44 protein-coding genes and 2 tRNA genes (2 of these 46 only partly in view) are annotated in these 57,671 nt (G+C 43.6%); 26 read left to right on the top strand and 20 right to left on the bottom strand.

The window, feature by feature from the left end; genetic code table 11:
• On the bottom strand, window positions 1-952 hold the 5' portion of the coding sequence (gene rpoN, locus FHS24_RS05850; RefSeq protein ID WP_183619674.1) for an RNA polymerase factor sigma-54. Its footprint begins 761 nt before the window's first position; the window shows 952 of its 1,713 coding nt (coding positions 1-952); it begins with the start codon at window positions 950-952; its stop codon lies beyond the left edge, outside the window.
• Between the two features lie 342 nt (window positions 953-1,294).
• Here rpoN and FHS24_RS05845 point away from each other — a divergent pair, with 342 nt between their 5' ends.
• Window positions 1,295-2,191, top strand: a complete 897-nt coding sequence (locus FHS24_RS05845; protein WP_183619672.1) for a nitrilase-related carbon-nitrogen hydrolase — start codon at window positions 1,295-1,297, stop codon at window positions 2,189-2,191.
• 59 nt (window positions 2,192-2,250) lie between these two features.
• Here FHS24_RS05845 and FHS24_RS05840 read toward each other — a convergent pair whose 3' ends face one another.
• The 4 genes from FHS24_RS05840 to lptM all read right to left on the bottom strand — a co-directional run bounded on the left by FHS24_RS05840 (window position 2,251) and on the right by lptM (window position 6,190).
• A complete protein-coding gene (locus FHS24_RS05840; protein WP_183620073.1) occupies window positions 2,251-3,288 on the bottom strand; it encodes a tyrosine recombinase XerC in 1,038 nt (345 codons plus the stop codon).
• Window positions 3,289-3,352: 64 nt separating this feature from the next.
• On the bottom strand, window positions 3,353-4,240 hold the full coding sequence (gene dapF, locus FHS24_RS05835) for a diaminopimelate epimerase (protein WP_183619670.1): 888 nt from the start codon (window positions 4,238-4,240) through the stop codon (window positions 3,353-3,355).
• A gap of 226 nt (window positions 4,241-4,466) precedes the next feature.
• Entirely contained in the window at window positions 4,467-5,801 is a 1,335-nt protein-coding gene (gene lysA, locus FHS24_RS05830; RefSeq protein ID WP_183619668.1) for a diaminopimelate decarboxylase, read from the bottom strand.
• Between the two features lie 116 nt (window positions 5,802-5,917).
• Complete coding sequence (lptM, locus tag FHS24_RS05825) at window positions 5,918-6,190, bottom strand: LPS translocon maturation chaperone LptM (protein ID WP_183619666.1); 273 nt, start codon at window positions 6,188-6,190, stop codon at window positions 5,918-5,920.
• 703 nt (window positions 6,191-6,893) lie between these two features.
• On the opposite strand from lptM, the gene FHS24_RS05820 reads away from it, so the two are divergent.
• The 7 genes from FHS24_RS05820 to FHS24_RS05790 all read left to right on the top strand — a co-directional run bounded on the left by FHS24_RS05820 (window position 6,894) and on the right by FHS24_RS05790 (window position 14,188).
• Window positions 6,894-8,126 carry an acetate/propionate family kinase gene (locus tag FHS24_RS05820; protein ID WP_183619664.1) on the top strand — a complete coding sequence of 411 codons (1,233 nt, stop codon included), beginning with the start codon at window positions 6,894-6,896 and terminating at the stop codon, window positions 8,124-8,126.
• Between the two features lie 114 nt (window positions 8,127-8,240).
• Window positions 8,241-10,397 carry a phosphate acetyltransferase gene (gene pta, locus FHS24_RS05815; RefSeq protein WP_183619662.1) on the top strand — a complete coding sequence of 719 codons (2,157 nt, stop codon included), beginning with the start codon at window positions 8,241-8,243 and terminating at the stop codon, window positions 10,395-10,397.
• A gap of 211 nt (window positions 10,398-10,608) precedes the next feature.
• The gene (locus tag FHS24_RS05810; protein ID WP_183619661.1) at window positions 10,609-11,505 is read left to right on the top strand and encodes a nicotinate-nicotinamide nucleotide adenylyltransferase; all 897 of its coding nucleotides are present in this window, start codon (window positions 10,609-10,611) and stop codon (window positions 11,503-11,505) included.
• A gap of 154 nt (window positions 11,506-11,659) precedes the next feature.
• Entirely contained in the window at window positions 11,660-12,073 is a 414-nt protein-coding gene (gene rsfS / locus FHS24_RS05805) for a ribosome silencing factor (protein WP_183619659.1), read from the top strand.
• Between the two features lie 217 nt (window positions 12,074-12,290).
• Window positions 12,291-13,061, top strand: a complete 771-nt coding sequence (locus FHS24_RS05800) for an MOSC domain-containing protein (RefSeq protein WP_183619651.1) — start codon at window positions 12,291-12,293, stop codon at window positions 13,059-13,061.
• A gap of 6 nt (window positions 13,062-13,067) precedes the next feature.
• Window positions 13,068-13,952, top strand: coding sequence for an N-acetylmuramoyl-L-alanine amidase (locus FHS24_RS05795; protein ID WP_183619649.1), 885 nt, complete (start codon window positions 13,068-13,070; stop codon window positions 13,950-13,952).
• 29 nt (window positions 13,953-13,981) lie between these two features.
• Window positions 13,982-14,188 carry a hypothetical protein gene (locus FHS24_RS05790; protein ID WP_183619647.1) on the top strand — a complete coding sequence of 69 codons (207 nt, stop codon included), beginning with the start codon at window positions 13,982-13,984 and terminating at the stop codon, window positions 14,186-14,188.
• A 283-nt stretch (window positions 14,189-14,471) separates the two neighbouring features.
• On the opposite strand, the gene purL is transcribed toward FHS24_RS05790, so the two are convergent.
• Window positions 14,472-18,470 (bottom strand): phosphoribosylformylglycinamidine synthase, encoded by a 3,999-nt coding sequence (purL, locus tag FHS24_RS05785; RefSeq protein WP_183619645.1) that lies wholly within the window; start codon window positions 18,468-18,470, stop codon window positions 14,472-14,474.
• 428 nt (window positions 18,471-18,898) lie between these two features.
• Here purL and FHS24_RS05780 point away from each other — a divergent pair, with 428 nt between their 5' ends.
• Window positions 18,899-19,393, top strand: a complete 495-nt coding sequence (locus tag FHS24_RS05780; protein WP_183619643.1) for a pyridoxamine 5'-phosphate oxidase family protein — start codon at window positions 18,899-18,901, stop codon at window positions 19,391-19,393.
• A 117-nt stretch (window positions 19,394-19,510) separates the two neighbouring features.
• On the opposite strand, the gene pgsA is transcribed toward FHS24_RS05780, so the two are convergent.
• The 3 genes from pgsA to acs all read right to left on the bottom strand — a co-directional run bounded on the left by pgsA (window position 19,511) and on the right by acs (window position 23,319).
• The gene (gene pgsA / locus FHS24_RS05775; protein WP_183619641.1) at window positions 19,511-20,197 is read right to left on the bottom strand and encodes a CDP-diacylglycerol--glycerol-3-phosphate 3-phosphatidyltransferase; all 687 of its coding nucleotides are present in this window, start codon (window positions 20,195-20,197) and stop codon (window positions 19,511-19,513) included.
• A gap of 481 nt (window positions 20,198-20,678) precedes the next feature.
• Window positions 20,679-21,110: an MgtC/SapB family protein gene (locus FHS24_RS05770; protein WP_183619640.1), complete on the bottom strand. Its 432-nt coding sequence runs from the start codon at window positions 21,108-21,110 to the stop codon at window positions 20,679-20,681.
• Between the two features lie 247 nt (window positions 21,111-21,357).
• Window positions 21,358-23,319: an acetate--CoA ligase gene (gene acs / locus FHS24_RS05765; RefSeq protein ID WP_183619639.1), complete on the bottom strand. Its 1,962-nt coding sequence runs from the start codon at window positions 23,317-23,319 to the stop codon at window positions 21,358-21,360.
• Window positions 23,320-23,843: 524 nt separating this feature from the next.
• On the opposite strand from acs, the gene FHS24_RS05760 reads away from it, so the two are divergent.
• Window positions 23,844-25,145 carry a BaiN/RdsA family NAD(P)/FAD-dependent oxidoreductase gene (locus FHS24_RS05760; RefSeq protein WP_183619638.1) on the top strand — a complete coding sequence of 434 codons (1,302 nt, stop codon included), beginning with the start codon at window positions 23,844-23,846 and terminating at the stop codon, window positions 25,143-25,145.
• Between the two features lie 91 nt (window positions 25,146-25,236).
• Window positions 25,237-26,208, top strand: coding sequence for a pirin family protein (locus FHS24_RS05755; RefSeq protein WP_183619637.1), 972 nt, complete (start codon window positions 25,237-25,239; stop codon window positions 26,206-26,208).
• Window positions 26,209-26,349: 141 nt separating this feature from the next.
• Here FHS24_RS05755 and nemA read toward each other — a convergent pair whose 3' ends face one another.
• Window positions 26,350-27,453 (bottom strand): alkene reductase, encoded by a 1,104-nt coding sequence (gene nemA, locus FHS24_RS05750; protein ID WP_183619636.1) that lies wholly within the window; start codon window positions 27,451-27,453, stop codon window positions 26,350-26,352.
• Window positions 27,454-27,826: 373 nt separating this feature from the next.
• Between nemA and FHS24_RS05745 the strand changes: the two genes are divergently transcribed.
• Window positions 27,827-28,972 carry a hypothetical protein gene (locus tag FHS24_RS05745; protein ID WP_183619635.1) on the top strand — a complete coding sequence of 382 codons (1,146 nt, stop codon included), beginning with the start codon at window positions 27,827-27,829 and terminating at the stop codon, window positions 28,970-28,972.
• A 126-nt stretch (window positions 28,973-29,098) separates the two neighbouring features.
• On the opposite strand, the gene FHS24_RS05740 is transcribed toward FHS24_RS05745, so the two are convergent.
• The 3 genes from FHS24_RS05740 to trpB all read right to left on the bottom strand — a co-directional run bounded on the left by FHS24_RS05740 (window position 29,099) and on the right by trpB (window position 33,058).
• A complete protein-coding gene (locus FHS24_RS05740) occupies window positions 29,099-30,499 on the bottom strand; it encodes a hypothetical protein (RefSeq protein ID WP_183619633.1) in 1,401 nt (466 codons plus the stop codon).
• A gap of 335 nt (window positions 30,500-30,834) precedes the next feature.
• Window positions 30,835-31,731 (bottom strand): DMT family transporter, encoded by an 897-nt coding sequence (locus FHS24_RS05735; protein ID WP_183619632.1) that lies wholly within the window; start codon window positions 31,729-31,731, stop codon window positions 30,835-30,837.
• A gap of 100 nt (window positions 31,732-31,831) precedes the next feature.
• On the bottom strand, window positions 31,832-33,058 hold the full coding sequence (gene trpB / locus FHS24_RS05730) for a tryptophan synthase subunit beta (protein WP_183619631.1): 1,227 nt from the start codon (window positions 33,056-33,058) through the stop codon (window positions 31,832-31,834).
• Window positions 33,059-33,413: 355 nt separating this feature from the next.
• Here trpB and FHS24_RS05725 point away from each other — a divergent pair, with 355 nt between their 5' ends.
• Window positions 33,414-35,012 carry a GMC oxidoreductase gene (locus tag FHS24_RS05725; protein ID WP_183619630.1) on the top strand — a complete coding sequence of 533 codons (1,599 nt, stop codon included), beginning with the start codon at window positions 33,414-33,416 and terminating at the stop codon, window positions 35,010-35,012.
• A gap of 107 nt (window positions 35,013-35,119) precedes the next feature.
• On the opposite strand, the gene FHS24_RS05720 is transcribed toward FHS24_RS05725, so the two are convergent.
• On the bottom strand, window positions 35,120-37,045 hold the full coding sequence (locus FHS24_RS05720; protein ID WP_183619629.1) for a DUF262 domain-containing protein: 1,926 nt from the start codon (window positions 37,043-37,045) through the stop codon (window positions 35,120-35,122).
• Window positions 37,046-37,604: 559 nt separating this feature from the next.
• Here FHS24_RS05720 and FHS24_RS05715 point away from each other — a divergent pair.
• Window positions 37,605-38,609 carry a lipoate--protein ligase gene (locus FHS24_RS05715; protein WP_183619628.1) on the top strand — a complete coding sequence of 335 codons (1,005 nt, stop codon included), beginning with the start codon at window positions 37,605-37,607 and terminating at the stop codon, window positions 38,607-38,609.
• Window positions 38,610-38,653: 44 nt separating this feature from the next.
• Here the strand turns inward: FHS24_RS05715 and FHS24_RS05710 are convergent, their stop codons facing one another.
• Together FHS24_RS05710 and FHS24_RS05705 are read right to left on the bottom strand one after the other, a co-directional pair.
• The gene (locus tag FHS24_RS05710) at window positions 38,654-39,853 is read right to left on the bottom strand and encodes a serine hydrolase domain-containing protein (protein ID WP_183619627.1); all 1,200 of its coding nucleotides are present in this window, start codon (window positions 39,851-39,853) and stop codon (window positions 38,654-38,656) included.
• Window positions 39,854-39,992: 139 nt separating this feature from the next.
• A complete protein-coding gene (locus FHS24_RS05705; RefSeq protein ID WP_183619626.1) occupies window positions 39,993-42,128 on the bottom strand; it encodes an NADPH-dependent 2,4-dienoyl-CoA reductase in 2,136 nt (711 codons plus the stop codon).
• 436 nt (window positions 42,129-42,564) lie between these two features.
• On the opposite strand from FHS24_RS05705, the gene FHS24_RS05700 reads away from it, so the two are divergent.
• Complete coding sequence (locus tag FHS24_RS05700) at window positions 42,565-44,229, top strand: AMP-binding protein (protein WP_183619624.1); 1,665 nt, start codon at window positions 42,565-42,567, stop codon at window positions 44,227-44,229.
• Window positions 44,230-44,357: 128 nt separating this feature from the next.
• Here FHS24_RS05700 and FHS24_RS05695 read toward each other — a convergent pair whose 3' ends face one another.
• The 4 genes from FHS24_RS05695 to hemA all read right to left on the bottom strand — a co-directional run bounded on the left by FHS24_RS05695 (window position 44,358) and on the right by hemA (window position 48,266).
• Window positions 44,358-44,777, bottom strand: coding sequence for a DUF6691 family protein (locus FHS24_RS05695; protein WP_183619622.1), 420 nt, complete (start codon window positions 44,775-44,777; stop codon window positions 44,358-44,360).
• Between the two features lie 111 nt (window positions 44,778-44,888).
• Window positions 44,889-45,326: a YeeE/YedE family protein gene (locus tag FHS24_RS05690; protein ID WP_183619620.1), complete on the bottom strand. Its 438-nt coding sequence runs from the start codon at window positions 45,324-45,326 to the stop codon at window positions 44,889-44,891.
• A 189-nt stretch (window positions 45,327-45,515) separates the two neighbouring features.
• Complete coding sequence (locus FHS24_RS05685; RefSeq protein WP_183619618.1) at window positions 45,516-46,649, bottom strand: aminotransferase class V-fold PLP-dependent enzyme; 1,134 nt, start codon at window positions 46,647-46,649, stop codon at window positions 45,516-45,518.
• A gap of 234 nt (window positions 46,650-46,883) precedes the next feature.
• Complete coding sequence (gene hemA, locus FHS24_RS05680) at window positions 46,884-48,266, bottom strand: glutamyl-tRNA reductase (RefSeq protein ID WP_183619616.1); 1,383 nt, start codon at window positions 48,264-48,266, stop codon at window positions 46,884-46,886.
• 656 nt (window positions 48,267-48,922) lie between these two features.
• Between hemA and FHS24_RS05675 the strand changes: the two genes are divergently transcribed.
• The 11 genes from FHS24_RS05675 to FHS24_RS05625 all read left to right on the top strand — a co-directional run.
• Window positions 48,923-50,809, top strand: a complete 1,887-nt coding sequence (locus FHS24_RS05675) for a tetratricopeptide repeat protein (protein WP_227671679.1) — start codon at window positions 48,923-48,925, stop codon at window positions 50,807-50,809.
• Window positions 50,810-51,031: 222 nt separating this feature from the next.
• Complete coding sequence (gene lolB, locus FHS24_RS05670) at window positions 51,032-51,670, top strand: lipoprotein insertase outer membrane protein LolB (protein ID WP_183619613.1); 639 nt, start codon at window positions 51,032-51,034, stop codon at window positions 51,668-51,670.
• 61 nt (window positions 51,671-51,731) lie between these two features.
• Window positions 51,732-52,688 (top strand): 4-(cytidine 5'-diphospho)-2-C-methyl-D-erythritol kinase, encoded by a 957-nt coding sequence (gene ispE, locus FHS24_RS05665; protein ID WP_183619612.1) that lies wholly within the window; start codon window positions 51,732-51,734, stop codon window positions 52,686-52,688.
• A gap of 297 nt (window positions 52,689-52,985) precedes the next feature.
• Complete coding sequence (locus tag FHS24_RS05660; RefSeq protein ID WP_183619611.1) at window positions 52,986-53,309, top strand: hypothetical protein; 324 nt, start codon at window positions 52,986-52,988, stop codon at window positions 53,307-53,309.
• A 172-nt stretch (window positions 53,310-53,481) separates the two neighbouring features.
• Window positions 53,482-53,557 (top strand) — tRNA-Gln (locus FHS24_RS05655).
• Window positions 53,558-53,795: 238 nt separating this feature from the next.
• Window positions 53,796-53,871 (top strand) — tRNA-Gln (locus FHS24_RS05650).
• A 110-nt stretch (window positions 53,872-53,981) separates the two neighbouring features.
• Window positions 53,982-54,929: a ribose-phosphate pyrophosphokinase gene (locus tag FHS24_RS05645; RefSeq protein ID WP_183619610.1), complete on the top strand. Its 948-nt coding sequence runs from the start codon at window positions 53,982-53,984 to the stop codon at window positions 54,927-54,929.
• Between the two features lie 508 nt (window positions 54,930-55,437).
• Window positions 55,438-56,115: a 50S ribosomal protein L25/general stress protein Ctc gene (locus FHS24_RS05640; protein WP_183619609.1), complete on the top strand. Its 678-nt coding sequence runs from the start codon at window positions 55,438-55,440 to the stop codon at window positions 56,113-56,115.
• A gap of 197 nt (window positions 56,116-56,312) precedes the next feature.
• Window positions 56,313-56,894, top strand: coding sequence for an aminoacyl-tRNA hydrolase (pth, locus tag FHS24_RS05635; protein WP_183619608.1), 582 nt, complete (start codon window positions 56,313-56,315; stop codon window positions 56,892-56,894).
• A gap of 153 nt (window positions 56,895-57,047) precedes the next feature.
• The gene (panD, locus tag FHS24_RS05630) at window positions 57,048-57,428 is read left to right on the top strand and encodes an aspartate 1-decarboxylase (protein ID WP_045443274.1); all 381 of its coding nucleotides are present in this window, start codon (window positions 57,048-57,050) and stop codon (window positions 57,426-57,428) included.
• Between the two features lie 164 nt (window positions 57,429-57,592).
• Window positions 57,593-57,671: the start of a calcium/sodium antiporter gene (locus FHS24_RS05625; RefSeq protein ID WP_183619606.1), read on the top strand. 935 nt of this gene lie beyond the right edge of the window; the window shows 79 of its 1,014 coding nt (coding positions 1-79); it begins with the start codon at window positions 57,593-57,595; its stop codon lies beyond the right edge, outside the window.

Genomic DNA, 57,671 nt, shown 5'->3' with positions numbered 1-57,671 from the left:
TAATCTGTTCAGGCGCGAGTCCTGTCAGCTCAGTCAAGGCTTTGATATTATTACTGACCAGATGTTCACTTGCTGAGAGAAGTGCTTGTGCTTCTTTAAGGTACCTTTTATTCGTATCAAGCTTGGACAATTGCAGCGCTAAGCACTCATTGAGATTGCGCGCGCCAACGCCAAGCGGGTCACAAGATTGGATGATATGCAGTACCGCCATGATCTCATCATGCTCAACGCGCTCATCCCATTGATAAAAGCTTGCCATGGTATCAAAGCTCTGTAACAACTCATCGATATCAAGGCGCACAAAGCCCATATCATCCATAGAGTCCATTAAGTATTCAGCAATGAGCGTATCTGTCTCGGAGAGATGTTTGAAATTCAGCTGCCAGCGCACATGGTCTTGAATCGTCGCGCTGGTGCTGCCCTGATAGCTATCAAAGTCTTCATCGCTTCCGTGACCTGAATGATTTGACAGACTGCCAGCGCTTGTCGCAGCAGACGCATAGTTACTGCTTTCAAAACCACTATAGTCTTCGCCATCCAGCGCATAGTTGTCTATCGCTTCATCATCAAAACTGGCCTGCTGTAACTTATCTAAGCTATCGCTAATGTGGTCATCACTGCTATTTTTATCACTGCTATTGTCAGCATAATCATAACCATCATCCGAGGCGCTAGTAGCAGAGCCAGTAAGTCCATCAACGCTTGCGTGTTGATTCCAACTATCTAGCGTTAATGGCTCGCCAAGCTCATTGACTGTCTCATCGTTACTACTGTCGTACTCATCATCGTCTTCTTCGATACGTTCAAGCAATGGATTGCTATCGAGCTTCGCCTGTACCTCCTGCGCGAGCTCAAGACTAGAGAGCTGCAACAATTTAATAGCTTGCTGCATTTGCGGGGTCAGTTTTTGTGAAGTACTCAGCGTGGTCGCCAATCCGAACGACATACTCATGGGTGACTTATTACACTCCGATCAGGGTAAGATTCTATATGTTATGCTGGTTAAAGCCTGCGATTATTAATGCTTATACGGACTAAAAGGGGCTTTAAGCGGTCAGGTCATGACGATAGCATTTTTTGCTACAATGTTGCTATGATAATTTATACCCTGTCCAGATAAGCTATTTTTTAACTCTTGCTCAAATTATAAAAACATCAATAGCTTTGCAGAGATACTAAGCGCTTAATAATGTAAGACCAACGCAAAACTTATGCATAAGAGTCTTGAATAACAATAGAATAAAAGAGCAGATAAAAGGGAAAACCAATACAGCTTAAAATCAGGAAGAATACTATGAATGAGATAAGAAATAACGGACAACTAACCGTGGCTGCTGTGCAAATGAATAGCCAGCAAAATATCGAAGACAATTTAGCCGATATAAAAGCCGCCATTATCGATGCACGCGCGCAAGGCGCACAGCTAGCAGTACTACCAGAAAACTGCTGTAGCATGGGTCGACAGTTTGTCACTGCAGAGCGCTTTGATGCGCTGTCAGCAACGATAGCTGACTATGCGCGTACTTATGGTATCTATGTACTTGCAGGCTCACTACCCTGCCCTTACCGCCCTGATGGCGTCATCGTACCCGATGGTAGATTGCGCCAAGTCAGCCAGCTGTTTGCACCCGATGGTACGCGTGTTGCGCGCTACGATAAAATTCACCTGTTTACTGCGACCGTCGCAGACAAGCAAGGTAGTTATAATGAAGCGGCGACCTTTGAGCCCGGTACGCAAACAGTCGTGGCTCCAATAGATATGGGTACAACTGTTTATCAGCTCGGTATGATGGTTTGCTTTGATTTACGTTTTCCAGCATTGGCACAGCGTTTACGGCAAGCGGGCGCGGATTTGCTAAGCGCGCCATCAGCCTTTACTTATTTGACCGGGCAAGCACACTGGTCGCTCTTATTACGCGCACGTGCTTTAGACAGCCAATGTATGGTGATTGGTGCAGCTCAAGGTGGTGAGCACGTTTATAAAGATGGTCATACACGGCAGACATGGGGGCATGCAGCTATCACCGCTTATGATGGAACCGTTATGAGTAGCTATGAAGATAGTGAATTAAACCATTCTGCTAATAAAGATCATAAAAATTATGCTTTGGTTTTGGCAACCTTAGATAAACAGGCACAACAGCAAGGGCGACAAAAAATGCCTATTTTTGACTGTCATCGTTTGGCATAAGGCAGTTTTCTAGCAAGATGAATTTTTAGAAAACATTTTTAGAAAGTCATTTTATGAGATTAAGTGGTTGGATTGCTATCTTTAGGTGCGTGAGTCGCACGAGGATGGGCGCGGTCATAAACTTGCGTTAATTTAGCAAAATCAACATGGGTATAAATTTGCGTGGTGCTGATATCGCTGTGACCAAGCATTTCTTGGACGGCTCGTAAGTCGCCACTGCCTGACAGCATGTGTGAGGCAAAGCAATGACGCAATAGATGCGGATACATATTTTGTGCGATACCCGCACGAGTGGCCGCAACTTTGAGACGCTGTTGCACTGCCCTTGTTGATAAGCGTGTGCCTAATTTCTCACTGATGAATAAGGCGCTATCCATCTGCTCTACCCACAGATTTCGGTGCGGTAGATAACGCTTAATCGCCTCTGCTGCTTTGACGCCTAATGGCACCAAGCGCGTTTTATTGCCTTTACCCGTCACGCGAACACGCAAATCAGCCAAATCTATGTCTGCCATATCAAGCGCAACCAGCTCGCCGACACGTAAGCCACTGCTATAAAGCAATTCAAACATCGCCTTATCACGTAACCATAAGCGCGCCTGCTCGGGTGTATCAGGAATCTCTTGGTCAAGCAGCTGAGTAAGCAAATCTACATCGGCAATAGACGGCAGCGGTCTAGGGCTGCGCTTAAGCTGATAGCCCGTGGTTGGATTGATACGTGCCAAATCCTCTTCTATCAGCCAACCATAAAAGTGGCGAATAGCGGACAGCTCTTGCTGGACGCTGGCAAGTGCAAGCTTGTCTTCATCGAGGCGCTGGCTGATATGCTGAGCCAATTGGCGCTTATCACAGCGCGTCCACGTCAAGCGTTTACCGCGTAAAAACAGCGCTAATTGATTTAAGCCCGCAAAATAAGCCACCAGCGTATGTTCTGAATGGTTACGCACCGACAGCGTATTTAGCCAACGATGTACCGGCACTAACAATTCACGTAGCGCGGCATCCGATTCTATAGCAGCGGCGTGCTCAACTGATAGCCACGTTTTTGACTCAGAATCTAAGGTAGGCTCTGTCGTTTGACGGTTTTTACTGAACATAGCCTTCTTAGAGATGACCATAACATTTACCTAACAGCAAACTTGCACCGCTTATCATTGTCCATTAACCTTCTGGAGTGGGCTTAATGCCCGCTTGTGCCATCAGACCATCTGGGCTAAAGACGCCTTCATAGACAAAAGCCGTTGGACCGGTCATCATCACAGAATAACCTGGCTGCCATTTGATAATCATGCTGCCGCCATAAAGTTGCGCGCGTACATCTTCACCTTCATCAAGCCAACCTTCACGGATACCGACCGCCACTGCCGCACAAGCACCCGTACCACAAGCTTGCGTCTCACCGACACCGCGCTCATAGACACGCAAGCGAATATGACGCTGATTCATCACTTGCATAAAACCGACATTGACGCGCTCTGGAAATGCTGGATGTGATTCGATGGCTTTCCCTAATGTTTCAACGTCAGCATCGAGTACGTCGTCGACTTTGATAACCGCATGCGGATTGCCCATATTAGCAACATAAAGCTGAACTGGCGTGCCATTGACATCCAGATGATAGGCGTTTTGGATTTTGGTCGTCGCTCTAGGAGTAAAGGGAATCTCACTTGGCTCAAATTTTGGCTTACCCATATCGACTTCGACCCAGCCATAACGGTCAGTCGTCAACGAAATAATACCGCTCGCCGTCTCAACACGTAGGCGCTGTTTAAATGACAATTTACGCGCTTGCACAAAACGGGCAAAACAACGCGCGCCATTACCACACTGCTCAACCTCTGTCCCATCGGTATTAAAAATGCGATAACTAAAATCAACATCCGGACGCATCGGCGGCTCAACAACGAGCAATTGGTCAAAGCCAATGCCCAAATGACGATCGCCTAATAGTTGTACCAAATCCTTGGTTAACTCTAAGCGCTGGGTCACCAAATCGATGACCATAAAGTCATTGCCCAGACCGTGCATCTTTGTAAATTCTATTAGCATATCCTTGTTATCCTATCCTATTTTTATGTATGCCTTATATTAGCACGCTGTCAGATACAATCATAATTATCACCGCTATCTAACGCCAAGTTCTATCTATCTGTCAGCGCTATTATTTTTAATCATCGTCTGCCACAAAAAAACCCATTGTCATTATCACAATGGGTCCTTTTTTAATCATCGAATTCAAGTTTTTACCAATCTGGCATAGCGACGTTGCTAGGGTCTACTTATCCTGCCACAACATTTCATCAGCATATAATGCTTCAAGCGTTTCACGTTTACGAATCAGCTGATGACGATCGTCAGCTACCATCACTTCACTTGCTCGCCCGCGCGAGTTGTAGTTGCTACTCATGGTAAAGCCGTACGCGCCAGCACCCGTTATCGCCAAGATGTCACCGGTAGCAAGTGATAATAAACGGTCTTTTGCTAAAAAGTCACCTGTTTCACAAATCGCACCAACGATATCCCATGACTGCGTACCATCGGTATCAATATCCTTGCTAGGTAGAACACTTGGAATAACTGCCATTTCAGCTTGATATAAAGCCGGACGAATCAAGTCGTTCATTGCTGCATCGACAATAGCAAAGTTCTTATGCTCAGTTGGCTTAAGCACATCAACCTTAGTTAATAGCACACCCGCATTGGCCACGATACTGCGACCCGGCTCAAAGAATACCGTCAAGCCAAGCTCACTAAGTTTTGGTAATAACGCTTGGGCAAACTCATCGATAGATACGGGCGTCTCATCGATATAACGTACGCCCAAACCACCGCCCAAATCGATATGACGCAGCGCAATGCCTTTATCACGCAGGCTATGTATCAACTCAATGACTTTATCCAATGCCGCGACAAATGGGGCAACTTCAGTCAATTGCGAACCAATATGACAATCAATACCGACAATATTGATATGCGATAATTGCGCGGCTTGCTCATAAACAGCGACGGCATTTTCATGACTGATGCCGAATTTATTGTCTTTTAACCCTGTTGAGATATACGGATGCGTCTTGGCATCGACATTAGGGTTGACCCGTAGAGAGATTGGCGCAGGTTTATCAAGTGATTTTGCGACGTCGTTGATTAAGGTCAGCTCACTAATCGACTCAACGTTAAAGCAGCCGATACCTTGGGTCAGCGCATACTCGATATCGCTATAAGTTTTGCCAACGCCTGAGAATACGACACGTGATACTTCGCCACCGGCGGCCAATACCCGCATCAGCTCGCCACGTGAGACGATATCAAACCCTGCCCCTGCTTGCGCCAAGATACCAAGTACCGCCAAATTCGAGTTTGCCTTTACCGCATAACAGATCTGATGGGTTAGACTGGCAAAGCTAGCGGTATAAGATTGATAAACATCTAAAATGGCTTGTTTTGAGTACACATAACAAGGCGTACCATAGTGTTTAACCACTTCATCAATACTGACCTGCTCCATATATAGCGCACCGTCGCGATAATCTAGCGCGGGTAAATGGGCGGTTAAGGCTTCAGGATTAACATACAATCCCTGCTCAGTTTGGGTAGTGACTGACTGACTCATATAAGCATCTCTAATATAATCAATGTATTAAGGTATTAAGGTATTAAGGTAAATAGCATGTCGGATACGCTAAAAATCGCTTTAACGTTTGTATGTGAATAAGCAATAATCAACCATTAGTAATCGTTAGGATCACTGCTAGGTTCAGGCAATTGAAAATCATCTGTATCTTGAGTGTTGTTACCACTATCCAAGATAGCTGTGCTATCGCCTATTGCCTTACCAGAGTCCACAAGATACAAGTCGCCTTTTTGTCCGCAACCTGTCAATAATGCCGCTGAAGCTATGGCGATAGACGCACCAAATATTATGTTATACATAGCATGGCGAGTGGTGCTTACCACTACCTGAGGGTGCTCGGTTTTTGAGGTGCATCGTGTCATAAACATAGAATAGATAACCTGTAATCTTGCAACGGTGTGTACGCGATAAAAACAACTATCAGCGAAAAAAACTAAGGCTGCAATAGGGAAAGTAGGACAATTTTTTAATCATAGCATTATTCGATAAAGCTGTGCGCCTACGACCTCTGTTTGACCCATAAATTTATGCAAATAAATGACTGAGTTTATAATTAAATGAGTATTATAGATAGGTCATACAGAATTGATAAAGCATCAGCTTATAAACCCAGAAAAATTTACTTACAATTTTTATAGAGCGTATTTTTGTCTCATTATAACTGATAAACACTCGCGGCCTTCGGTGTACACTTGTATTAGGCGCTCATTAGATTGCTAATTAAAACCTTATAGTTATCGTGGTATACACGCAAAAATATGGTACATTATACTTGACCCTTGTGGCTGTGACGAGGCGCTAGCATGCGTCCTATTAACATTTAAAAGTACAAAAACCTAAGTTTTGCAAGACCAGATTTCTAAAAACTGGCTGCTAAAAACAGATAGATGAAAACTTTTAACGTTCTTTAAAACAGTCCTAGCCCAAGAGTAATGAAAATCAGCGATGTCATTGCTTACGTATGTCAGCTGTTTGGCGTGCGCCAGCAAGGATATGGCTGGTTTTTGTTGATACAACCGGTGATAATCGATGACGATGCACCACTTACAAAATATAATCTAAGGATAGAGTATGAGTGCCAGCCTAACCACGACTTTTGATGACAAAAATACCAAAACATCAAACCTGATCAACCCCACTTTAGTCCTCAACTGTGGTTCCTCTTCTATCAAATACGCGCTGATCAGCGAAGACAATTCTATTCGTATCACAGGTCTTGCCGAAAACTTAGGCCTCGACACCGCCCGTATCAAGCACACGACGTTAAATGGTGAAAAGTTAGAAATTGCTATTGCTGGTGGTCGTCACGAACTTGCCTTACAAAAAATCCTTGAGCTATTAGAGCAGTATCACTTTATTGCTGTCGGTCATCGCGTGGTACATGGCGGTCGTGAATACTCAGAAGCGGTACGTGTCGATGCGCATGTCCTAGAAGAAGTGAAACGCTTAAAAGTGCTGGCACCATTACATAATCCTGCTAATGCTTTGGGTATCGAAGCGGTACAAGCCATTTATCCTGAAATGCCACAAGTAGTAGTGTTTGATACTGCCTTCCATCAGACCATGCCGCCGGTTGCCTTCCGTTATCCGCTGCCAAAAGCCCTTTATGACGAACATAAAATCCGCCGTTACGGCTTCCATGGTACCTCGCACGCTTATGTATCAGAACGCGCCAGCGAAATTACCAGCGCAAAAGGACCTCAAGGTTGGCTAACCGCGCATCTAGGTAATGGTTGCTCTGCCACGGCTGTCTACGATGGTAAAAGTCTCGATACCAGTATGGGTCTGACCCCGCTTGAAGGTCTCATGATGGGTACGCGCAGCGGTGATGTTGACCCAAGCTTACATATTCATCTCAAGCGTCAACTGGGCATGAGCTTGGAAGAGATTGATAAGATGCTCAATAACGAAAGTGGTCTGCTTGGTATTTCAGGTTTATCAAATGACTTGCGTACCATTGAGCAAGCAGCTAATGAAGGTCATCAAGACGCCAAGCTTGCCATTGAGATGTTCTGTTATCGTGTCGCCAAATACCTTGCTAGCTTAAGCTGTGCCCTACCTGATTTTACCGGCATTGTATTTACTGGTGGTATTGGCGAAAACTCGGTTACTACGCGTACGCGTATCTTAGAGATGATGCCGCATTTTGGTATCAAAGTAGATGCCGATAAAAACGCCAAATTGGTCGGTGGTCGCGAAGGCAATTTCCAAGCCGATGATAGCAGCATTGAGCTGTGGGTAGTGCCGACCGATGAAGAATGCCGTATCGCCCAAGAAACGCGTCAAGCCTTGGGTTTACAGTAAGATTGGTAGCAACGTATAAAGATTAATATCATCGCATATCAGAGGTTCTCTTAATTTTCTATAGCTACAATGATGAGAACCTCGTTAAAAATATAATAAACAGTAGGATATATTATGCAAACTATTTTACTTGTACCTATCAGCCGCGGTATTGGTGTGACGTCAGCAGCGTTAGGCTTGATTCGTGCTTTTGATTATAACGGTATTAAAGCGGGCTTTATGAAGCCGTTTTTGCAAGATGATACGCTCGATAAACAAAACAGCTTGGACAGCTCAAGCGCATTAGCAATGCACGCATTTGGGCTTAAGCCGCCAGAATCTATCAGCCGTCAACGGGTTGAGCGCATGATCGGTGACGACAATCTTGATGACTTGATGGAAGAAGTGGTTGTCAACTACCATACCCTCGGCGATGACTACGATGTGGTCATTTGCGAAGGCTTAGTACCGACAACTGAAACCTCTTATGCCTCACAAATCAACCGTGCCATTGCTCATGCATTAGACGCCAGAATCATCTTTGTTAGCACCGCTGATACCAGTAAGCCTGCCTATTTGGCCGATAAGCTTGATGTCCATGCCCGCGAATTTGGCGGTATGGCCAGCGACCGTACACTTGGCTGTATCTTGATGCGTATGCATGATTTGCCCAATGCACAAAGCACCATGGAAAATCAAATAGTCGCACCGGGTGAAGCGCTTGTGAGCTTGGATGACGGCTTTATGCAAGAAGTCCAGCGTCTATCACCGCACTTCAATACCGAGGAATTTCGCTTAATCGGTGTGGTGCCCTTTAGCGACTCATTATCTGTGCCGCGTACATGGGATATCGCCGCTGAACTTGACGCCACTTGGCTCAACGTTGGTGAAGCAAAATCGCGCCGTATCAATCGCATTAGCTTAACCGCGCGCTCGGTTGCACGTGTCGATGAAGTGTTTAAACGTGGCACGCTTATCGTCGTACCAGGCGACCGCGATGATTTATTATTGGCAGCGGGACTTGCCTGCATCAACGGCATTCCACTGGCAGGCTTGGTGTTGACTGGCGGCGTGGTACCAAGCCCAACGGTTGCAGAGCTATGGCAATCTGCCCTCAAAACTGGTATCCCTGTGATGAGTGTCGAAGATGACAGTTTTGAGACGGTACAGAGTTTATTACACATGAGTGCAGAGATTCCAAGCGATGATACGGAGCGCGCTGAAGAAGTAGCGCGTTATGTCGCCGCACATTTGGATTTGAGCTGGATCAAAGCCTACTTTAGCCAAAATCATGAGCCGCGCTTATCGCCGTCAGCATTTCGTCATCAAGTGGTCAAAAAGGCGCAAAATGCTAAAAAACGTATCGTACTACCAGAAGGCTCTGAGCCACGTACGGTAGAAGCTGCCTGTATTTGCCAAAGCCGCGGTATCGCCAATTGCGTATTGCTTGCTAAGCGTGCTGATGTCGAACAAGTTGCTAAAAACCGCGACTTAGTATTGCCAGAAGGGCTTGAAATCATTGATCCTGATAGCCTTGATATGGATAAATATATCGCTGCAGTGGTCGAACGCCGTAAAGGTAAAACCAATGCTGAAGTCGCTGCTGAATACCTAAAAGATACGGTGTATTTGGGTACGACCATGCTGCAAATGGATGAAGTTGACGGTCTGGTATCTGGTGCGATTCATACCACTGCGAATACCGTCCGCCCAGCGTTTCAGCTGATCAAAACAGCGCCGGAGTACTCACTCGTGTCGTCAGTATTTTTTATGCTGCTGCCTGAGCAAGTGGTCGTCTATGGTGACTGCGCCATCAACCCTGATCCAAATGCAGAAGAATTGGCTGAGATTGCTATTCAATCAGCACAATCAGCCGCCGCCTTCGGTATCGATCCAAAAGTGGCAATGATTAGCTACTCTACTGGCTCGTCAGGTACTGGCGCTGATGTCGAAAAAGTCACCCGTGCGACTCAAATTGTACGCGAGCGTGCGCCAAATCTAAAAGTCGATGGACCATTGCAGTATGATGCGGCTTCGGTCATGAGTGTTGGCAAGCAAAAAGCGCCTGACTCACCCGTTGCTGGGCAAGCAAACGTCTTTATATTCCCTGACCTGAATACTGGTAACACTACTTATAAAGCGGTACAACGTAGTGCCAATGTGGTCAGTGTTGGACCGATGTTGCAGGGCTTGAATAAGCCGGTTAATGACTTATCACGTGGTGCTTTGGTCGATGATATTATCTATACCATCGCCCTCACTGCTATCCAAGCGCATAGCGACCTAATCTAATTGCTTTAAAATTTACGTGTAATTACTCTATACTTAACCGACTATCATTATGATGGTCGGTTTTTTATTGGTTATATATAGCACTGTTTTTACATCGCGCTTCAGTGCTTTTGACGATATCAAGCCAACTGCCCTCTACAATAATGCTATAGTCCGTCTAAAATAAATTAACCATAATTGCCTTCTTATTTATCTTTTCACTCACTCATTTATGCCAAATACTGTCAATCACCTTCCTATAACCAATACTACCCCAGCCATTCGTGCTTACTTGGGTGGCTCATTTGATCCTGTGCATAACGGTCATCTGCAACTGGCGATGTACGTTTATCAAAGTCTACTGCCACTAGCTGAGCAGCAACAGCGCGAGCTACAGGTATCATTATTACCCAATGCGCGCTCGCCCTTTAAAGAGGACAGCACCAACCCTGAACATCGATTGGCAATGTTAAAGCTGGCAACGCAAGAGACACCGTTACAAATTAACGAGCTTGAGCTCTGGCAAGTACCGCCCGTTTATACTATCGATAGCGTGCAGACATTACGCGCGCGCTATCCAAATGACAGTTTGATATTTATCATGGGGATGGACAGCGCGCGTAGTTTGGATAAATGGAAAAATGGTTTGGCGCTGACCGATTATGTCAATTTATGGGTGTTTAATCGTGACGAAAATGCTGAGTTTAATAAAAATTTCTCTAAGACTGATTCGCAAACTCCATTAAAATCTCAACTGCCCGTGCCGCTGCAACCTTTAACCGTTGATACAGCTACAGAACTTGTCGTACCACCTATCCGACATTCAACCGCCAATTCTATCTTGAAAAACACTTATCAAGGTCACATTTATATAGACCCGCGCCCTGTGGAAGCGGTATCAAGCACGCAAGTACGTCAGCAGTTACAGCAACAACTTTATCAACAACTGCCGCAACCACCTCAATCATTAAATATAACGCACAGCGCTGACATGCAAATTGCATCTTTACAACCAATAAATGATATCATAGGCAATACTGCACCCAATTCATTCGCTAAATGGCTAAATCCTGCTGTTTATCAATATATTATTGCCCATCAGCTATATTCTGCTGCCCAATTCCGTTAAAATCGCCTTATACTTTTAATTTTTCCCACTTTGTGCATTTTGTCTCGAAAAAACGTCTGCCTATCTACCGATATGTTAAGGGGCACGTTAGAGAATGCATTGTGACGATTTACCATTTTATTTTTAATATTGACGATTCAAGAGATTACAATTTATGACCAACACTATGACTGACGAACGCTTAAAAGAATGCTTAGCGGTAGTCGAAAGCGCGCTAGACGATATGAAAGCTAAGAACATCACCGTAATGGATGTAGCAGAATTAACAGATGTGATGGAACTTATTGTCATCGCTGACGGTACCTCTAAGCGCCATGTGCGCGCGATGGCTGACAGTGTCGGCGCTGAAGCAAAGCAAGCGGGCTTTATGCCACTTGGTCGCGAAGGCGGTATCGACTCTGACTGGACCTTGATTGATTTGGGCGCGGTGGTCGTGCATATGATGACGCCAGCGGCGCGTGAGTTCTATGACTTAGAAGGTCTATGGTCATCACCTGATCAATTGGCTGAGCTGGTCGCCGTGCCACGTGAAAAGAAAACCGTTGGTCGCCGCAATAAAAATAAATAATCTTATTTATTGCCAACACTGCTTAAAAAAGACCAGATAGCTATTCTGGTCTTTTTTTGTTTAAAAAATAGCACTCATCAATCTTAACGTGCTGATAAACTTTAAAATGCTGCAACCGTATAATCAGCTGTATGATTAGGCTAAGATAATACGCATCATTCATACCACTAATGAGTTAGCCACTCGCCTAATAAATCCCTATTGATTAGGATATTCCATGAGCATAGAGCAAATATTATCTTCGAGCCAAAAAAATAGCGCTGATTTCAATCAACCTTTGCCGCTACATATCGCCACTCTAACCTGCGTCCGTGCTGGCAAAGCCATGCCATTCGCCCGTGAAGAGATGAGCGCGATTGATAAAGCGCCCATCAAAGCGCCTGTCGCCGTCAATTTTATGGGTCTCACCACCGACGAACAAGCCGACCGACGCCATCATGGCGGTCCACTAAAGGCGGTACACCAATTAGCCACGGCAACTTACGAGAAGATTAACGCTGAGTTTGATTTAAAGGTACGCGTTGGCACACTAGGTGAGAACCTGACGACTGAAGCGGTCAATGGTTTACCAGAGATGGATGAATCCACTGTGTGTATAGGTGATGTTTTTCAATATGGGCAAGATGAAGGTATTGATGGGAATGGTGAGGACAGTGTGCAATTACGTATCATGCAACCGCGACGCCCCTGCTATAAAATCAACGACCAAATCGGACAATTTACTAAAGTGCCAAACATTGCCGCGTGGGTGAGCAAACAAGGTATCGCTGGTTGGTATTTTGAGGTCGTGCGTGACGGTATGATTAGCGCTGATTTGCCGGTTTACTTAATTGAGCGCCCCTATCCTTTTGCGACACTTGAGACATTATGGCAGCTATCAAATTCAAAAGAGAAATTTGCAGCAGAAATCATTGAACCTTGGCTTGCGATTGAGTGTTTGGAAGAGAGCTGGAAGAAGGTTTTGGCGAAGAAGATTGAGAAGGGTTAGTATTTCATGGTAAAAAATATATTTTTAGCATTGGCGTGTGCCTTAACGCTGCCCCTAATTGGTTGTGTGACCACTAATAACACGCAAATAGCGAACAGTGAACCCTTCGTCATTGATAGCGAAACTCATCAAGCCACTGGCAAGAGCGAGCGGATTAAATCCATCGTCCTGCATTACACGGTGAGCAATAATGCCAGATCGATAAAGACATTAACCACTGGTCAAGTCAGCGCCCACTATCTGATTTTAAACCATGACGATAATAAAATTTATAACTTAGTACCTGAAAGCGAACGCGCTTGGCATGCTGGCGCGGGCGGCTTTGCAGGTAGAACGATACTCAACGACACCTCTATCGGCATCGAGATTGTCAATAGCGGCATTAAGCATGAATATCGAAACGCCTTAAAGAACGGCGCGCTCGACTACCATCCTTACGAGCACTATGTTGAATTTGATGAATTGCAGATTAAAAAAGTAGCGCAATTGGTGCAAGATTTGGCAGCAAGATATAAAATTTCACCGAAGAATATCATAGGTCATGCGGATATGGCACCTTCGCGCAAAATTGACCCCGGTGCAAAGTTCCCTTGGCAACGACTGTATAAAGAGTATGGTATTGGCGCTTGGTATGATGAATTTGATAAGCAATTCTTTATGAATCAAGATACTTTTGCCGCGGCAACGATACCTGAGATTAAGCAAGCGTTTCGCGATTACGGTTATCAAATCAATAACACTGATGAATGGGATAAAGCCAGTCGCAATGTCGTTTATGCCTTTCAATTGCATTTCAGACCGCAGCAGCCAACGGGCGAGCTGGATTTAGAAACTTATGCTATTTTAAAGGCACTCAATAAGAAGTATGCTGGTCGTGATGACTTTTATTAATAGATAAAAAATATTAGGAGACATAAGCCATGAGTAACTCTCAATACAACGAGCAAAATGAACAAGACGAGCTGCAGAAATATTTAGAAGAAAAAGCCAAACAGGAGCAAGAAAAAGAGCAGGAAGCCGAGCCGCTCTCTGCGTATGACGCTTGTGTGCTAAAAGAAAGCGCAAGGATTCATGAGTTGATCGCTGAGGCTCAAACAGAGGGTAAAGAGCGTTTAGATAACGAGTAATTAAACAACCATTTATTTTAAGTTACGACTTGGCATAAAGATTTTTTGTGTTGAATAACTAACAATGCCTCTCGCTTTGGACCTAAGAAAACTATAGACTTCCTCTTGCGTCGGGGAAAGTGTTTCCCAGACAATTTCTTACTCCCTTCTCATAGTGAACGACCAAGATAGTAGCGAAAAGCAGGATTAGCTCCCCTACTTTTTAAAAACTCAAATCCCAAACACAAAAAAGGTGAGCCGAAGCCCACCTTTTTTATTATCTACAATAACTTAAACTGTCTAATTAACGAATCCAAGCACGAGCGTTACGGAACATACGCATCCACGCGCCGTCCTCATCCCACGCTTCTGGTTTCCAGCTGTGATTGTAGGCACGTAGCGTACGCTCAGGGTGCGGCATCATGATGGTGACGCGACCGTCAGTGCTACACAGACCTGTGACACCACCGACCGAACCGTTTGGATTGAGCGGATAAGTCTCAGTTAACTGACCTTGGCTATCGACGAAGCGCATGGCGAGTTGACCGTGTTTTGCCATACCGTCGATTTCTGTCTCGTTAAGGGTGGCATAGCCTTCACCATGAGCGATAGCGATTGGTAAGATACTGTCTTGCATACCTTTGAACAGGATAGACTTGGTACGCTCAACTTTTACGTTGACCGTACGCGCTTCAAAGCGAGCCGATTTATTGGCAATAAAGCGTGGGAAGTTTTCTGCGCCTGGGATGAGGTCTTTTAACTGCGCCATCATCTGACAACCGTTACAGACACCAAGTGAGAAGGTATCAGGACGAGCAAAGAAACGCACAAACTGCATACGCAATTCGTCATGGAACAAGATAGAGTTCGCCCAGCCAGAGCCTGCGCCCAACACATCACCATAACTGAAGCCACCACAAGCGACCAGACCGTCGAAGTCACGTAGATTGATGCGACCGCTGAGCAAATCGCTCATGTGGACATCGACCGCTTCAAAGCCTGCTTGAGTAAAACCTGCTGCCATTTCTGTCTGACCGTTGACGCCTTGCTCACGCAGAATGGCGACTCTTGGTTTGTTTTCGCGACTGTTTAAATACGGTTCTTCAACCTTTTGATTGAGATCAAAGTTTGGTGCAGCGATAAGACCTTGATGGCTAGCGTCGCTAATCAAGTCGTACTCTTGTTGCACGCAAGCTGGGTTGTCACGGCGGCGAGCGATTTGATAGCTGACCTGACTCCATTCTTGCTGTAATTCGCTACGGCTAAAGCGTAGAGTGTCATCACCCATATGCAAAGGCGTTTGGATGATTAAGCTGTCTTCTTCCGAGCTTTGACCGACAAGGCTAAGCATTTCGCTGACGTTAAATTCTTCTGCCAATTGCATCAATGCGGCGACGTTTTCTGGTAATACTTGGATGACTGCGCCCAGCTCTTCACTGAACAATTGACCGAGTAAGTTGTCATCAGTCAATGACAGCTTGATACCTTGACGGCTAGTGAATTGCATCTCAGCGATAGTCGCAAGCAGACCACCATCACCGATATCGTGATAGGCACTGATGACGCCTTTCTGGTTACCCGATTGGATAAAGTTAAAGAAGTCGACCAAGTCACTTGGCTGCGCTAAATCTGGGCAGTCATTACCCATTTGGCTAAGCGTTTGCGCAAGGATTGAGCCGCCTAGACGTAACTGTCCTTTAGACAAGTCAATACGGTAGAAGGCGCTATCACCATTGATTAATTCAGGAGTAAGCGTTTTTGCTACATCAACGACAGGCGCAAAGGCTGTAATCACAAGGCTCATTGGTGAGACGACAGACTTATCCGTGTTGCCGTCTTCGTTGCTATCTGTCCAGTTAGCACGCATTGATAGCGAATCTTTACCAACTGGAATAGCGATACCAAGTGCAGGACATAACTCTTCACCAACAGTATAGACGGCATCAAACAATGCAGCATCTTCCGCATCATCGCCACACGCTGCCATCCAGTTTGCTGACATAGTGATATCTGATAGCTGATTAATACGTGCGCCAGCGATATTGGTGATTGCTTCACCAACCGCTAAACGCGCAGACGCTTTTGGATTAATCAGTGCAACAGGCGTACGCTCGCCAACACTCATCGCTTCACCGCTCATTGGCTGACCATCAAGCGCAATCAAGCCTGAAGCGGTAACAGCACAATCGGCAACGGGCACTTGATAACGACCAACATACTGATCACGGACAACCATACCGGTGATAGAACGGTCACCAATGCTAATCAAGAAAGACTTGCTAGCGACAGTCGGATGACGTAATACGTCTTTGATTGATTCAGCTAGATTGACTTCGCCTAACTCTAATGCTGGCAAGGTAGTCTCTTGACGCTCAAAGCTACGCTTCATCTGTGGTGTACCACCGAGCAATACTTGCATTGGCATATCGACTGGTTGCTCAGGCAGTAATTCGTCATTCACAACAAGCTGACGTACTTCAGTAGCTTCCCCTAAGATGGCATACGGGCAGCGCTCACGAGCACATATAGCGTCGAACTGATCTTTACTTTCTGGACGAATTGCCAGCACATAACGCTCTTGTGCTTCGTTTGACCAAATCGCCATTGGCGACATGCCAGCTTCTAGCGACGGAATCTTACGTAGATTGAGCACCGCGCCCATTTCATGGTCATTGACAAGTTCTGGCATCGCATTCGATAAACCACCTGCGCCAACGTCATGCAATGAGACGATTGGGTTGCCGTCTTTACTGTTGTTACTAGCGTCAATATCGTTGCCCGCTAATGCCCAGCAGCGATCGATGACTTCTTGGCAACGACGTTCCATCTCAGCGTTATCACGCTGTACAGAGGCAAAGTCCAAGCCTTCATCCAGTGAGCCACTATCAACCGAAGATGCAGCACCGCCACCTAAGCCGATTTGCATGGCTGGACCACCAAGGACGATAAGCAAATCACCTTGTTGAATGCTATTTTTTTCAATCAAATTACGTTTGATATTACCGTAACCACCAGCAAGCATGATTGGCTTATGATAGCCGCGCATTTGGCTGCCATCTTTTGTCGCAGACGTGTCCAATTGGAAACTACGGAAATAACCGCATAGGTTTGGACGACCAAACTCATTTGAGAAGTTGGCTGAACCTAATGGTGCTTCAGTCATAATTTCTAGACTGGTTGCCATACGATCCGGCGTACCATAATCCTGCGTACTTACATTACCTGACTGCTCCCATTTTTCCGCAAGCTCTGGGATATGTAAGTGTGATACGTGAAAGCCGGTTAAACCTGCTTTTGGCTTACCGCCACGTCCAGTTGCACCTTCATCACGAATCTCACCACCCGCACCCGTTGCCGCGCCTGCATAAGGGGCAATCGCCGTTGGATGGTTATGAGTTTCGACTTTCATTAAGATATCGATTTCTTCTTGATGGAAATCGTAAGGATGCGCAGAATTGGCATCCATCGCATCAGTAGGTACAGGATAAAAACGCCACCCTTCAGAACCTGCCATTACCGCAGCGTTGTCTTTATAAGCAGACAAGATGCCTTGCGGATTGGCTTTATAAGTATTCTTAATCATTTGGAACAGTGACTTTGGCTGTACTGCGCCATCAACTGTCCATTCAGCATTAAAGATTTTATGACGGCAATGCTCTGAGTTTGCCTGTGCAAACATCATCAGCTCAACGTCCGTTGGATTACGCTTTAGCTCATTGACATAAGCATTCATTAGATAATCGATATCTTCGCTCGATAACGCAAAGCCAAACTCAGTATTGGCTGACTCTAGCGCAGACTGACCTTGTCCGATGACATCAATGTGGTTTAGCGATGCTGGTTGCTCATCATCAAACAATTTATTCACATCATTTAAATCATAAACCAAGCTTTGGGTCATACGGTCAAACAATAATCGCTCAGCGTCTACTGGCAGTTTCTCGCCTGCTTCTCCATCAACAGTTAGCGTATAAACAATAACGCGCTCAACACGATTGATCGCAATTTCACAGTTATTAAAGATGTCCGTCGCTTTACTTGCCCATGGCGATATGGTGCCAAAGCGTGGGCCAACGATAACTTGTAACTGATTGCTTTTTGGGGCTGCAAGGACAGTGCTACTGTCGACAGCAAGTAAGTCTAGCGCTTTTTTATGTTCATCACCTTCTAGCTCTCGTGATAACACATACACTTGCTGGGTATGAATTTGGCTGACATTTAGCGCGGTTTTTTGCTGAAACTGACTGATGAGTTGCTGCGTCTGAAAATCGGTAAGAAACGGTTGTCCGGCGATGGTCATCATAAAGGCATAATCCGTAAGATCAAGGCATCTCTGCCATGCAAAGTAAATGGTCTGCGTATTATAACAAGAAGCCCTGTGATAAGCAGGACAAAACCAAGATAAATTGCCAATCGCTTCGTTAATATTATGCTGAAGCTTTGAGAAAATAGTATCAATTCACTGTCAAAGCGGTAAGCCTGACGGCACAGCGTCACAATTTTTACTCAATCCTTATAGTCCTTACAAACACTCACATCGCATTACTGGCAACCTATATAAATATGCTAGCGGTAATCGTTATTCTAGGTAGCACAGTTGCTGGCGAGTTAATCTCTTACCTATCTAGACCTTGACCGTCTAACTAATATACTTAATGAAGTAAAAACTTAATCAATAACGATAATCCAGAAACCAGAAACCAATCACTATAATGAAAAAGGATAATCACCATGAGTAACCCAGAGCATATTGCTAAAATTCAAGATGTTATCAAAGATGTGAAGTTCGCTATGATGAGTACCACTAATAAAAAAGGCGATATTCATGCTTGGCCGATGACCACTAATGAGGTCAATCTCGACAATAAAGAAATTTGGTTTATCGGCGATAAATCCTCAGACGTCGTCAAGGATATTCAGGATGATAAAAGAATCGGTCTCACTTATGCCACTCAAGATGACAAAAACTTCGTATCTATCAGTGCTAACGCTGAATTACCGACAGACAAGGCTAAATTAGATGAGCTATGGTCGCCAGTTTACAATGCCTTCTTTGAGCATGGCAAGGAAGATGAAAATGTACAATTGATTAAAGTCGTGCCTCATGGTGCAGAATGTTGGCTTAGCGGTAGTACAGTGGTAAACATGTTTAAGATGGCAGCAGCAGCGGTACAAGATGGCAAAACTGCTGAAGATATGGGCGAAACTTTTTCAGTCTCTTTATAAACCCTATAGCTATGCTTTGAGAAACTAAAGTATTAGAGTGTTATAGATGCCTCCATAAAAAAACGCCAGTCACATGATGCGACTGGCGTTTTTTATTAAACTCATTTCTAATCTATATTAACCACTTTGTTTTAAATAAGGCCACGCGGCTTTTAGGTAAATGAGCATCGACCATAAGGTTAAAATCACAGCGGCAACCATTAATACGTAGCCTATCATCTCAAGCGATTGCCAGTTTAATAATAAAACAGTGATGGCTATCATCTGAAAAGTAGTTTTGAGTTTACCGACATAAGAGACTGCTACGCTGGTACTTTTACCGAGCTCAGCCATCCATTCACGTAGCGCCGATACCGCGATTTCACGCGAGATAATCACAATCGCGGCAATTGCCATAATGATATTGGGATGCCACTGCACTAAAATAATCAAGGCAGCTGCGACCATCAGCTTATCGGCAACAGGGTCCAAAAAGCGTCCAAAGGCAGATACTACATTGAGCTTACGGGCAAAATAGCCATCAAGCCAATCGGTAATTGCGGCGATAATAAAGACGCCAGTAAGCAGTAAATGGCGCAGTAAACTGTCGCTAAACTCACTCATGCCTACCCGAGCAATGACGTTATCTGAAATCGCGGGCATTCCAATACCTAGGGCAGGTGGCCAATAGGCAATCGCCACAAATAGCGGAATCATCAAAATACGCGCAATTGTTAGATTGTTGGGCAGATTAAAAATACTTTTATCATTTTGCGCTGGTAGCGGTTTTTGTTCTGGCGTGTGCAGCTGTGTACTCTCGGTCATGGCAAACCCAGTTGATAGTGAACGATAGGAATGTGGCTAGCTTAGCATTTTTACGGCATGGCGTCATGCCATCTCTATAGGTTGATTTTGGCTTTGTTGAATTGCCCTTTATTTTAACCGATAGCAGCTTATAAATAGAGATTTATAACAACCTTGTTATTTTATACTTCTTGACAAGATACGGAGGTATAACGCCCTCGAAACGTAATGACATGTAAGCAAACTAGGTAAATTAGCCATTCTCGGTTATCATGGTCAAATAAATACAGTTGTGCACTGATAGTTGTAAGCAGATGTAAGAAACTCTTGAAATATAGCGTTATGACATCATCTTTATATTAACAACAATAAATCCTGATCAATTTATTTGTGACTCATTACCATCAAAATCGTTAATATCAAAAGTAATTCGGTCGCATGATAAGTTTTCCTCAGCCCACGACACCTCCTTCGTGGGCTCTTTTTTGCCTGCGCTTTAGCATTAAAGCTTATGTTTGGATTTAAATGGCTCTGAGAACTGCAAAATTAAAAAACCTACAAACGACAAAATAATGGCAATCTCATAGCGACCGTAAGCAACTGAAATACCAATAGCACCAGTATTCCATAAGCTTGCTGCCGTTGCCGTACCTTTTGAGCCTTCTTCGTTTTTAAAAATTGCCCCACCCCCGATAAAGCCCATACCCGTTATGATTGCGTACATGATCCTCGCTTCACCAGCCGAATCATAAATATCCATACCTACGAGCATAAAAGCACAGGAAGCAATCGTTACTAGTGGAAAAGTTCTCAGCCCTGCACCGTTGTCTTTCATTTCACGGTTGAGCGCAATCGGTAAGGAGAGAATAAAAGCTATACCCAATTGAAAAAAATGATATTGCATCAGCTCTATATCGATATCAAATCCAAACATAGTGTCCTACCTCTTCTTATAGCGATACATGCTTTAATTTTTAGTATTGGTCTAGATTAAATATATTGAATCTTTAAAGCCTGCCAATATCAATAACGTCTGCGTAAAAGAGCCATGCTATTTTTGATAACATGGCTCTTTATTATTTAACTTAAATCTATAAAAGCTTGGTTATAAGCGTAAGTATTGACGCTAGAAAATCTACTTTTAACGATTTTACCTATAAATAGCTATTCGATAGCTATTATCAGTCTCCGCGTTCAGCCTTAACGACATCGACCAATTCATTGATAACGGTGCTATCAGCAAGGGTCGATAAATCACCCAGTCCAACATATTGCCCTGCCGCAAGATTACGCAAGATACGGCGCATGATTTTCCCAGAGCGAGTCTTGGGTAACACATTGACCATATAGATAGCATCTAAATTGGCAATCGGACCAATCTCCATGCGCACATGGCGGTTAAGCTCTGATTTTAGTGATTCAGTGGCAGTTTCGCCTGATTTTAGGATAATAAAAGCGCAAATACCCATACCGCGAATGTCGTGCGGCATACCAACAATAGCCGCCTCAGCGGTCGCCGGATGCGCCACCACCGCGCTCTCAATCTCTGCAGTGCCCAATCGATGTCCTGAGACGTTAAGCACGTCATCTACCCGTCCGGTAATCCAATAGTGTCCGTCTTCGTCTCGCTGCGCACCATCGCCAGTGAAATAATAACCCGGATATTCGGTAAAATAGGTTTTTAAAAAGCGCTCATGATCATTATAAATGGTACGCATCTGCCCCGGCCAACCACCACTGATTGCAAGGTTGCCTTCCGCAGAACCTTCAAGTATTTCGCCATCACCGTCAACGACGACGGGTACAATACCGTACAAGGGATTCATCGCCGCGCCCGGTTTCATATCTACCGTGCCCGGTATCGGCGCCAATAAAATACCGCCGGTTTCCGTTTGCCACCACGTATCGACAATCGGACATTTACCACCGCCGACGACATGATAGTACCAATCCCAAGCTTCTGGATTGATCGGCTCACCAACGGTACCGAGCAAGCGCAAACTTGAGCGATTCGACTCACGGACAAAGGTATCACCCTCTTTCATCATGGCACGAATAGCCGTCGGTGCGGTGTATAAAACCGTGACTTGGTGTTTATCAATAATATGACCGATACGCGCCCACGTTGGATACTCTGGTACGCCTTCAAACATAACGGTCGTCGTGCCATTAGCAAGCGGAGCGTAAGTAGCATAGGTATGACCCGTCACCCAGCCGACATCCGCCGTACACCAATAGACGTCGTCTTCTTTAATATCAAAGACATCACGGAACGTAGAAAGCGCATAAGTGATATAACCACCAGTGGTATGCAACACACCTTTTGGCTTGCCCGTTGAGCCAGAGGTATATAATAAGAATAGCGGGTCTTCGGCATTCATTACTTCAGGTTCGCAATGCTTTGACTCACCATCGACCAAACTGTGATACCAAACATCGCGGCGTCCACTCATCGGTACAGAATTACCCGTACGATGCACGACAATGACGTTGGTCACGCTATCGGTGCCATCCATGTCTAAAGCACGGTCGACACTGGCTTTGAGCGGCGTGCGCTTATTGCCACGAATACCTTCATCGGCAGTAATAACCAATTTAGATTGGCTATCAATAATACGGTTGCCCAAACTCTCAGCAGAAAAGCCGCCGAATACTACCGAATGCACCGCCCCAATACGGGTACACGCCAGCATTGCCACCATCGCTTCTGGTATCATAGGCATATATAAGGTGACGCGATCGCCCTTTTTAACCCCAAGTTTGCGCATTGCATTACCTAGGCGACAAACAGCTTCATGCAGCTCTTTAAATGAGATGATTTTATGCAATGATGGATGGTCACCTTCCCAGATAATCGCAGGTTTATAGGGGTTATTTTTAACATGGCGATCAAGGCAGTTGACTGAGATATTAAGCTCACCATCTTCATACCACTTGATATGAAAATCTTCTAAGTCATAATTAACATTGCTAATTTTGGTAGGCTTTTTTATCCAATCAATCAGCTCGGCACGCTTCGCCCAGAAGGCGTCGTTTGCTTCAGGTGACGCAATGGATTGTTGGTATTCTTTAGCGTATTGCTCGGCGGTGGTGTTGGCAGCGGCGACAAATTCAGCCGTGAGAGGAAATGATTTCTGAGTCATCGTAGTCATCCTTTTCTAATTATTATGACCTGTAGCAGCTTTCATGAAGCGACTGACGTCAAACAACAATAGCTGCTACAGGTAATAAGCGTCATCTTCCATATTGTGACACCTAAGGATAGTTTGACAAATAAGCGCGAGGGTTGCAAGACATCAACCGTGAATCACAACAATTCCGCTGCACAGCTGTATACTTGATAAGGCAGTACACATCTTGATGAATCGATTGATTATTCAATAATATTCTTCATGCCTGCGTTTTTATAATTTTGGACAGTTTTAGTCCTATAGAGAATCTATCATCACCTTATTTAATCCTTGTAAGCTGGAAGAAAACATGGACAATGGCTAGCCTAAAGATAGGCTTTAAAATAGCGGCAAGCTCTATTGAGTAGCCTGCTATTTTCTTGCATCAAAATCTACTATTTATTTTATTACTAATTTTACAGCCATTTTTATTACTGCCTTTATAGCTACCTTTTATTTTACTCTTTACAACCTCTCGCTCTTTGGAACATATCGTCATGGAAAATACCCGCAATGCACCATCACAAAATCACTATGATGCCATTGTCATCGGCGCTGGTGCGTCAGGGTTATATTGTGCACTCACCGCTGGTCGCCGTGGTCGCCGTGTCTTAGTGCTCGACCATGCCAATAAAGCTGGCAAAAAAATTCTCATGTCAGGTGGCGGGCGCTGTAACTTTACCAATTACTTTGTCGAGCCTGAACATTTTATCGGTAGCAATGCGCACTTTTGTAAATCAGCGCTCAGTCGTTATCCGAGTTGGGAATTTATCGGCATGGTTGAGCAGCATAAAATCCCTTACCATGAGCGCGAGCACGGGCAGCTATTTTGTGATGATTCAGCACAAGATATTTTAACCATGCTACTCGATGAATGCGCCGCCGTAGGCGTGCAAGTCAGACTTAATACCCACATCGAACAAGTAAAAACTTTTGAGAATAATGAAAAATCCCGCTTTGAATTAATCACCAGCAAACAGTTAAGTAAAAAAGAGAAGCAAGAGAGAAAAGAAAACGGCAATCAAAGCAAGCTGCCGCAAACAAGTTATCGCTGTGAGTCGCTCGTGGTAGCAACGGGCGGTTTGTCTATTCCAACGCTAGGCGCAAGCGGATTTGGTTACGATCTTGCGCAACAGTTCGGCCATACATTGGTCACAACCGATGCCAGTCTTGTTCCTTTTACATTTACTGATAAAACCGGTGAGCTGATTCGTACGCTTGCCGGTATCAGTCTGCCGGTGATAGCCAGTAATGAGCGCATCTCCTTTAAGCTACCGCTGCTCTTCACCCATCGCGGCCTATCTGGTCCGGCTATGCTACAACTGTCCAACTATTGGCATGTTGGCGAAACCATCACCATCAATTTGCTGCCTGATATAGATATGACTGCACTTTTACTTGCTCATAAAAAATCACATCCACGCCAGCTTATCCGGACGGTTTTGGCAGACAATACCGACAATGCTTTACCAAAAAAACTGCTGGCAGCGCTACAAACCCATCTATGGGACGATATCAAAGATACCGAGCTTGCCAATATTAAAGATGAGCGCTTGATAGAGCTTGGCGCAACGCTCAATGGCTGGCAGCTAAAGCCGTCTGGCACCGAAGGCTATCGTACCGCTGAGGTCACACGCGGCGGTATTAAAACCGATGAAGTCTCGTCAAAGACCATGCAAAGCAAACATCAAGACGGGCTATATTTTATCGGTGAAGTACTCGACGTCACAGGTTGGCTTGGCGGCTATAACTTTCAATGGGCGTGGGCCAGTGGCTTTGTTTGCGGCGAAGTGGTTTGATATATCCTTTTTAGAGGTACTTAATAATTAAAATTTATAAGAAGTAGCTCTATCGTCACAAAATAAAGCGTTTAAGCTTGCGAGGTTTATTATGCGTTCTATCCAACATATTCATAGCGATAAAGAACCGCATTGGGTCGGTGACGGTTTTTATGTTAAAACCTTGTTCAATCATTTAGATAATGATGCTGATTTTAATCACTATCACACCGATCCATTTTTGTTATTAGACTATGGTCAGCCGACAAATTTTGCCCCAAATCCAAACTATGACACACAGCCGCATGGTGTTGGACAGCATCCGCATAAGGGCTTTGAGACGGTAACGATTGCTTATGCAGGCGAGATTAGCCATGCTGATTCGGCCGGTGGTTATGGCGTCATTCAAGAAGGCGGTGTGCAATGGATGACTGCGGGGCGCGGCATTATGCACCAAGAGTTCCACTCGCCAGCCTTTGGCCAGCGTGGCGGTCCTTTTAGCATGGTGCAATTGTGGGTCAATTTGCCAAGCGCTCACAAGCTGACTGAGCCTAAATATCAAACTTTAACACGGGCTGACTTGCCTATCGTTGATTTAACAGATAGTGAGAATAGACATGCTATTGGTAAAGCGGCGATTATTGCAGGTGAGTGGCAAGATACGACAGGTGCGGCAAGTACCTTTACGCCTATCAATTTATGGGATATCGAGTTACATCAATCAGGGACAACGACGCTGCAAGTGCCAAATAGCCATAATGTCATGATATTGGTACAAGAAGGCGCGCTACTGATTAACGATACGCCAGTGAGCGCAGGCAGTCTGATTCAGTTTGCCACGCCAACTGATACTGATATTAATGCTACCAATGAACAATCAGCAACGCAGATAAGCGATAGCATCGAGCTCACGTATCCTAAGCTCTCTGATAATAAGCAAGCGCCAAACATTGTTAAGTTACTGCTATTAAGCGGTGAGCCTATTAGTGAGCCAGTAGCAGGCTACGGACCGTTCGTCATGAATACACAAGCGGAGTTAAAACAAACATTTCGTGACTATCAAACGGGTAACTTTGGTAAATGATTTGGATTAACAATTCGGGTAAATAGCCAAAACTTACCCATTGAAAAAGCCACCTTGCTGATTATCGCAGGGTGGCTTTTTTATGCACTGTCACTTTATCATAATCAATAAAGCCAGTTGAATGATTTATACAATAAACATTTAGGCTTGGTTTAAAAACGGATAATCGGTGTAACCTTCTGTACCGCCACCATAAAAGCTTTGCGGATGTTGCTCATTAAGCGGCGCGCCTTCGCGGATGCGTTCTGCTAAATCAGGATTGGCAATATAGTCACGACCAAAAGCAACCGCATCGATATAGCCATCTTTAATATTTTTCTCAGCTTTTTCAGCGGTATAACCACCAGCAGCAATGATTGTCTGATCAAACGCATCGCGAACACGCTGACGGAATTCAGTACTATAAGGCGTACCACCCGCCCAGTCAGGCTCAGAGAGATGCAAATACATCAAACCGCGCTTATTAATCTGCTCAATCAACCAGATATTTTCGTCCTCATTGTAGCCTGCTTCAACGTTATTAAACGTACCAAGCGGTGACACACGAATACCGATATGGTCAGCATCCCACGCCTCGACACAAGCATCGATGACGTCAAGGGTTAAACGCGCGCGGTTTTCGCGGCTACCGCCATATTTATCATCACGCTGGTTGGTTTGTTCCACCCAAAACTGATGCAACAGATAACCATGAGCGCCATGAATTTCTACGCCATCAAAGCCTGCTTCTTTGGCGTTTTTGGTCGCAAGCCCAAAATCAGCAATAACTTGCTGTACTTCTTCAAGCGTGGCAGGACGCGGCGTGGTCGCTTCCACACGAATGGCTTGATTGTTACTATCGCGCAGTGACGTACGTACCCCCACATGAACATCAGACGCTGAAATAGGCGCTTTGCCATCAGGCTGCACGCTTTCATGGGCAACCAAACCCGTGTGCCATAACTGTACGACAATTTTGCCGCCTTTTGCATGAACATTATCAACGATAGTTTTCCATGCAATCGTTTGGTCTTGGGTATGAATACCGGGGGCGCCCGCATAGCCTTTTGCTTGAAAAGATACCTGCGTCGCTTCGGTAATGACCAGTCCTGCCCCACTACGCTGCGCATAATATTCACTTGCTAACGCCGTAGGAACATCACCCGGCTCAACAGCGCGTAAGCGGGTCAAAGGTGCCATGATGATACGGTTTTTTAGGGTTTGAGTGCCCATTTTGACGGGTTCGAATAAGTTATCGTGTGCCATGAGATGCCTTGTTTGTTGTTATAAAAACATGGTTATAGAATTTGTTAATCATGAATAAATAGCGCTCAATTTCACACCTAAAACGCATTAAGCACTCTATTCATAATTCGTGTTCTTTATAGGGCGTAGAGATGATGATTCCAAGTAAAACTTACAAACAAAAACACCGACGCAAGTATATTTCCAACCTTTTAAACGCTATTATTTATATGAGCTTATAAAGATATTAAGATAATAAAATCAGTGAAAATTTTATTAAATGTTGAATGCACAACCTATACATCTTTTTTCAATTTTTCAAAAAAACTGTCAATATTATTAATATTTATTTTTAGCCTTTACTTTTTTAGCATTTACTTAAGGGATAGAGTCCATGCAAAAAACCATATTATCGCTGGCAATAGGACTAAGTTTCCTCTTGGGTATGAGCGCGTGCCAACCCAAATCAGATGCGTCGTCTAAATCAAATGAGGCCAAAGATACAGAGCAAGTCAATACGCCGACGCCCATAGAAAAATCAGCAGCTACATCTAATAAGCCAACAGACTCAGCTTTAGACGCAAAAACCTGCTTAGCACTGAACAAATCCATGCAAAAAGTGGATGATACCAGTAAGATTGACACTATTTATGAAATCCAAAAACAATTAACGGCCTGTTTGCCAACAGCAAATAGTACTGAAGCCTTAAGTCTGCTAAAAGACTATCAAGCAATGTATGGGCGCTTTTTAGCAATCGATTCTGACATAAATGCTGAAAATACTGACCCACAAGTGGCACAAGCTTATTATGATGTCATGTCTGCTTTAGAGATGGGCGAACAAGTACCTGTAGAAGCATTGAATAAGTTGAGCCCTCGCACACGCTATCTTATCAGCTTGATAAAAAGCGACGCTGATGTCAGAGCTCGTAACTTGGGTGAAGGTTTTTATACGTTTGCTCACGACTTGCAAGCAATGGCAGATATCTTTATCCCTTATCTACGTCCCGACCAAAAAGCATTTATTGGACGGATGGCAAAGGATAATCAAGAGGTCTTTTGGAGCGATGCGGCGGTTACCATCACTTTTGATGAATTGATTGAGCGGGCGATATTTTGGGAGGACTATATTCAGCGCTATCCAAGTGGCTATGCTGTACAAGATGCCAAGGTCTTATTAAATCTTTATCGTTACGTGATATTTTTTGGTTCAGATAATACAAGGTGGACGGATAATGAAATTCGTGAGTTTATTAAACCCGACTATAAGCAGATGATTGTCGCACTCACAAAACGCCCAAATAGCATTTTGGCAAAAGATGCAGAAAACTATCTTAACTTTATGGCGTTATCCGATAGTGAGCGTCAAGAGCTTTATCCAGCGTCTAGCACTACTGAAGATGGTTATGAGTTGAATGAGTGGGAAATGGTCTATTATCGATTAAATCAGGCGATGCAGATTCCATCCATTTGGAAAAATGATGGTGATAATCGAGAATGCTTGGAAGGGCTGTTTTGCCAAACTGAAAGCTTTGATTAATAAAGCGCGTTTCAATCAATAAAAAAGCATCTACTTTTTAAAGTAAGTGCTTTTTTCTACTTTCTATCAGCGCTAATATGAGCTATTTTTAATCGCTGTTATTAACAAGCAATCTCAGTCAATTCTTTAAAAATGATAACCAAGTTTCATACCAAGCGCATAGCCTGATCCATCATCGATATTGGCTACTCGACCATCAACCTTGGTATCGACTGGGCCACCTTCAAACCACATATATTGACCACCCGCGGCAACGCTTAGCTGTTCGGTTAGTTTATATTGCGCGCTTAATCCTAAGCTTTTGATAGAGTCATAAGGTCCTAATAAACTGAGCGGCGCACCAGTACCATGGTCATAGCCTACGCGTACTTCGCCTGAAACTTTTGGATTAAACTGCTTACCCAATGCCACCTCAACCGAATAACCGTCTTTTTTATAGGCAGCTAATGGCTCTTGTGTCGCTAACGAGGCTAAAGGCGGGGCAACATTAAAGTTACTCCAATCTACCCAACGAGCATTGACCATACCCAGCAACTGATGCTTTTCACTGAGACCTGTTTGGAAATCGAAATTGACCGACTGTGGCATCTTAACTTCGGTCTTGCCCGCTAGCGGTAGTCCTTCTTCTGCTGGTGCTGGCGTTTCGCCATCACCGCCAGCGATAGGCGGCAAAATAACTTGCAGATTTTCTACCCCTGATACCTGATATTTGGCGGGCGCGCGATATGTTAATGCTGCTCGTAAAGCTATCTCCGGCTTTTCATACGCCATCCCAATAACAGGCACTAGCGTATTTTCGTTTTCAAAGTCTAATGTATAATAGGTAGGTGCTGTCGCCACAGGATTTATAGCCGCGTTATTGATAGCACCTAAACTCGCTGTTTCAGCTGGCGTAATCGTGCCATTATTTTGTTTATTGACCAAATCATAATAAGCATCAGTGGTCGGTATGCCAAAGAGAGCGCCTGCTTCATTAATCACTTGTGACACTGCCGTGGTCAGACCTACTGGCTGCGCGCCAGTGATCTTGCCTTTTAGCGTTTGGTATTCAAGACCACCATATAGCCAGACATTATTGCTAATCTTACCGCCGCCTAAAAGCGTGAGACCAGTCGTCTCTACCCGCGCCTCGGTCGTGCCCATACTATTATGAAATATGTTTCCTGCTTGGTATTTGGTATCGACGCCAAAGGGTTGCTCGTAAATCAATGCCAATGCTGTATTGGCTGTTGGGGCGATTTTGATAGCTGCTCCGGGTAAATCAAAGTCATCCATCATGTCGCCAATCTTATTACCCGCGGCATCGGTACCTTCGATTTTTGGATCAACATACGCATAAGATAGCTCAGCATAATTGCCCGGCTCAAAAAAGGGCGCGACCGATTGTTTGCTGTATTCGATGCCAGCGGCATGCGCTGAGCTGATGGCGATACTCAGTACCGTTAAAGTACCGGCAGTGAGCAAATAGCGCGAAGAACGAAAAAGGGTGGCAGAGTTCTTAAATCCTAAAAACAGCTGAGCGCTCATGACAATATCCTTTTGTCAGTTAAAAACACAACCGAACCATAAAATTATTCACACTTTTTATAGTTGGCATTGGTTCCTAGATTAAATAGCGAATGTCGACCTTTGTCAATATATCAGCATCAACTTTATGAGATTCTCTATTTAATTAGACAAAGGTAAGCGTTAGCCTTTCAATACTTATATAAATTGCAGAAGAAAAAAGGCTTAAAGCGCTGATACCACTTGCCAAGGCGTTTGACATCATCACTTTTCCAATTCAGTTTATTATAGTAGAAGGTGTTAATTAAGCGCCATCTATTAAAAGGCTGCTAATTAATTCAAAACCAAGAATTATCTTAAGATTTAAGCATCTTTTTAATAGACAACTCCAACGACAAGTAAGTGCCAAATAGTATCACCATAGAGCCGATAATCGCGGGCGTATCCAATGCCTCACCAAGCAGCAGATAGCCTAAAACAATCGCGAAAATGGGAATTACCAAAGTAATACTGGTCGCTCGTACTGGACCGATGCTTTTAATCAGCTGATTCATGAAAATCAGTGCAATAGCGGTCGAAAACACACCAATACAAATGACAGAAACCCAAGCCGTTAAGCTGATGCTCTTGCCATAGGGGAACTCATAAAGTGCAATCGGCATCATGATAATACTGGCAATGATCAGTGAACCTGCGGTAATGGCGACCGGTGATACGTTGTATAAATAGTTTCTGGTGATATTGGCGCCAACGGCATAGCCAACACAGGCTAGTAATGCATAGCCCATCGGTAATAGCCCAGAACCTGAATCCGCGCCCTGCCCGCCAAATAAGTTTTCACTCATCAAAATAATCACGCCGATGACACCAATGATTAAGCCAATAATTTGTTTTTTTGACAGCCTGTCTTTAAAGAAAGTACTGGCGATAAAACCGCTCATCATCGGTACTGACGCATTGAGTACCGCCAATACCCCAGCATTTACTGAGCGCGCTGAAAACGCAAACAGAATAAAGGGCACTGCTGCAGAGAACAGCCCAACCAACGTTAATACTTTCCAATTTTCACGAATGCCTACTCTGTTCTTCTTTTTTACTATTACAAACACCAGCATCGTGAGTCCAGCTAAGACCACACGCAGGCTCGCAAAAGCTAACGAACCAAATTCAGGCACGCCAATACGATAAAAAATAAAAGACAGCGACCACATAAAGGACAGGGTGATAAAAATAATGAGGTCGCGGTTAGACATGAGATGATCCTATCGAGCATTAGACAGTAAAAAAACCTTGATGATAACTGGTTAAACGCTCAATAGGTATCGTATTTTCTGCACTTATCGCGGATTTATTTTATAAATCCACTTTGTCTAAAATAAAATCGATGTCTTTATCACCACGCCCTGATAGATTGACCAAAATCGTCTCATCCGCTAACATATCCTTGGCAATTTTCATGGCATAAGCGATGGCATGTGCCGACTCTAATGCAGGAATAATACCCTCAAGGCGCGACAATGCCATAAAGGCTTCTAAACACTCTGCATCAGTCGCCGACTCATAAGTGGCCAGTTTTAAATCTCGCAGGTGCGAATGCTGAGGTCCAACCCCTGGATAATCAAGACCAGAGGCAATCGAATGTACAGGTGCTGGCTCACCTTTTTCATCAAGCAATACATAACACTTAAACCCATGAATCTCACCTTTGACGCCTAATGACATCGTCGCCGCATGATTGGGGGTATCTAAGCCTTCACCTGCTGGTTCCACACCTATTTTTTCTACATCTGCATCATCAAAAAAGCCGCTAAACATACCGATAGCATTAGAGCCGCCGCCAATACAGGCAATCACTTTATTTGGTAGCTTGCCTGTCGTCGCTAAGAACTGCGCTCGTGCCTCATGTCCGACAACCGATTGAAAGTAACTGACCATTTCAGGATATGGTGCAGGCCCCAATGCCGAGCCAATCGCAAACATACTAGTATCAATCTCATTAAGATAGGTCTCAAAGGCGCTATCAACTGCTTCTTTTAGCGTACCAGCACCGCGCGATACAGGAACGATATTGGCACCCAAAATCTTCATACGGCTGACGTTTGGATGTTCTTTTTTAATATCGACCACGCCCATATGTATCTCACACTCTAAACCCATTAATGCCGCTGCTGTTGCCAACGCTACGCCATGTTGGCCCGCGCCCGTTTCGGCAATTACCTTTTTTTTGCCTAATTTCTTGGCTAATAGTACTTCACCCAAACAGTGATTAATCTTATGCGCGCCCGTATGGTTTAAATCCTCACGTTTAAAATAAATCTGCGCGCCGCCGCAATGCTCCGTCAAACGCTGTGCATGATAAATAGGACTTGGGCGACCGACGTAAGTTTCACGTAAGCGCTTCATCTCAGCGATAAAATCATCATTCTTAATAATCTCACGAAAACCTATTTCAATTTCTGCCATGGCTTTGGCAAGCTCAGGGTGAGCAATTTTGCCACCAAACTCCCCATATAAGCCATCGTCGTTCGGCAAGATTGATTGATGTAATCCATAGCCAGCTGCTGTATTTTGCGTTGTCATAGTTAAGCCTTATTATTTTAAAATGAGTATTAGCATTTCTAATGATAAAAATAGTTAAATGTATTTGTGTTCTAGTACATTGAAACAGAATGGTAAGGTAAATTTCTCATTTGGTCAAGTTTACATGCCATTCTAAGAATAATTAGCTAAGTTATTGATTAAATACTGGCAAGGATTATGAGTAAATTAAAGTGTTACTTGTCTATAACTATTAAGACAATCGATTGACTGAAACAATAACGCAACCTTTGTTTGTTAATATAATGCTCGCTTGGCTTAAAACACTTTTGCTGTCGAAAGCTAAGACTATTTAATACGGGCTTTTTTAGCTTAAATATCAACATTAGGATACACCATGCAACGACGCCAACTGATTAAAGCCATGGGCTTAAGCTTAGGCGCTATCAGCACCTCCGCTGCAGTAAGTGGTTGCCGAACGCTTGCCAAGCAACCAAAACTACCTAGCGCAGTAACTCAAGCTGGACACTTTCCTAATATCATCGTTGGTAGCGGCTATGGTGGCGCAGTATCGGCACTGCGATTGAGCGAAAAAGGTCATAAAGTATTGATACTTGAGATGGGGATGCGTTGGGATAGAACCCCCAATCATGATACATTTTGCAAGATGATTACTGCTGATAAACGCTCAAGCTGGTTTAGTAATTGGCCAAATGCGCCGATTCCCATTCCTATCCCGATTAAAAAATACCCCGGGGTTTTGGATTTAATCGAATACGATAATATGAAAGTCTTTGCAGGACGTGCTTACGGCGGCGGCTCTATCGTCAATGGCGCGATTGCCATTCAGCCGAGACGTGCGCACTTTGAAGCGGTCTTTCCGTGGATTAATGCTGATGAGATGTACGACACTTATTTTCCTCGTGCTATGAAGGAACTTAAAGTCAGTCAAATTCCTGAATCATTTTTTAATGAGTCCGAGCATTACGAATTCACTCGCTCCGCTGAACGCCAAGCTGAGAGAGCGGGACTTACAACAGAATTCTTCGGTAATAGCTATGACTTTGATTATATGCAAAAAGAAGCCCGCGGCGAAGTCTATCAATCAGGATTGGGTGGTGAAGTCATCTACGGTAATAATGCGGGTAAGTTCTCACTAGATTTAACTTATCTAAAAGACGCCGAAGCCACGGGCAATGTCACGGTCAAAACCTTGCGCAAAGTCAATAGTATCCAAGCGCTCGATAACGACCAACTCAGATTAGAAGTTCATGTTATCAATACTACTGGCGGCGTGGATAAAGTTGAGCATTATACCTGCGATAAGCTCTTCCTTAATGCGGGCAGTACGGGCACCTCAGAGCTATTACTCAAAAGCCAAGCCGATGGCAAGCTTAACCGTCTAAACGAACATATTGGACAGCATTGGGGACCCAACGGCAATATCATGACGGGGCGCAATTTCGTCCACGCTGCTGGCACTATCCAATCTACCATTCCGGTCAAAGGCATCAACATGTGGGATGGCGATAGAGGCGGCTCAAAGTACAAAATCTTTGCCGAACTTGCGCCATTACCGCTAGGGCTTGAGACGTGGACGACACTATATCTCGCCATCACTGACAATCCAGAACGTGGCAATTATTACTATGATAAAGCCACCAAAACCGTCAAGCTTAACTGGAAACGTGAGCAAAACGAATACTCGGTAAACGCCGCCAAAGAGCTGATTGAAAAGCTCGCCAAAGTAAATGGTGGCTCGACATCAAGCTTACTATTTACCAAAGGCTTCGGTGATGACTTCTGCTATCACCCACTTGGCGGCTGCGTACTTGGCAAAGCGACTGATGAGTTCGGTCGCGTCAAAGAGCATAAAAATATCTACGTGCAAGATAGTGCGTTAATTCCCGGTAGCGCTGGCGTCAATCCGTATGTGTTTATCACGGGACTTGCTGAGCGTAATATGGCGGCTATATTGAAGGAAGATTTTGTTTAGATGATGGAAGGTTTATAGACTTATGAAGAACACATTTGGTATGTGTTCTTCATTTGCTTATGTTTGGATTAGATTTACTTCAGCACATCAAATCATATAGAAAACAGTTATTCATCCAAAAACTCAAGATGAAGCAACTTTAGTTTGAAATCATTATCCCCTAATTCTATAGACCATCTCTCCTCCATAAATTTCAGCATATTCATACCTCTATCCAATATTTCATTAGAAGTCCACTCCTCGTATTTCGAAACACTTATTTCTGAAAATGAACCATTTGAATACTCTACTGAGTTATTCGAACTATTATTTCTTTTACTCTTTTCATAAAAACCTATATTTTGCAAAGAAGAGTTTTTTTGACGTGATAAGGCTAATAGATTACCCAAAGAATGAGTTAGAAGATTCTTCTGATAGGTGTTAAAAATATTAAAACGCTCTTGCCAGTAAGATTCAGTATCGGTTTGAGGGTAAATATGCTCTATGCTTATATAGTCTGTTTTACGGGTATTAAGCTCATCCCAAGATAGCTTTTTATCATTAGTTTTACTTTTATCTTTGAGATATTGTTCATACTCATACAAAAAATATCTTACATCATCCCAACGATAAAAGCCTTCTTTATAATGCAACTCATATTTATCCTGAACATAAGACAAGAATTTTTCTTTACTAAAGTATTCATCACACCAATTTCTAACATTACTAATAACTGAATCAATGCTTCTGTTTTCCAATAGAAGCTCACTAGCGTTTCTATAAAACTCAGTGTCACCCGTATTAGCACGTCGCCTACTCAAAGAGAACGCACAAAAGTTGTAACGCTCTATTTCAATGAGAAGGTCAGTAATTTTACTAGCTTCTTGATTTGATGTATAAGCTGATAAAATTAGAGGCTTAAATGCTTTAAATCCTATATTGTTAAGTTTTTCTAGAACTTTAGATTGATCGTTCGTTACTTTAACAGTTTTAGATGGCATTGTTGGATTATGAATATAAAACCAATACTTTATTGACTCTTGAAGGTTATAAATATATTTAATTATTTCCTCTCTTGTCAAAGGATTCACTTTATCTTTTAAAACTCTTCTTGAGGTAAATGCATCATCTAATAAAAAATCTATATATGCATTTTTTTTGTTACGAGAATAGTCATAATACATAATCCAATGATTACGTAAAAACTGATCTTCATCTAAAGGTCGATCTTGATTTTTTCCTAGATACTCATAAATAGTCTTCCATACATTATTTATATCATCACGCAAGCTACCATTATCATTTTGATTAGAAAATAAAGTCGTAAGATAAATAAGTCTATTTTTTAACTTCTCTAACGTAGTTAGAGGTTTACCTCGGTTGTTCATCGTTTCAAATGCAACGTTGATATCTATATCATTTTCGATTTCGTATATACTATATTTCATTTTCTGAGTTAACTTAGTAAACACTCTCTCAATTTCACTATGTTTTAACTTAGATAACTCGCCTAAAAAAAACTTTTTAGCTTTATATAAGTTTTTAGTATAAAGAGTCAGTTCATGATTATTAGAAGTAGAGTATCTATTAAAAATCTTAGTTCTTAAATACTCGTCACTTGGGTTGTCTTTTTCGTATCCGAATATATAACTTTGGAATAGTTCGTTTTCAGTTTTATGTTGAGTAATAATAAACTTCTCTTCAATATTTGAAACTGAAGAGAAGTTTAAACTAGATTCTTTAGGTACTGATTGTAGAATTGTCTGTATAAGTATTAATGCTGTAGTCAATCTTTGTTGGCCATCTACAACATAGTACGGTTTAAAACCTCTATTCTTAACTAACCAAATATCTTCTATCCATTTTTCACACTCTTTCTTTTCAAGAGGCTCTAAAGTTATAACACCCGTATAATGCATACGTTCCTCATGAAGCTGTAAAATATCTTCCCAGAAATCTTTTATCTGATGTTCACCCCAAGCATATCCTCTTTGATAATCAGGTATACGAAATATTTTATTCTGAAACAAGCTGTCTAAGGTTTGGGTTTGCATTTCATTCCTATTTTTTAGAAATTAAGTGTGTATGTTAATTATTTAGGCACTCTAGTTTTTTCATTTGAGTTTAAAAGATACTACTAATAAGACTAAGCTATGCTTCGTATTTATATTATTTGGTAAGTTACACTATTGCTCATCCTAAGCCAAATTAAAACTTTGACCGAAGGTTAATTCAAACCATCAATGGTCAACTTGGGGATCGGTTTAGCCCTGATAGTAGCGGTATTCTAACGCCGACGATGGCGATGCGGACTATGGCTGGGGGTGTTCGCTCGAATGTTGGAACGCCACCAGACAAACCAGTCCGTACGCCATCGACAAGTTAGATACAAGCGGATAGCAGGATTGGCTCCAACAACTAATTATCCCTCAAAAACTTATAAACCCTCTTCTCAAACTTCAGCTAATACGCCCCGCTCTACCCCAATATTCAAATCCTAAAACTATCCTCCCTACCACACACCCATTGAAATCCAACCTCGCATCGGCAACAATGACAATATCTATTTATAACATTCAATATAGAAAAACCATTCGAGAGAAAGGATAAATAATGAAACTGCGCATCTTAAAATCTGCCGTTACCAACCCTTGGTTTAACCTTGCGACCGAGGATTGGATATTTAATACGCTCGACGCAGACTCGCACACGCTATTTTTATGGCGCAATAGCGAGACCGTGGTCATTGGGCGCTCACAAAACCCATGGGTAGAATGCAAAATCGATAAGATGGAAGCCGACGATGTATTTTTGGCGCGGCGTCAGAGCGGTGGCGGTGCGGTGTTTCATGATTTGGGTAATACCAACTTTACCTTTTTGTCGCCCAAAGACGCCTACGATCAAGAAGCAAACTTTACCATCATCATCAATGCGCTAAAAAAGTTGGGCATCGACGCTGAATTGTCTGGTCGTAACGACATGCAAGTCGGCGATAAAAAGATATCAGGTAGCGCCTTTAAACATGCTGCCGATCGTAGCTTTCATCATGGGACTTTACTGGTCAATGCCAACATGCAAAAGCTCGGCAACTATCTCAATCCACATCCGCTTAAGCTCAAAGCCAAAGGCATTAAATCCGTGCGTGCGCGCGTCGCCAACTTAGTTGAGTTTAATAAAAACATCAATCACGAGACTTTATCCGAGGCGATTATCGAAGCGTTTTGTGAGTATTATGGAGATACTGCGCCTGTAGAAGAGTTGGATGAAGCCAGTCTCGCCAAGCAGCCAACGCTTAATAAGTATTATCAGCAGATGTCAGATTGGGATTGGCGCTTTGGTAAGACCCCTGAATTTACCCATCATATTGAGACACGCTTTGATTGGGGCATTATTGATTTGCACCTTGATGTAAAACACGCGGTGATTAGCGAGGTGGTCATCTTCTCTGATGCATTAAACGTTGAGTTGATTGAGCTATTAAAAGACACACTGACTGACGTTAAATACAATAAAGTCGACATCGAAACTAAGCTTAGTGAATTAGGCAACGTGCATCCTGAGTTAGCAGCACAAATTAATGATGTGTCTAAATGGTTGATTGAGCAGATGGAAGGGTGACGATTTGCGGTTGTAAACAGGATAGATGCTTACAACCGCTTTTATTATTCTAAGCCATCCAAAATCGTTTTCACTTCAGTCACATATTGACCTAAATCAGGCTCTAGATGAAAGCCATCTACTGGCGTCGGTAGGCCTTTTTGTTTGCCTAATCTGACTATGATGGCATTCTCTTCAGGTAGCACGAGTACTCGCTGCCCTAAATGACCCAGCATCGCATAAAAGGGTATTGGACTGTCCATATCCGTCCACACTGAATGACCATATATCTGAGCTTTTCCTGCTGCAAAGGCGGCGGCATTTGGTGTAGTGATAAGTTCTACATGCTCTTTGCTCAGCAACTGCTTGCCTTGCCATTCGCCATCATTTAATAACAACTGTCCAAACTTAGCAAAGTCGAGCGCACTGGCATTTAGGCAGCAATATACTTTTTCGATACTCTCTGAGCCATCAAGTGACCAGTAAGCATCACCTTGCATGCCTAAAGGTTGCCAAAACTTCTCTTCTAAATAGCTAGAGATGGTATATCCATGCGGCTCTAATGCGCGCGATAATGCAATACCAAGCATTTGCGTATCGCCTGATGAGTACTCAAACTGACCACCACACTCTTCCACAAACTTACGATTGACCATTTGCTTTACTAAATCATGACCATAATAGGATTCAGCAGTAGGGTTAATCGGAAAATAGTAATCCTCTGTCCAATCATAGCCTGAGGTCATCGCTGATAAATCCGCGAGCGTACAATTTTGCGCGTATTGATTGTCCGCGTATTCTGGTAGCCACTTGGTAATTGGCTCATCAACACTGCCGATGTAACCGTCTTCAACGGCTTTTAGATACAGCATAGTCGTGACCGTTTTTGCCATCGAAAAGCTGTTGGTATGCGAATCGCTACCGTAGCGTTGCCAGTAGTTTTCATATACCAGCTTGCCATCCTTGATAATGGCAAAGGCGACGGTGTTATCTGTGTCTAAAGCATCTTGCAAGGTAGGCGTGAGTTCGACTTGCTCAAAGTTGGGATATTTTTCCCATGTGATAGCATCTTTGGCATTAATAGTACGGTTATCAAAATCGACATAGTCGTCGATATTAGCGGTAGCTTCGCCTTTAAGATATGTCAGTTGTAAGCCCCGAAAGATATAAGCATTGCCAGTCACGACTAAACCTAAGCTGATAAGAGTGAGTAGTGCTACAATAGGCAAAACGATCCATTTACAGAGTCTTTTTAACACTACCATTATAAAGTCCTTTTTTATGGCGTGATTCTTTTACTGACTTAAATAAATTCTGTTCTTTGATCTGAATAAGCCAATAGATATGGAAAAGCGGTAAGAGAGATATCTCCTACCGCTCAATATAACGTTGATTCTAAGAGCTTTAGATACTTGCTGCAACCTCTGCACCATCACGAATCGCACGTTTGGCATCCAGCTCAGCCGCCAGTTTTGCGCCACCGATTAAATGATATTGCGCGTCTGGCGCATCACCAACATTTGGCATCAGCTCAACGACTGACTCTTGACCGGCACAGACCACGACGCTATCGACACGTAGCAACTGGCTTTGACCTTGGTTATTGGTAATCCAAATACCTTCATTGGTAATTTTATCGTACTGCGCGCCTGATACTTGGATGACGCCGTGTGATTTAACATGGGCGCGATGTACCCAACCTGAGGTCTTATTGAGGCCACTGCCCAAGCGACCTTTGGTACGCTGCATCAAGTACACTTGGCGAATAGGTTTGATGGCTTCAGGCTTAATCAAACCACCCTCAGTTTGATAATTGGTATCAGAAGTTACGCCCCACTCTTCACGCCACTCTTCGATAGACTGAGCTTTTGGACGATAGCTTGGGTCTTTTAGTAATTCAGGACCTAGCTCATCAAGCGGCTGACCATGTTTGGCGGTGAGATATTCGCTAACATCAAAGCCAATACCACCCGCACCGATGACCGCGACAGTCTCGCCAACTGACTTCTCGCCAGAAAGTAACTCAGCATAGCTCATCACTTGTGGTAAATCTGCACCTTCTAATTTACCCGCTAGACTTCTTGGCACCACACCAGTTGCAACGATCACGTGGTGGAACTTGGCTTTCTCAAGCATGGCTTTATCGACTTTGGTATTGAGTTTAATCTCAACGCCCAAGTGCTCAAGCTCATTGATATAGTAGCGAATGGTCTCAAAGAATTCTTCTTTACCTGGGATAACTTTGGCGTAGTTAAACTGCCCACCTAAGATGTCTTTTGCTTCAAATAATGTAACGTCATGCCCACGTAGCGCGGCGACATGAGCTGCTGACATGCCAGCGACACCGCCACCGATGACGGCGACTTTTTTAGGCTTTTTGGTTTTCTTGTAAACCAATTCCGTCTCATAGCAAGCTTGTGGATTGACCAGACAAGTCGAGCGTTTGTTTTCAAAGGTATGGTCGAGGCAGGCTTGGTTACAGGCGATACAAGTATTAATACGATCAGTCTGACCGTTTTTGGCTTTATTAACCCAATGCGCATCAGCTAGGAACGGACGCGCCATTTGAATCATATCGGCCTGACCACTGGCGACGATTTCTTCAGCGGTTTCAGGCATGTTGATACGGTTGGCCGCCATCATTGGGATACTGATGTGTTTTTTAATCTCAGCCGTAAAGTCAACAAAGGCGGCACGCGGTACGCTAGTAACAATCGTCGGTACACGTGCTTCATGCCAGCCGATACCGGTGTTCATGATTGTAACGCCCGCTTCTTCTAGTGCTTTGGCGACAATGATGACCTCGTCCATGACGTTGCCGTCTTTGACCAAGTCAATCACTGACAAGCGGAATAGAATAATAAAGTCTTCACCGGTGGCTTCGCGTACCGCTTTGACCACATCTACCGCAAACTTCATACGATTCTGAATGTCACCGCCGTATTCATCCGTACGTTTATTGACATGACGCGATAAAAACTGATTAAGCAAATAGCCTTCAGAACCCATGATTTCGACGCCATCATAACCCGCTTGCTTCGCCAATTTCGCACAGCGAGCGTAGTCTTTGACGGTCTGCTCAATATTTTTAATGCTCATTTTGCGTGGTTTAAATGGCGAGATTGGCGATTTAATCGGGCTCGCTGATACGGCAAAAGGATGATACCCATAACGACCACTATGCAAGATTTGCATGATGATTTTGCTGTCATATTTATGCGCTGCACGGGTCACACGTTGATGATTAATAACGTCCGCTTTGGTGTTCATGGTGCCGCCAGCAGGAAGCAACCACCCTTCACGATTGGGTGAGATGCCGCCCGTGATCATCATCGCCACGCCGCCTTCCGCACGTTCGGCAAAATACGCCGCCAGTTTACCGTAGTTATAAAAACGGTCTTCGAGCCCCGTATGCATCGAGCCCATTACCATACGGTTTTTAAGCGTGGTAAAGCCCAAATCTAGCGGCTCAAATAAATGCGGATAGTGTTCGTTGGTGCTGGCAGTCTCAATCGTGTTGGCAGTGCGGCTGGCGGTCATATCATTTTCCTTATGAATGGTTTGTGGGAATACTTCTTAAAACTAACTCATTTCTTTAAATGCTTAGGATTTTTAAAATAGCTGGGCTACGGGATTTAGCATTGCAGGTATCGTAACACACCGCTATTCTTATCAGCTACGCGGACAAACGACTGATGAGTGAGCAATATATTATATGCTGCTGATTAACAGCACCGGTTATCATCAGTTCTATGGCATTTAGAAAAGTAAACCCTACAAAACCTGTCCAATTTTTAGTGTGATTGGCTATAATAGCTAGGGCATTGTTATATAAATAAGCTATATGCATGAGCTGCGACATGCTAAATATATAAGTCATGCACTGAGCAAAATACGAGTTTTACTTAGTATCAACAACCATTTCTCTAAATCCCTGCACCATCGAATACTAGCAATACGATAAAGGACTATCCTAATGACAGACTTCCATACAGGTCTTGGCAAAAATGCTGCCAATCATCAACCGCTTACCCCTATTGACTTCATCATCCGTAGCGCACAGGTCTATCCTGATAAAACCGCTATCATCTATGACGATTTAGAGCACAATAACCTTACGCAAACGTGGCAACAGACTTATGACCGTTGTCGTCAATTGGCTGATGGTCTGCGTAAATTGGGTATCGATAAAAATGACACAGTGGCAGTTATGATGCCGAATACGCCAGCGATGGTCGAATGTGCCTTTGGCGTACCCATGTCAGGCGGCGTACTCTGTACGCTTAATACCCGACTTGATATCAATGCGTTAAGTTTTTGTCTGCAACACTCAGAAGCCAAAGTATTGATTTTGGACAGCGAGTTTGCTGAGCATGCTGAGATGATCGATGAAACGTTTCCTAATCTTATTGTGATTCATGCAACCGATGCAGCGCTCGATATCGAGCGATTTGGTAGCATGAGCTATGAGGAGTTAATCGCCAGCTCAGATAGCTTGGATAATTGGGAAAAACCAACAGATGAATGGGACGCTATCGCACTCAACTATACCTCTGGCACTACTGGCAAGCCCAAAGGCGTCGTCTATCATCACCGCGGTGCTACCCTAAATGCCGTCTCCAATATTTTAGATTGGGATATGCCCAAGCACCCTATGTATTTATGGACGCTGCCATTATTTCATTGTAATGGCTGGTGTTTCCCATGGACCATCGCTGAGCGCGCGGGCGTCAATGTCTGCTTGCGTAAGATTGACGCTGATTTAATTTTGCAGCTGATTGCCAAGCATAAAGTCACGCATTATTGCTCAGCGCCGGTAGTACACAATATGATTGCTGGCGGCAAACCTGAATATAAAGAAGCCATTAACCATGAAGTCAAAGGCTGGGTCGCTGGTGCGCCGCCGTCTGAAACCATGCTTGCTGCTATGGAAGCGATGGGCTTTCATATCTCGCACGTTTATGGTCTCACCGAAGTCTATGGGCCGGTCACTGTCTGTGCTGAGCAAGAAGAATGGGATGCGCTTGATGTCGCTGCTCGCGCGCAAAAGAAATCACGCCAAGGTGTGACGTCGCATTTGATGACAGGCTTTGAGCTTTTTAAACAAGGCACCACTGAGCCGGTTGCTGCAGATGGCGAAGAGATGGGTGAGCTGGCACTGCGCGGTAACATGGTGATGAAAGGTTACCTAAAAAGTCGTAAGGCTACCGAAGAAGCCTTTGCCGATGGTTGGTTCCGCACCGGTGATTTGGGCGTGAAATATCCTGATGGTTATATCAAAATCATGGATAGGCTAAAAGACATCATCATCTCAGGTGGCGAAAATATCTCTAGTATCGAAGTCGAAAACGTCTTATATAAAATGCCTGAAGTGCAAAGCTGTGCTGTCGTCGCCGCGCCGCATGATAAATGGGGCGAAGTGCCTGTCGCCTTTATCGAGATTCATGCTGGTAGTACCTTACAACGCGATAATGTAATGGAGCATTGCAAGCAGCATTTAGCTGGCTTTAAAGTGCCTAAATACATTATCTTTGCTGAAATCCCAAAAACCAGCACTGGTAAAGTTCAGAAGTTTGAGCTACGTCAAGCAGCCAAATCGTTGGCACACGAAACGCCAAAAGTAATGGCAAGCGCCAAGTAAGCTTCTGAAAGATTGATTTATGATTTATAAAAAAGGGTCAGGCTAATTAAATTAGACTGACCCTTCTTCAATTAAGTACTCACTTATTCTTGAACCTGCTATTAATCTATCTATCAACCAAGCCCATATTAATTAAGCTTAGGCTCAAGCCATTGATAAACTAGCATACCGATTATCATCGCTGGGATAAAGACATAGGCCTGCCATTGTCCCGTACCTAGCAGCACGATACCTGGTCCTGGGCAAATACCGACCAAGCCCCAACCGATACCAAATAGCATCGCGCCGATGAGCAGTTTTTTATTGATGGTGGTTTTGGTTGGCATCTCAATTAAGGTGCCAATCCAGCTATTCTTTTGCCGCTTGGCCAACTGCACGCCGACTATCGCCACCGCCAGACCGCCGCCCATTACCAATGCAAGGGAGATATCCCATGCACCAAAGACGTCCAAAAAGCCCTGTACTTTAACAGGATCAGTCATCCCTGATATCAGCAGTCCAAAACCGAATAATAACCCTGCCAGTAATCCAATTATATTTTTTAGCATGTTTTTTCTCGCACCTAATATATTAATCCAAGCTGTTATAACAATCTATTATGACTAGCTGTTATAAACAATATTCAACGCTGTCTTTGCAACGTGCTGTCTATATGACTTTTAAATCAAGCCCAAGACATGCCGACCAAGATAAACGGTCACAATACCAAACAACATAAAGGTCGCCGTCGCTGCCATCGAGCGTGGTGACAGTCGCGCATTACCGCAGATACCATGTCCGCTCGTACAACCTGAACCTAGACGCGTCCCAAAGCCAACCAATAAACCTGCACCGATTAATAACGGTAACGAGGTACTGACCTCGACATCAGGTAGCGGTCTTGCCAATTTATACAACAATGGCGAGATAACCAAACCGGCGATAAATAACACCTGCCACATCTCGACGCGCTTGGGTTTCAGCAAGCTTGAAAAAATACCACTGATACCCGCAATACGACCAATACCCAATAGCAGGATAACCGTCGCCACCCCTAGCATCAGACCACCTACCAAGGAGATGGGCGTAAATGCTTGCCAGTCTATTTGTATACTCATAATGTTTACCTAAGCCAATTTTTATTAAATATAGATCCAAAATTCGTTTTATATAAAAACATTATATAATAAAATATAATAAATAGGTAAAAAAATACTGAACCCATATTAAATAGGCTCAGTATCCTTTTTACTATAAAAACAGCTTAATAAATACAGTCATTATTATAAATATAGTAATTATTTAAACTATTTAGCCAACACTTCATCAAGCGCTTTTTCAAAACGTTGTACCGCACCGTCGACATCGGTCAATTTATCAAGACCAAATAGACCTAAGCGGAAGGTTTTAAAGTTCTCAGGTTCGCCTACTTTTAGCGGTACACCAGCAGCGATTTGCATGCCAGCTTCAGCAAAAGCACTACCCTTATGCATATCATCACGGTCGGTATAAGCAACCACGACGCCAGGCGCTTCAAAACCTTTTGCTGCGACGCTCTCAATACCTTTAGTAGCTAATACTTCACGAATGCGCTTACCAAGCTCCCACTGTGCCGCACATAGTTTATCAAAGCCCACTTCTTTGGCCTCGTTAACGGTATCGCGGAACTGGCGTAAGCTATCGGTTGGCATCGTTGCATGGTAAGCATGGCCGCCATTTTCATAAGCGCGCATGATGTTTAACCACTGTTTTAAATCTAGACTAAAGCTATCAGACTCGGTGCTGTCTACTTTTTGCACAGCAGCTTCGCTCAGCATGACCAAACCTGCACCCGGTGTGCTGCTCCAGCCTTTTTGCGGCGCGCTAATAAGTACATCGATGCCCAAATCTTTCATGTTAAGCCAGACGCAACCTGAAGCGATACAGTCAATGACTAATAAGCCGCCAACGCTATGAACGGCCTCGGCCAATGCTTTGATATAATCTTCTGATAAAATAATACCAGATGAGGTTTCGACGTGCGGAGCAAAAACCATCGCTGGTTTTTCAGCTTTGATTTTAGCAACCGCTTCATCGATAGCGACTGGAGAAAACGGCTTTGGCGTATCACCCTCTTCACGATTGGCAGTCAATACTGTAGAGGATTTGGCAATCTTGCCTTTTTCTAAAATTTGCGTCCAACGGTAGCTAAACCAACCGTTACGGATAATTAAACAGTCTTCGTCATTGGCCAATTGGCGCGCCACTGCTTCCATTCCATAAGTACCAGAACCAGGAACGATAGCAACTGCATCAGCGTTATAGACGGATTTTAGGTCGCTAGATAAGTCTTTCATCACTTGCTGAAAGACTGTTGACATGTGGTTTAGGGCGCGGTCAGTATAGACCACTGAATATTCTAATAAGCCGTTTGGATCAATATCTTGACGTAATGCAGTCATGGGACGCTCCTAGTATAATAAGAGAAAATGTTGTTACTGAGTTTTTAGATTTTGGGCATGATTGAGATTTTGCCACATCACTGATGTTTTTTGCTCTACCGATTATAGGGGGTAACTTAGAAAAAAACCAACCCTTGTTTAGCGATTGGTTTGGCAAATGGTTTGGCAAATGGTTTGGCAAATGGTTTGGCAAATGGTTTAGTGACTGGTTTAGTGACTGGTTTGGCAAATGCCTTAACGACCTCGATGTGCCTCTTGTAATCCCGACACCACAAAATCTAGCAATTCATTGTCACCTTCACGTGCTGCTTTACGCATCAGCTTCGACGGCGCGTGCGTTAGCGTTTGGGTCAAACGTCGCGACAGCTCAGTGATAATATCTTCAGGGCTGGCGTTATCTTGTTGCAGCTTAGCAATAGATTCATGCAGCAGCTTATCCACTTGGTCATGGGTGCGCGCGCGATATTGCTGAATATCTTTGCCGACTTGGCGCACTTGAAAGCGTCGATCCATCTCAACGACCAATTGACTGACGAGCAGCTCAGCATCGACTGCCGCCTGTCTGCGCTGCTCGATATTACCAGCAATCACGTGTTGCAAATCATCGACAGAATACAGATAAACATCATCAATACGGCTAATAGTCGAGTCAATATCACGTGGTACCGCCAAGTCAATCATCAGCATCGGCTGATAGCGACGGCTTTTAAGCGCGCGCAAGGTCATGGTTTTATCAATCAGCAAATCCATGCTACCACTACAGCTACTAACAATATCGGCTTCTGCCAATACCTGCGGCAACTCTTGCAGCGCTCTCACCTCTACAATGCGCTCGGGTCGACGCAGCTCAGCGGCCAATGCTTCCGCGCGCTCAGGATTACGGTTACAAATAATAACCCGCCCTACCCCAAGCCCGGCAATATGGGTCGCCACCAAGCGATTCATCTCACCTGCTGCGACCACCAATAAGGTACGACTGGGCAAATCGTCAAATATCTGCGTGACCAATTTGGCGGCAGCATAGCTAAGTGACACCGCTTGAGCGCCCACTTGAGTCTCATTACGCACGCGTTTAGCGGCGGCAAATACCTGATCAACGATCCAGCCGAGCTGATTGCTTAGGGCTTTTTGATCCTGCGCCAGATGCACAGAGCGCTTGATTTGACCAAGTATCTGCGGCTCACCCAATATCATTGAGTCAAGACCGGCGGCAACTCTGAGCCAATGGGTCAATGCATGAGTATCACGGTGCACATAAAGATAAGGGTCAATCTCGTCCAAAGACAGCTGCTTAAAATCTGCCAGCCATGTTTTTATTTTTAAAATATGGGCGCTGATGGCCGCTGAAGTAGTCTGCGTAGCAATTGCATTATTGCTGGCAATAGCAGTGGCAGCTTGGGGTTCTGCTAAATGGGTGCCTGATTCTGGCGGTAATAAAAGCTGCGGAACCAGCGCATAAATCTCAGTACGGTTACAAGTAGAGACTATGATGCTACCATCTGTAAAGCGCTCTAGCTGTTTAAGGGCGATATTTACATCGTCACCGACAAGCGCCAAGCGCTCTCGTAGAGCGACTGGTGCGGTTTTGTGATTGACCCCAATGACCACTAATCTCATTATTGATAGACCATAGATATAACGTTTACCTGCCAGCCAAACGCTCTTAGAATGTTAAGAAACCCTATTCAATCAGCAGTGCTAAAAAACAGCTTTTCACAGACAGCGATTGATAAACTGTCTGTGAAAAAATGTCTTTAACCAAGCACGCGCACTGCAGGCGCCATATAAGCACCTACAAAGCGCTTATTATATCATTATTGCTAGCTTTATTTAACAGGCAACGCTTGTCGATGGTATTTGTCTGTATCTGGGCGGGGCTGCGATAAATCAACTGCTATGATGGCTTTTCAAGTAAATGCTGCTAAATAGATAAGTTTAAAAAACGCTAATCGCATTTATCTTGTTTATTAGCAATGACGGGCAGTAATAGCTAACAATAGCGGGTTATTCAATAATTGAGTTATTGCCGCCCACTTAGGACAATTTAGCAGTTACTTAATCCCTTAAATATTGCTAATATCTGAGTAACACGGACGCTATTGTTTATCCCCTCAATCTACTCTTATAATGCTAGTGACAGGTTTTCTTCGCAGCTAGTTCTAAAATAATCACAATAAAATCACCTTGTTATGCTGCAAACGATTTGACGGGTAAATAATAGGTAAACACTGCTAGCTATGATTTTTTTTGGCTCATCCTTTAGATTGCAACCTATGCATCATGATCAGTCTCGCCTGCGCGCTTTACTGCACGCTATTATCGAGCGGCTATGTCAGCGCCATCAGCTAACCTTATCGTTGGCCGTTTGCTTATGCCTAGGATTACCTGCTCATGCTAACCATGCAAATTCATCATCAAATATAAAGCTACCTGAAATACCGTCAGCTATCGCCAATGAGACAGCTGTCACTGCTAGCACCTCTCCTAAAATACTGAATACTCAAATTCAGACAACGAAAAGTGTGAGCGATATAAATCGTTTGCTACCCAGCGAAACGCCAGCTGATTTTAGCGAGCCAAGTTTATACGCGCTTTTAGATGCGGAGTTTGCTGCGGATCGCGATGATACCGAGCGCGCGCTGACCATCTATAAGCAGCAGTCTTTTAAACAAGACGCGACGGCGGTATTTGAGCGAGCGCTAAGCTTATCTTTACGTAACGAGAGCGTTGAGGATTCGCTGCGCTTTGCTAAAACGTGGCAAGACCAAAATCCCGACCACGTACCCGCTTGGTTTTATGTGGCGCATTTAGCCTTGCGCGCTCATGATTATGAATTGGCAGGCGAAAGCCTGAATCGTATTTTAAGCTATGATCCGCGTGCCGATCTTAGCGAAATACTGATTGGCATTTATCCCAATACCGATGAAGACAAACGCGAACTACTTGCAGCCCTGCAGCCTATCGATAGTGAGCAAAACGCTTCCTTGTCAGTGTTGAAAGCAGGTTTACTGTATCAATTTAATGAGCCTGAGGTCGCCATTGTTCATATCGATCGCGCTTTAGCACGTCAACCTGATTATGTGCCTTTTATCACTTTAAGAGCTGATATATTGCGCAAGACTGAGCCATCAGAGGCAGTGATTCATTATGTCAGCCAAGCTCGTCTACGTAACCCTGACAGCAAGAGCTTATACTTATATGAGATTCGCTACTTACTTGATTTGAAACAAAGCGAGCAGGCTTGGCAGCTGTTGCTTGACGCTCATGAGCGCTTTGTCGATGATGAGGAAATCACTTTGCTAGCAGCGCTTGTTAGCTTGGACGTTGAAGAATATGCTAGTGCTGACCAACTACTTAATATGCTGGCTAAAAGTCCAGCTTACCTTGATCAAGCCTACTTTTATCTTGGTATCAGTGCCGAGCGTCAACAGCGCTTTGAGCAAGCAAAATACTATCTCAATGGCGTCATGCAGGAAGACTTGGTATTAGAAGCACGTCGAAAAGTGGTGTCGTTTGAGCTGCTCAATGATGACGTCGATGCAGCCGTCGCAACTTTAGAGAAGCTGCGTAAAGACTTTAGCCTCTTCGCACCCGATAGCTTTGTGATGCAAGCGGATATTTTGTGGCAACAAAACGAAGCCGATGAAGCGCTACGGTTATTAACGCGCGCCGCTCGCAAATATCCAAATAATGAGATGCTGCTATTTGCTCGCGTCCAACTGCTTGATGATAAAAACGATTATATCGTTAAGCGTACTTTGCTCAATCACTTGCAAACGCTTGACCCGACCAACCTCTCCTATCAGCTCAGTTACGCGCAGCTATTGCTAGCCAATGAGCGCAGCTCCGAACAAGGTTTAGCGCTGGCAACGGCCATTATCGAAATCCGTTATGATGACCCGCGCTATGACAATGAGCTGCACTTGCAAGCGTTGAATATACTGGCGGCGGATGCCTTAGCGACCGAGGACTACCAGCAAGTCATCGACTATCTACAAACGCCGTATGACGTCTTCCCAACCCTACGCTCAGGTACGCTATTACTGCGCGCGTATCAAGGTCAGGGTAATAATGAAAAAGTCGAAGCCTTACTGGCAGACTTACAACAGCGCTTCTCATTTGGGCAACGCAATATTAATGACCGAATACAGCTTTATTAATGCGCTTTTTGCTTAAAGTTTATTTGATACTGATAATAAAACACGGGTAAAAATAAAAAACGATTGCCATAAAAACTACAAGTCAGTTATAAGAAATGAACAGCCGCGCATCAGCGAGTAACAAATAACACTTAAGCTAGGCTCTTTCTAAGCTTTTAAATATATGAGTTTCTAAACATCAAAAAATTAATTTTGTAAATTTGTCACTTTTGAGGAACAACCATGCCAGTTTTAAGAAAAACTCAGCCAACTAAACTTGCGCTATTTAGCGCTTTAACCACCGCGCTTATGATTACTTCTGGCTGCCAGTCATTAAAAACCGCCAATGCTACCAATCAGCCTATTGGCACGGTACAAGGTCAAAGTGCTGAGCAACCTAAAAAACTTGATAGCTTTAATATCACGGGAAAAATCGGGGTCACAACCCCTAGTAAGGACAATTCAGGAAACCAAGGCGGTAGTGCGTTTTATGCATGGGGTCAACAAAACGACCGCTTTGCCATCGAATTGATTGGCGCGCTCGGCATTGGCAAAACCAATATCGAATATAATGGTCAGTCGGCGACTTTAGTCAGTGAAAAAACAGGCACTTTAACCGCTGATGATCCTGAAACCTTGCTAAAAAAAGCGACTGGCTGGCAAGCACCGATTTCGCAAATGCCGTATTGGATATCGGGTCGCCCAGCGCCTTCAGACAGCGCACCACAGCTTGATGCGCAGAACCGTTTGATTAGCTCAGTTAATGGTGAATGGCAAGCCAACTTTACTTATAAAGGCAATGATAAACTGCCAAATAAAATCAGTGCGATGCAGTCGCAAGGCAATAAAGTGGTGATGACCATCGATCATCAAAAACAATAGTAATACGTAGAAAGTAGAACACATTGTTATCTTTACGAACAATTCATAAAGACTCATATTTATGACTGAACACACCATGGCAAAACCTGTTATCACGCGCTTATCACCGGCCAAGATTAATTTATTTTTGCATATCACCGGTAAGCGCGCTGATGGTTATCATAATCTGCAAACTGTCTTTCGCCTGCTCGACTGGGGCGATTATCTGCATTTCACGCTTGCAGATGAAGTGGCTTCCTCTACTATAGATAAAACTTTGGACGCTGATGAGCTATGTCATCAGCTTCTTACCCTTTCTGGTGCCGACACGATAACCACCAGTATCAATGACAATCTTATTTTAAAAGCCGCTAGTGCGTTATTAACATTTGCCATTCAAGCAAACAGACTACCTAAACAGCTGGCGCAAATACAAATTACCTTAGATAAACACCTACCGATGGGTGCAGGCTTGGGCGGTGGCTCATCCAACGCTGCGACGACATTACTGGTCTTAAATGAGATTTGGCAGCTCGATGTTAATCAAAATGAGCTAATAAAAATTGCTGCTACGATTGGCGCCGATGTGCCAATCTTTATCTTTGATCAAGATGCGATTGCCATGGGTATTGGCGAGGAGCTGACAGCCATTGATTTGCCTGAGCAACAGTATTTAGTGTTAACGCCTAATGCGCATGTGAGTACTGCTCAGCTGTTCGCCCATCCACAACTACAACGAGATATCATCCCGCTATCGATTGAAACCATTCAAAGCGAGTCCAATGATTATGTGCAATATTTAAACAAGCCTTATCAAAATGTGTTTACGCCAGTGGTCACTAGCCTTGCTCCTGCTGTCGATGATGCATTACGTTATTTGCAAGGGTTAGAGTCACACGCATTGGGCACAGCTCGGATGACCGGCTCTGGTAGCGCGGTATTTTTGCCATTGGATGCGAGTGTTGCTACTGATAAGGCGCTTTTGGCAAAATGGATTGAAGATGCCCCTTGTGCAGGCTATCTAGTGAGGAATTTATAAGATGGCCGTACCTTACTCAAACTCTCAAATAAGTTGGTATTAATATGAACCATTTATATCTAAATATGAATGTAATAACCGGCACAGTTTTTATTTTCTTATTATCGAGTTTGACTGGGTGTGCATTACTATCTAAATCTCACGATGAGTCTAATGCTAATCGCATATCCGATAAAATCACTCTGCCACAGCAACTAGACATAAAAGTAAAAGACAATTCTCAAAACATAGAGGTTCCTCAGCAAGATTCCAAAGGCAGCTCGCCTACTGAACTATTCACTTATGCCGCGACTCTCAATGCGAGAGATAAATTTTGTTTTTAAAGGTAAATATGTTATCAAAAATAACTGCTTATACTTTGTAAAAAACAACAATGAGTATCTTAGCCCTATTTTTTATCCCGATAGAGCCAGTCTTTTTGAGAATGAACAAACCATTTCTCTAAATGGAACCAAAGTTAAGCTCGGTGAGGAGGTTGTCACTAGCGGTATAATTAAAGAGCAAATAGGTAGTTACTATTTACGAAAAGGTGATATTGTCATCGCTGACCCAGAAAATACAGCTTGTTTGACGGAACCTGCAATATTTATGAGTGGTAGAGTGGTCAATCCTCTGGTCTAAAAGTAACTCGCACAGCATTAGCTTACGATTGAAAGACTTAATAAAAAACCTCTATTCACTACAATAGTAGTTATGCAACTCAGGCTAATTCACTTAGTTTCGAATAAAAGCCATAAAAACACCTAAAGACCTTGCAAATTCTGAAAACTTATTTATAATAGGTCGCCTCAATAGGGGTATAGCCAAGTTGGTAAGGCATCAGGTTTTGATCCTGACATCCGTTGGTTCGAGTCCAGCTACCCCTGCCATTTTTAAGCTCAAAGCGTTTGATATGTATTTATAATAAGCGATTTAAGATAGCTGCTTATTGACATTGACAACGTTATCTCAGTTTCGGTATAGTTCGCAATGAGCACCGTTAGGGAAAAGTTATGTTCTAAACGGTTTATCCGTTTATAAGATAACGAACAGGTCGTGACGCTATTCTAACAATGACTTTTATGAAAAATTATTCTTAGATATCGACGTACACAGCCTAGACATTACAGGGGTATAGCCAAGTTGGTAAGGCATCAGGTTTTGATCCTGACATCCGTTGGTTCGAGTCCAGCTACCCCTGCCATTTTTTACTGTAATAGTAGTCATCAATACTTTTCACCACTCTTTTCTGAATTTGAGCAGTTTGACACTGCTTAGCGGTCGCTGCTTGAGTCAATCAATAGGACTTCTGTCATGCCTTATTTGGCGATTTTTACGGGTAATGCCCACCCAGAATTAGCAAAAACCGTAGCCGATCATCTCCATATACCTCTTGGTAAAGCTGACATCACGCGTTTTTCTGATGGCGAAATTGCCGTAGAAATCAAAGAACACGTGCGCGGTAAAGACGTGTTTATCATGCAGCCTACTTGTGCACCAACCAATGACAACTTGATGGAAATCATGATGATGGCCGATGCCTTGCGTCGTTCTAGTGCTGGTCGTATCACAGCTGTCATGCCTTACTTCGGTTATGCCCGTCAAGACCGTCGTCCACGTTCAGCTCGTGTGCCTATCTCTGCCAAAGTCGTCGCTGACATGCTAAACATCGTCAGTATCGATCGCGTCATGACCGTTGATTTGCACTCAGATCAGATTCAGGGCTTCTTTGATATCCCAGTAGATAACATCTACGGTACCCCTGTATTATTGAACGACCTTAAAAAACAAGATTATGACAACATCATGGTGGTTTCACCTGACGTTGGCGGTGTGGTACGTGCGCGCGCGATGGCTAAGCAATTGGGCGATACTGACATGGCGATTATTGATAAACGCCGTGCCCGTGCCAACGAGTCACAAGTGATGCATATCATCGGTGATGTCCGTGACCGTGATTGTGTCATCGTTGATGATATGGTCGATACGGCTGGTACTTTATGCAAAGCCGCTGAAGCATTAAAAGCAAACGGCGCACGCCGCGTATTGGCTTATATTACCCACCCTGTCCTATCGGGTAATGCGCTAAAAAATATCAGCGAGTCAGAGTTGGATGAGATTGTAGTTACCGATACCATTCCATTATCTGATGCGGCTAAAGCCTGTAGCAAAATTCGTCAAGTGAGCATCGCACCGATGCTGGCTGAAAGCTTACGCCGTATCAACAACGAAGAATCAATCAGCGCTATGTTTGATGCTTAGTCTGACGCTTAATATTTTCTTCTGCTAGAAAAAGCGCTAAGTTTTATTACTTGGCGCTTTTTTTGTCCTATTCTAAGCTGGTTTTACATATAGGCTTTTTCTGAATCAGCACAGCAAGCACGAAAAACTTATTCTAGTAGCGCTTTATAATATTTATCTTTCTTTTATTTAGGATTGACTATAGTTTTCTGCAGAGGCGTTTTATATAGCCATTTTACGTAGGTCTTTATTATTACTACAAAAGCACGTATAATGCGCGCCTGTACTGGCCGTTTTTTATGATTTAAAACGGTCAATATACTTAAAAGTGCTGATCACGCTAAAAACCCATGATTTCCATCACTACTATTATGATGAAAATTTGTTATTAGCAAATGGCTTAAGAGAATAGTAGTTGATTTTTATTAACAGTCTTTTCTTTTAGCTATCATCACCCATTAGTGGATTGGTCGCAAATCCACTTTTTTATGACCAGACACTTCCTCATTCTTTTTATAGGATTATATCCATGAGCATTAATCATTTTGAACTAAACGCAGTTGACCGTTCTGCTGAGCTACAAGGTAAAGGTGCGAGCCGCCGCCTACGTAAGCAGAACCTAGTCCCTGCTATCATCTATGGTGGTAACGAAGAGCCAACCGCTATCTCTATCAAAATCAACGAGCTAGTAAAATCTCTTGAATTTGAAGCGTTTTTCTCACACATTTTGACGCTAAATGTAGATGGCGAAGCACATCAAGTGGTTATCAAAGACCTACAACGCCATCCAGCTAAAGGTTTCCCAATGCATGCTGATTTCCAGCGCGTTGTGAAAGGTCAGAAAATCAACATGAACGTTCCACTACATTTTGCTGGTCGTGAAGAAGCACCTGGTACTAAAGCTGGTGGTGTTCTATCTACGCTAGTGACTGATATCGAAATCGTTTGCCTACCATCACAACTACCTGAATACTTAGAAGTTGACGTATCTGGTATGGAAATCGGTGATCTATTCCGTCTATCAGACATCAAACTACCTGAAGGCGTCATCATCTTTGATCTTGACATGGAAGATGCACACGACCGTACCATTGTTAACATGCAGCCACCAACAGTTGAAGAAGTTGACGAAGACACTGCAGAAGTTGATGCCGCTGACGTACCTGCGACCGCACAAGCTACTGAAGACAAGAAAGACGGCGAATAGTAAACCACCTTTATCCTTATATAGAGACCTTGCGTCTGCTATGTAATAAAAGGTTCGTTTAGTCAAAAAAATAGCAGGTGATGAATATCTCCTGCTGTTTTTGTAAGTAAGGTTTGACAAATAACAGCTGTGTTATTAATAAATAGCACAATCGCAAACCTTACCACTCATTTATTAAATTTAAGCAGGGTGTTTTTATGGCCATAAAGCTTATTGTCGGTCTTGGTAATCCTGGTCAGCAGTATATGTTTACGCGTCATAATGCAGGGTTTTGGTTCGTGCATCATTTGGCTCAGCAGTTTAATATCGCCCTCGCCCCTGAAAAAAAATTCCATGGGGTGACAGGGCGCGGGCAAATTTATGGGCATGACGTGCGGTTACTCATGCCACTGACCTTTATGAATAAATCCGGTCAGTCGGTGGTGCCAATGGTTAATTTTTATGGCATTGCTAATGATGAATTGCTGATTGCTCATGATGAACTCGATATTCCAGCCGGCAGCATCAAGCTCAAAACCGATGGTGGTCATGGCGGGCATAATGGTCTGCGTGATATCACACCGCATATAGGCAACGACTTTCATCGTCTGCGTGTCGGCATTGGTCATCCTGGTCATAAGTCTAAAGTCAGCGGTCATGTGTTATCGAAAGCATCTCCCGATGAGCAAATCGCCATTGATAGTGCCTTAAGCGCCGCTTTTGAAGCCTTGCCATTGCTATTAGATGGCGATATTGAAAAAGCACGTTCACAGATTAATGGCTTTAAAGTACCAGAATAGCATGTGTTTATTTGCATTATTTTAAGTCACTTAAATCGCTAGCACGTAAATTTAGCAGTGACTTTTAGGCAAATAACTTTTATTCTAGCAACCTTGTCCCCATTAAGCTTTTGATTTGACTCATTTATATCAGTTACCCTAAGGAAGCAACCTATGCTACTTAACATGCTCAAGTGCAAATTACATCGTGCCCGTGTTACTCATGCTGAGCTGCACTACGAAGGCTCATGCGGTATCGACGGTGACTTACTCGACCTTGCTGGTCTACGCGAAAACGAATCTATCGATATCTATAATGTCACCAATGGCAAACGCTTTCGCACCTATGCGATTCGCGCTGAAGCAGGCTCTGGTATTATCTCGTTAAATGGTGCCGCCGCTCATATGGCAGATTTAGGCGATATCGTCATCATCTGTGCTTATGCGCATTTTGATGAAGTAGAAGCAGCAACTTATCAGCCAAAACTGGTCTATTGCAACGAAGACAATACCGTTAAAGACACTGCCAATATCATTCCAGTACAAGTGGCTTAATAACTATTGATGTTAAGGCGTTTATTTTCACAAAAATACGCTTAACTATCGTAAATAGCGGATGGCTAGCTACGTAAATACTGTTTTTAATAAAAATGCCGAATCTAAATACGATTCGGCTTTTTTTACATTCATTTATCCATTTATAAGTAGGAAAATTGCTGATGTGGTTGGCGGTTATTGCAGTATTGGTCGGTTTAGCAATTTTGGTTTGGAGCGCGGATGTTTTTATTGATGGCGCCA

The sequence above is a fragment of the Psychrobacter luti genome, from assembly GCF_014192115.1.
Classification (GTDB): Bacteria; Pseudomonadota; Gammaproteobacteria; order Pseudomonadales; family Moraxellaceae; genus Psychrobacter; species Psychrobacter luti.
The sequence above is the reverse complement of the archived record's forward strand: the minus strand, read 5'-3'. Positions and strand labels throughout refer to the sequence as shown.

Coding starts and splice junctions, on each gene's coding strand:
- FHS24_RS05745 (WP_183619635.1), top strand. CDS start 27,827: ATGCAAAAAACCATATTATCGCTGGCAATAGGACTAAGTTTCCTCTTG.
- FHS24_RS05845 (WP_183619672.1), top strand. CDS start 1,295: ATGAATGAGATAAGAAATAACGGACAACTAACCGTGGCTGCTGTGCAA.
- FHS24_RS05840 (WP_183620073.1), bottom strand. CDS start 3,288: ATGTTCAGTAAAAACCGTCAAACGACAGAGCCTACCTTAGATTCTGAG.
- FHS24_RS05810 (WP_183619661.1), top strand. CDS start 10,609: ATGCCAAATACTGTCAATCACCTTCCTATAACCAATACTACCCCAGCC.
- hemA (WP_183619616.1), bottom strand. CDS start 48,266: ATGAGATTAGTGGTCATTGGGGTCAATCACAAAACCGCACCAGTCGCT.
- FHS24_RS05705 (WP_183619626.1), bottom strand. CDS start 42,128: ATGACCGCCAGCCGCACTGCCAACACGATTGAGACTGCCAGCACCAAC.
- FHS24_RS05715 (WP_183619628.1), top strand. CDS start 37,605: ATGAAACTGCGCATCTTAAAATCTGCCGTTACCAACCCTTGGTTTAAC.
- lolB (WP_183619613.1), top strand. CDS start 51,032: ATGCCAGTTTTAAGAAAAACTCAGCCAACTAAACTTGCGCTATTTAGC.
- FHS24_RS05710 (WP_183619627.1), bottom strand. CDS start 39,853: ATGGTAGTGTTAAAAAGACTCTGTAAATGGATCGTTTTGCCTATTGTA.
- FHS24_RS05770 (WP_183619640.1), bottom strand. CDS start 21,110: ATGTTTGGATTTGATATCGATATAGAGCTGATGCAATATCATTTTTTT.
- nemA (WP_183619636.1), bottom strand. CDS start 27,453: ATGGCACACGATAACTTATTCGAACCCGTCAAAATGGGCACTCAAACC.
- dapF (WP_183619670.1), bottom strand. CDS start 4,240: ATGCTAATAGAATTTACAAAGATGCACGGTCTGGGCAATGACTTTATG.
- lptM (WP_183619666.1), bottom strand. CDS start 6,190: ATGTTTATGACACGATGCACCTCAAAAACCGAGCACCCTCAGGTAGTG.
- FHS24_RS05645 (WP_183619610.1), top strand. CDS start 53,982: ATGCCTTATTTGGCGATTTTTACGGGTAATGCCCACCCAGAATTAGCA.
- purL (WP_183619645.1), bottom strand. CDS start 18,470: ATGATGACCATCGCCGGACAACCGTTTCTTACCGATTTTCAGACGCAG.
- FHS24_RS05795 (WP_183619649.1), top strand. CDS start 13,068: ATGGTAAAAAATATATTTTTAGCATTGGCGTGTGCCTTAACGCTGCCC.
- lysA (WP_183619668.1), bottom strand. CDS start 5,801: ATGAGTCAGTCAGTCACTACCCAAACTGAGCAGGGATTGTATGTTAAT.
- FHS24_RS05760 (WP_183619638.1), top strand. CDS start 23,844: ATGGAAAATACCCGCAATGCACCATCACAAAATCACTATGATGCCATT.
- FHS24_RS05740 (WP_183619633.1), bottom strand. CDS start 30,499: ATGAGCGCTCAGCTGTTTTTAGGATTTAAGAACTCTGCCACCCTTTTT.
- panD (WP_045443274.1), top strand. CDS start 57,048: ATGCTACTTAACATGCTCAAGTGCAAATTACATCGTGCCCGTGTTACT.
- FHS24_RS05800 (WP_183619651.1), top strand. CDS start 12,291: ATGAGCATAGAGCAAATATTATCTTCGAGCCAAAAAAATAGCGCTGAT.
- FHS24_RS05640 (WP_183619609.1), top strand. CDS start 55,438: ATGAGCATTAATCATTTTGAACTAAACGCAGTTGACCGTTCTGCTGAG.
- FHS24_RS05725 (WP_183619630.1), top strand. CDS start 33,414: ATGCAACGACGCCAACTGATTAAAGCCATGGGCTTAAGCTTAGGCGCT.
- pta (WP_183619662.1), top strand. CDS start 8,241: ATGCAAACTATTTTACTTGTACCTATCAGCCGCGGTATTGGTGTGACG.
- FHS24_RS05720 (WP_183619629.1), bottom strand. CDS start 37,045: ATGCAAACCCAAACCTTAGACAGCTTGTTTCAGAATAAAATATTTCGT.
- FHS24_RS05660 (WP_183619611.1), top strand. CDS start 52,986: ATGCGAGAGATAAATTTTGTTTTTAAAGGTAAATATGTTATCAAAAAT.
- FHS24_RS05695 (WP_183619622.1), bottom strand. CDS start 44,777: ATGCTAAAAAATATAATTGGATTACTGGCAGGGTTATTATTCGGTTTT.
- FHS24_RS05700 (WP_183619624.1), top strand. CDS start 42,565: ATGACAGACTTCCATACAGGTCTTGGCAAAAATGCTGCCAATCATCAA.
- FHS24_RS05780 (WP_183619643.1), top strand. CDS start 18,899: ATGAGTAACCCAGAGCATATTGCTAAAATTCAAGATGTTATCAAAGAT.
- FHS24_RS05675 (WP_227671679.1), top strand. CDS start 48,923: ATGCATCATGATCAGTCTCGCCTGCGCGCTTTACTGCACGCTATTATC.
- pgsA (WP_183619641.1), bottom strand. CDS start 20,197: ATGACCGAGAGTACACAGCTGCACACGCCAGAACAAAAACCGCTACCA.
- ispE (WP_183619612.1), top strand. CDS start 51,732: ATGACTGAACACACCATGGCAAAACCTGTTATCACGCGCTTATCACCG.
- FHS24_RS05790 (WP_183619647.1), top strand. CDS start 13,982: ATGAGTAACTCTCAATACAACGAGCAAAATGAACAAGACGAGCTGCAG.
- FHS24_RS05735 (WP_183619632.1), bottom strand. CDS start 31,731: ATGTCTAACCGCGACCTCATTATTTTTATCACCCTGTCCTTTATGTGG.
- FHS24_RS05685 (WP_183619618.1), bottom strand. CDS start 46,649: ATGACTGCATTACGTCAAGATATTGATCCAAACGGCTTATTAGAATAT.
- FHS24_RS05820 (WP_183619664.1), top strand. CDS start 6,894: ATGAGTGCCAGCCTAACCACGACTTTTGATGACAAAAATACCAAAACA.
- FHS24_RS05690 (WP_183619620.1), bottom strand. CDS start 45,326: ATGAGTATACAAATAGACTGGCAAGCATTTACGCCCATCTCCTTGGTA.
- acs (WP_183619639.1), bottom strand. CDS start 23,319: ATGACTCAGAAATCATTTCCTCTCACGGCTGAATTTGTCGCCGCTGCC.
- trpB (WP_183619631.1), bottom strand. CDS start 33,058: ATGACAACGCAAAATACAGCAGCTGGCTATGGATTACATCAATCAATC.
- pth (WP_183619608.1), top strand. CDS start 56,313: ATGGCCATAAAGCTTATTGTCGGTCTTGGTAATCCTGGTCAGCAGTAT.
- rsfS (WP_183619659.1), top strand. CDS start 11,660: ATGACCAACACTATGACTGACGAACGCTTAAAAGAATGCTTAGCGGTA.
- FHS24_RS05755 (WP_183619637.1), top strand. CDS start 25,237: ATGCGTTCTATCCAACATATTCATAGCGATAAAGAACCGCATTGGGTC.